Raw genomic sequence first — 54,958 nt, forward strand, 5'->3', positions numbered from 1 at the left:
TTTCCGCCTTCATCCTGCAAAAGATGAAGGAGACCGCGGAAGCTCATCTCGGCCAGAAGGTCGATCAGGCGGTCATCACCGTTCCCGCTTATTTCAACGACGCCCAGCGTCAGGCAACCAAGGATGCTGGCAAGATTGCCGGTCTTGAGGTGCTGCGCATCATCAATGAGCCGACAGCGGCTGCGCTGGCCTATGGTCTCGACAAGACCAAGACCGGCACCATCGCGGTGTACGACCTCGGCGGCGGCACCTTCGATATTTCGATTCTCGAAATCGGCGACGGCGTGTTCGAGGTGAAGTCGACCAACGGCGACACCTTCCTCGGCGGCGAAGACTTCGACATGCGGCTGGTCGGTTATCTCGCCGACGAGTTCCAGAAGGAGCAGGGCATCAACCTGCGCAACGACAAGCTCGCTCTGCAGCGCCTGAAAGAGGCCGCCGAAAAGGCCAAGATCGAATTGTCGTCGACCACGCAGACCGAAATCAACCTGCCGTTCATCACGGCGGACCAGACCGGCCCGAAGCATCTGACGATGAAACTGACGCGCGCCAAATTCGAGGCGCTGGTCGACGACCTCGTGCAGAAGACCATCGAGCCCTGCCGCAAGGCGCTGAAGGATGCCGGCCTCACTGCCGGTGAAATCGGCGAAGTGGTGCTGGTCGGCGGCATGACCCGCATGCCGAAGGTGCAGGAAGTCGTGAAGCAGTTGTTCGGCAAGGAGCCGCACAAGGGCGTCAACCCCGATGAAGTCGTGGCGATCGGTGCGGCGATCCAGGCCGGCGTGCTGCAAGGCGACGTCAAGGACGTGCTGCTGCTCGACGTCACGCCGCTGTCGCTCGGCATCGAGACGCTGGGTGGCGTTTTCACCCGCATCATCGACCGCAACACCACGATCCCGACCAAGAAGAGCCAGGTCTTCTCGACCGCCGAGGATCACCAGAACGCGGTCACCATCCGCGTCTTCCAGGGCGAGCGCGAGATGGCGGCCGACAACAAGATGCTCGGCCAGTTCGACCTGATGGGCATTCCGCCGGCGCCGCGCGGCATGCCGCAGATCGAGGTGACCTTCGACATCGACGCCAACGGCATCGTCAACGTCTCCGCCAAGGACAAGGCGACGGGCAAGGAACAGCAGATCCGGATCCAGGCATCCGGCGGTCTGTCCGAATCCGACATCGACAAGATGGTCAAGGATGCCGAGGCCAATGCGGCCGACGACAAGAAGCGCCGTGAAGCGGTCGACGCCAAGAACCACGCCGATGCGCTGGTGCATTCCACCGAGAAGGCGCTGGCCGAGCATGGCTCGAAGGTCGCCGATACCGAACGCCGCGCCATCGAGGATGCGGTCGGCGATTTGAAGGAAGCGCTGAAGGGCGACGACGCCGAGGCGATCAAGGCCAAGAGCAACACGCTGGCGCAGGCCTCGATGAAGCTCGGTGAGGCCATGTACAAGCAGCAGGCCGAGGCCGATGCGGCCAAGGACGCCGCCAAGGACGACGTGGTCGACGCGGAATTCACCGAAGTCGACGACGACAAGAACAACAAGAAATCTGCTTAAGGCAGCGAGTCATGACCCCCATTCTTGCGAGTGCGCGCAATGGCGTCTCGAAAGAGTGGGGGTTATTTTTCGTTAAGCCGAAGGCGGCATTGTGAGCCGCACCCTTCGGCACCTAAGGATGAACTTCGGGCGGGTTTGACGGATGTCCACCAAGCGCTGTTATTACGAAACCCTTGAAGTCGAACGCAACGCGGACGAATCCAAACTCAAGGCGTCCTTTCGCAAGCTGGCGATGAAATGGCATCCGGACAAGAATCCGGGCGACGCCACCAGCGAAATCCGTTTCAAGGAAATCAACGAGGCCTACGAGGTACTCAAGGACGGCGACAAGCGCGCCGCCTACGACCGGTTCGGCCATGCCGCTTTCGAGCAGGGCGGCGGTGGCCCGGGCTTCGGCGCCGGCTTTGCTTCCTCCTTTTCGGATATTTTCGAAGACCTGTTCGGCATGGCTAACCAGCGCTCCCGTGGCGGCCGCGAGCGCGGCGCCGACTTGCGCTACAACATGGAAATCACCCTGGAGGAAGCCTTCCAGGGCAAGACCGCCCAGATCGAAATTCCGGTTTCTGTCACCTGCGAATCCTGCTCGGGCATCGGCGCCAAGGCCGGCACCAAGCCGAAGGCCTGCGGCATGTGCGGTGGCGCGGGACGGGTGCGGCAGGCGCAGGGGTTTTTCACGCTGGAGCGGACCTGCCCGGGGTGTCAGGGCCGCGGCCAGATGATCGAGGATCCCTGTCCGTCCTGCTCGGGCTCGGGCCGGATGACACGCGAGCGGACGCTCTCGGTCAACATTCCGCAAGGCGTCGAAGACGGCACGCGCATTCGTCTGGCTGGCGAAGGCGAAGCGGGCCTGCGCGGCGGGCCTGCCGGCGACCTCTATATTTTCCTGTCGTTGACCACGCATGAGTTCTTCCAGCGCGAGGGCGCGGACCTGTATTGCCGGGTGCCGATCTCGATGGTGACCGCAGCGCTTGGCGGCGATTTCGAGGTGCCGACCATCGACAAGGACAAGACCAAGGTGAAGATCCCTTCGGGAACCCAGTCGGGCCGGCGTTTCCGCATTGCATCAAAGGGCATGCCGGTGCTGCGTTCGCGCCAGACCGGCGATATGTATGTCCAGGTCGTGGTTGAAACGCCGCAAAACCTGACCAAGAAACAGCAGGAATTGCTGGCCGAGTTCGAAAAATTATCTTCCGGTGCAACCCAGCCCGAGGCTGCGGGTTTCTTTGCCAAGGTCAAAGACTTCTTCGGCAGCCGCGCCAGCACGTAGATCATGCCGGGGCAGTTATGCATGCGCGCAAAAGAACAGTGAGCGCAAAGCTTTATTAGCGAATCGTTGGCGTTTCGGAAATTGCTCGAAAGCGCGTTTTGCTTGACCGGGTCGCTTGCTACCTATACCTCTTTGTGACTGTTTTCTGACACCGCCGCTAAGAGCGGTCCCGCCTGGTAGCGACATGCCCTTGCAATCGTCCGTGCGTGCGTTGAAGAAGCCGCTTCGTCTTGATGACGAAGTTCGTTTCCTCCGGTCATGGATCGAAAAGCCGCTTCATATGGGAGCGGTGATGCCGTCGGGCCGCGTGCTTGCGCGCACCATGGCCCAATATGTCGACGTTGACTCGGATGCGCCCGTTGTCGAGCTTGGGCCGGGCACCGGCGCGATCACCAACGCTCTGATCGCGCGCGGCGTCGATCAGAAGCGGCTGGTACTGGTCGAATATAATCCCGGCTTCTGCGCATTGCTGCGCGACCGCTATCCGCAGGCAGAGGTCATTCAGGGCGATGCCTACCGGCTCCGCGACTCGCTGCGTGAAGTGCTGAGCTCGCCGGCTTCCGCGGTCGTGTCCGGCCTGCCGCTGGTGACCAAGCCGATGCAGACGCGGCTGCGACTCATTCGCGACGCCTTTCTGGCGCTCGCCCCGGGCGCTCCCTTCGTGCAATTCACCTATTCGGTCGCGCCGCCGATCCCGAGGTCGCTGCCCGGTGTTTCCACCGAGGCTTCCGAGCGGGTCTGGATCAACCTTCCGCCGGCCCGCGTCTGGGTGTATCGCAAGGGCTGATAACCGCCCGGTCGGCGGTTTGAGCTGAAGCGATTTAAATCATGGGTGCGCTGAAAATCCTGGTGATCCCCGCTTCGCTGCGGACAGGCTCGCTCAACGCGAAGCTGGCTGCCGTGGCCGCTCATCAATTCGCGCAATCCGGCGTCGAAGTGACCCGGCTTTCGCTCGCCGATTATCCGCTGCCGATCTATGACGGCGACCTGCAAACAAGATCGGGCGTGCCGAAGAATGCCGTCGATCTCAAGCGAATGATCGGCACCCATCATGGCGTCCTGATCGTCACGCCGGAATATAATTCGTCGGTTCCAGCGTTGCTCAAGAACGCGATCGACTGGGTCAGCCGCGTGCAGGATACGCATGAAAGCCGGGGTGAGGTGTTTCGCGACCGCGCCTTTGCGGTGGCCGGCGCCTCGCACGGCCGGCTCGGCGCTTCACGGGCGCTGGCGGCGCTGCGGTTGATCCTGTCTGCATGCCACGCCCTTGTGATTCCGAACCAGCTGGCGCTTGCCTTCGCCGACGAGGCCTATGACGATAGGGACCGTCTGAAACATCCGCCCGATATCGAGGCGATGGCTGCCATGGTGCGGCAGTTGATCGACATCTCCCAGCGCCTGATGTGAGGTAACATGCCGTTGTCCACCATCGCCTCAAAAGACCGGCTGATCGTGGCGCTCGATCTGCCCGGCGTGGATCAGGCGGAGGCGATGATCGCGCGTTTCGGCGACAGCGTCACCTTCTACAAGATCGGCTATCAGCTCGCTTATGCCGGCGGGCTGTCGCTGGTAGGTCCACTCACGGCCTCCGGCAAGAAGGTGTTCGTCGATCTCAAACTGCACGACATCGGCAATACCGTGGCGCGCGGCGTCGAGAGCCTTTCGTCGCTCGGCGCGACATTTCTCACGGTGCATGCCTACCCGCAGACCATGCAGGCGGCGGTGGAGGCGCGAGGCAATTCAGGTTCGAAGATTCTCGCCGTTACCGTCCTCACCTCCTACAACGAGGCGGATCTGCAGGACGCCGGATACCGGCACACCATCGCCGATCTCGTGGCGACCCGCACGCATCAAGCCAAAGAGCTCGGCGTCGACGGGATTGTATGCTCACCCGAGGAAGCAACTGCGCTGCGCAGGATCGTTGGCGACCGGATGAGCCTGGTCACGCCGGGCATCCGGCCGGCCGGTAGCGCAAGCGGCGACCAGAAGCGCATCATGACGCCGGCCCGCGCCATTGCAGCCGGTGCCGATTATCTCGTGGTCGGCCGGCCGATCGTGGAAGCGGCCGATCCGAAGGCGGCGGCGGATTCGATACAGGCCGAGATCGCGCAAGCGCTTGGGTGAGGTTTGACAGGTCACTATTTCCAGATCGAAAGTGTGCTCCCTCTCCCGTGGGGAGAGCTGACCGGGTGGGTGCTTCTGTAGTTCCGACAAGAAAAGGAGACGCATATGGTAAAAGGCTACTGGATCGCCCGCATCGATGTGCACAATCCCGACGGCTACAAGGAATATGTCGCGCAGAACGGCGCGGTATTCGCGAAATATGGCGGCAAGTTTCTGGTGCGCGCCGGCCGGCACGTCGCCAAGGAAGGCTCGTCGCGGACCCGCAATGTGGTGATCGAGTTCAAGGATTATGAGACCGCGATCGCCTGCTATAATTCGCCCGAATATGTTCGCCTCGTCGCGCTCCGCAGCCCGCATTCCGAAGGCGATCTCGTGATCATTGAAGGCTATGACGGCCCGCAACCGGGAGCTTGATTGGGGCCTGATCGGTTGCTGGAACACTCCTTGCCCGGTATAGGGCAAGGGAGAGGATTATAGCCATGTCCGAGATGCGTTTGATCGTTGCGGGAGCCGGCGGCCGTATGGGCCGGGCGTTGACGCGCGTCATTTCCCAGACCGAAGGCGCGGTGTTGGCCGGAGCGCTGGAAGCGCCGGGTTCCGAACTGTTGGGCAAGGATTCCGGCGTGCTCGCGGGCTTGCCTGCCAATGGCGTCGAGCTATCCGCCGATCTCTGGACGATGTCGGCGAATGCCGACGGCATTCTCGATTTCACGGTGCCGGCCGCGACCATTGCCAATGTCGCGATCGCCGCACAACGCGGGCTCGTGCATATCATCGGAACCACCGGGCTGTCGTCTTCGGATGACGCCGTGATCAGCAGCGTCACCTCGCGCGCCATCGTCGTGAAGTCGGGCAATATGAGCCTCGGCGTCAATCTGCTTGCCGCGCTGGTCAAGCGCGTGGCGCAGTCGCTCGACGAAAGCTTCGACATCGAAATCCTCGAGATGCATCACCGCTCCAAGATCGATGCGCCCTCGGGCACGGCCCTGATGCTGGGCGAGGCCGCTGCCGCCGGCCGCGGCATTGCGCTCGGCGATCATTCAGCGCGCGGACGCGATGGCGAAACCGGCGCGCGGCGAACCGGCGATATCGGCTTTGCCTCCTTGCGCGGCGGCTCCGTCACCGGCGACCACAGCGTGATCTTTGCCGGCGCCATGGAGCGCATCGAACTCACCCACCGCGCCGAGGACCGCACGATGTTTGCGCAAGGTGCGGTGAAGGCGGCATTATGGGCGCGCGACAAGAAGCCAGGGCTGTATTCCATGGCCGATGTACTCGGGCTCGGTAATTTCTGATCAGTTCACAACGGAAGCTTTCAGATATGAGCGATCGTCTTCTCGTATTGGTGCGTCACGGCCAGAGCGAATGGAATCTGAAGAACCTCTTCACCGGCTGGAAAGATCCTGATCTCACCGAGCAGGGCGTCGCGGAGGCCGTGGAGGCCGCCCGCAAACTCAAAGCTCAGGGCTTGGTGTTCGACGTTGCCTTCACCTCCGTGCTCACGCGCGCCCAGCATACGCTCGACCTGATGTTGGGCGAACTCGGCCAGACGAAAATTCCCGTTCACAAACATCTCGCACTCAACGAGCGCGACTACGGCGATCTCTCCGGCCTCAACAAGGATGACGCGCGCAAGAAATGGGGCGAGGATCAGGTGCTGATCTGGCGCCGCTCCTACGACGTGCCGCCGCCGGGCGGTGAAAGCTTGAAAGATACGCTCGCACGCACGCTGCCTTATTTTGTGCAGGAAATTCTTCCCTGCGTGCTGCGCGGCGAGCGCACGCTGGTCGCAGCCCACGGCAATTCGCTGCGCGCGTTGATCATGGTGCTGGAGAAGCTGTCTCCGGAAGGCATCTTGAAGCGCGAACTCGCCACCGGTGTTCCCATTATCTATCGCCTGAACGCCGACGCCACCGTGGCCTCGAAGCTTGATTTGGCGGCGTGACTGCAGGCGTTGAAATTACCTCGCTCACGGCGCCGGTTGGCGCTTCCGCGCTGGACGAACTCGCTGACGTGTTGACAGACTGCGTCGCAGGTGGTGCCAGCGTCAACTTCATGTCGTCGTTTTCGCAAGACGAGGCACGCAGCTTCTTTGACAAAGTCGCAGCCGGCGTTGCTGCCGGCGATATCGTTCTTCTGGCGGCAATTTTCGGCGGCCGGGTCGTCGGCACCGTGCAGTTGGGGCTCGATACGCCGCCCAACCAGCCTCATCGCGCAGACGTCAAGAAGATGCTGGTGCACCGTTCCGCGCGGGGCCGCGGCATTGGGGCTGCCCTGATGGCGGCGATCGAGGAGGAAGCGCGACGTCGCGGCCGCTGGCTGCTCGTGCTCGATACGGTGCCGGGCGAAAGCGGGCATCGGCTTTATTTGCGGGCGGGCTGGCAACAGAGCGGGACCGTTCCCGACTACACGCTGTTTCCGGACGGCCGGCTTTGCGACACCGCGATCATGTGGAAGCGGCTGGAGTAGTGAGGACTCTTCCGTCATTGCGAGGAGCGACAGCGACGAAGCAATCCAGTCTTCTTTCCTGGATTGCTTCGCTTCGCTCGCAATGACAGCGGCTACTGCAACCCGACCTGGCCGGCTTCCCAGCCGATCATCGCCTGTTTGCGGGTGATGCCCCAGTGATAGCCGGTCAGCGCGCCGCTTTTGCCGAGCGCGCGATGGCAGGGCACCACGAACGAGATCGGGTTCTTGCCGACCGCCGCCCCCACGGCGCGTGAGGCCTTCGGGCTCTCGATCTTCCTAGCGATGTCCGAATAGCAGACCGCATGACCCATCGGGATCTTCAACAGCGTCTCCCAGACCCGAACCTCGAAGTCGGTGCCAATCAACGTCACGCGCAACGGCTGCTCCGGCCGCCACAGTTTTTTATCAAAGATGCGCTGAGCCAATGGAGCCGTGGCGAGGTAATCCTCGATATAGGTTGCCTTCGGCCAGCGTCTCCTCATGTCGTCGAGCGCCGCCGGTTCTTCGCCCGGATCGGCAAAGGCGAGGCCGGCAAGACCCCGTTCGCTTGCGATCACGAGCGCAGTCCCGAACGGCGAGGGATGAAAGCCGAACCGCAGCGTCATGCCTTCGCCGCCGGACTTCCATTCGCCCGGGGACATCGACTCGTGGGTCACGAACAGGTCGTGCAGCCGGCCGGGGCCGGAAAGACCGGAGTCCAGCGCGGCGTCGAGTACGCTGGCGGAATCGCGAAGGAGATTCTTGGCGTGGTCGAGCGTCAGCGCCTGCATAAAACCTTTCGGCGTCAGGCCGGCCCAGCGCCGGAACAGGTGGTGCAGTTCATCCGGGGTCAGGCTCGACGCCTCCGCCATCGCTTCGATGGTCGGCTGCGTGCGCCAGCGTTCGGAAATGAAGGCGATCGCCCGGCGCACGGAGTCGTAGTCGCGCAGCGCGGCGTTCTGGGTGCCCGGCTTGGCCAGGCGAAGCTCATTCATGTCGAGTGTCATCATGGGAATTGATTTAGGGCCACCGCGCGCTCCAAACCACCCGATTTCTGATGGCATAGCGTTTTCGAGCGAAGTGGGTACCGGTTCGCGTCAAGAAAACGCGTCAAACAAAAGGGCCTAGTTGATGGGATTATAGGTCGGCCCGCGCCGGGCAGCCCGGAGCGCCGCAATCAAGGCATTGGAAAAGCTTTCTTTTTCCTCCGCTCCCAAAAAGCTGCCGATGGCGATCCGGCGGCCTTTCGAGACCAGATAAAGCCGCTCGATGCCAAATTCCGCATGCGCGATGCGGTCGAGCTGTACCCACAACGGATTGAAGGTGAATTCCACCACATGGCCGCGGTGGCTGATCCGCCGCACAGACAGTTCAGACGGCGTCAGGCGGATTTCTTCGCTGGCTTTGGCGCGGCGAAAGTTGACACGGAACGCCCAGTAGATCGCGAGCACGTCGAGGCCGAAAAAACCGACTACGGGCCAGGCGCCCATCAGCAAGAACGCGACGCCGGCGGCGAAACTTACCACGCTGACAAAAGCCATCACCACCAGGAAACCGGTGCGGTTGAGCGAGCGGTGCGGCGTCAGCCGCGCCGAAAACAGCTCTGGTTCGCCGTTCGGATCAAAATCATTGCCTGCGGTCATGACCTCTTATTATACACCAGTTTGGTGGATTTGACATTCGCATTGATACCGCTGCGAGTTCGTAAGCGAATGTCAAATCCAAAACCCCACGGGAAAACTGCAATTTGCTAGTGTCCCTTTGGTTCTGACATTCGTAAACGAACCCGCTGCGATGGGATACGAATGTCAGAACCGGGACACTAGATTATGCCGAAAATCACGCGCCCCACTAAATCGAAGGCCGCCAAAGCCTCGATCGCCAAAAAGTCTCGCAAGCCCGTCGCGGCCAGGCCAAAGGCGTCGCGAGGCGGCCAAAAAACAAAACCCTGGACGCCGGCCGAGGTGCGCGAGGCGTTCGAACGTTTTCGCAAAGCCAATCCCGAGCCCAAGGGCGAATTGGAACATCTCAATCCCTACACGCTCCTGGTTGCGGTGGTGCTGTCGGCGCAGGCGACGGATGCCGGGGTCAATCGTGCGACCCGTGCTCTGTTCCCGATTGCCGATACGCCGCAAAAAATGCTCGCGCTCGGTGAAGAAAAGTTGCGCGACTACATCAAGACCGTCGGTCTGTATCGTACGAAAGCGAAAAACGTTATCGCGCTGTCAGAGAAACTGATCCGGGAGTTCGGTGGCGAGGTGCCGCGCACGCGTGAGGAAATCGAATCACTGCCGGGCGCCGGCCGCAAGACCGCCAACGTCGTGCTCAACATGGCTTTCGGCGAACGCACCATGGCAGTGGACACCCACGTATTCCGCGTCGGCAACCGCACGGGCCTCGCACCGGGCAAGACGCCGCTGGAAGTGGAATTGGGGCTCGAGCGCGTGATCCCGGCGGAATTCATGTTGCACGCGCATCATTGGCTGATCCTGCACGGCCGCTACACGTGTCTCGCGCGTCAGCCGCGTTGCGCGGTCTGTCTGATCAACGACCTCTGCCGCTGGCCGGAAAAGACGATCTAGGCGAACGCAAGCGAGGCCCTCAAACGAAAGCCGCGCTCTAAAACCGCACCGCTGCAACCCATCATGGACTTGTCCCGGAAAGCCACGCACCCTAGGCTCGCGCTCAACGCGCCAAAGCCCGGATCAAGGGCGGCGCATCAAACGGGAGAGACGCCATGCGGCTGCGGATTGCGCTGGTCTCGGCGCTATTGGTCATGGGATCGGCGGCGCACGAGGCGCGTGCGCAAGTCTCCGAGGACGTCGTCAAGATCGGCGTACTCAACGATCAAACCGGGCTCTATGCGGACCTTGGCGGTCCGGGCTCGGTGGTCGCGGCCAAAATGGCGGTGGAGGATTTCGGCGGCACCGTGCTCGGCAAGCCGATCGAGGTTGTGTCGGGCGATCACCAGAACAAGTCCGACGTCGGTGCGGCCATCGCGCGCGAATGGTTCGATGTCGGCAAGGTCGACATGGCTATTGGGTTCGACCATTCGGCGGTCGCGCTCGCGGTCTCGCAACTTGGCGCCGAGAAGAATCGAATTGTGATCGGGGGAGCTATAGGAAGCACCGCCTTTACCGGCAAATCATGCACGCCGACCGAAGCCTCCTGGATCTATGACTCTTACGCGCTGACCACGAGCCTGGCGAAGGCGGTCGTGGCGGAGGGCCGCGATAGCTGGTTCTTCCTGACAGTCGATTACACCTTCGGCCATTCGCTGGAGGCGGACGCAACGGCGGCGGTGAAGTCTGCCGGCGGCAAGGTGCTCGGGAGCGTGCGTCATCCGCTCAACACCGCGGATTTCAGCTCGTATCTGTTACAGGCTCAAGCTTCCGGCGCGAAGGTCGTGGCCTTTGCCAATGGCGGCGGCGACATGGTCAACGCCACCAAACAGGCGAACGAGTTTGGCCTGACCAAGAATCAGACCATCGTCTCGCTCCTGGTGTTCATCTCCGACGTGCACAGCATGCAGCTTCAGGCAGCCCAAGGGTTGAAGTTCGTCACCGCGTTCTACTGGGACCGCAACGAAGAGACCCGCGCCTGGTCGAAGCGGTTCTATGAGCGGTTCGGCCGGATGCCCACCATGCCGCAAGCGGCGGTCTATTCCGCGATCAACCATTATCTCGGTGCGATTGCAGCCGCGGGCACCGATGAGGCCAAGGCCGTGATGGCGAAAATGCGGGAACGCCCGGTCAACGATTTCTACGTCAAAGGCGGAAAACTGCGCGAAGACGGCCGCTTGGTTCACGACATGTATTTGGCGCAGGTGAAAATGCCGGCGGAGTCCAAAGGGCCTTGGGACTACTATAAGATTCTCGCGACGATCCCCGGCGATCAGGCGTTCCGGTCGCTGGCGGAAGGTGGCTGTTCGCTGGTGGCGCGCTGACATAAGCGCTGCCGTCCCTGACGCTGTGTCTGCACGGCATTTGTGACCCGGCGGTACTCCCGTCCACGGGTGAACCCGTAGCCAATCCGTCGCGACTACATTCCATGGAATGTCGCCATGGGGGTCACCGGTTCGTCGTGGTCAAGAACGATCGTAAAACGTGGTATGTCTCGATTCATCTTCCGGACGACCAAAAGACCGGGCATTATTCTCGCCGCTCGGAGACGTTTGCGAGCGAATCCGAGGCCAAACGGTTCGCTGCGGGCAAAATTGCGGCCGGAACCGAGATCAGCGCTGGAACGCTCAATCCCGTCACGCCAAAACGAATTATCAAGCCCTCCGAAGTCGAAAAATGGCTTTCGGAGAAGGCGAATACGTCCGGGGGGTAGTCGCGGGACATCGTCCCCTCTCCTCGCCGGTCAGCGCGCGCGCAGGTCGGCCTTTCGCGAGGGCTCGATCAACTCCGGTCTCGGCCCGCTCAGGCGCTTATGCATGTGCACCATGAAGGCCATGCCGAATAGCGGCGTCGCCAGATTGACGATGGGGATCGACACAAAGGCCGCGATGATGAGCCCGGCCGTGAACACGGTGGCGGCATTGTCCTTGCGCATCGCCTTGGCTTCCTGGGGGCTGCGGAACCGCATCGCCGCCAGTTCGAAATATTCCCGTCCCAGAAGCCATGCGGTGGCGATGAAGAAGATGATGAAGCCGGCGCCGGCGAACAGCACAAAGGGCAGCGCGACCAGATAGACGAGGATCGTCAGCGACGCGGTTTTGACGCCTTCGGTGACCGCAACGGGAAGCGGCAGGGCTGTGCCGGGCCGCTCCGCCGGATAGTGCTCGCGTTCGACGTGGTCGGCGACATCGTCGACGAACAGGCTGGCGACGAGCGAGGTGATGGCCGGCATCAGCAACACCGCGCCGAACACGACGCCGAGACCGGCAGCGATCGAAACGATCCAGGCCAGGATATCGAGCGGCGTCTGGAACGACGGACCCAAAAGCGCCTGGGCCCAGACTTCGCCCGATGTTGCAAGCCAGCTCAACAGACGTTGCAGCCCGATCGCCAGCACTGCGATCAGCACCAGCGCCAGGCCAATCGAGCGCCACAGGATCGAGCGCATCGGCGGCGACAGGATTTGCGACAGTGCCTTGACGGCGGCATCGAGCATGATCGGGTTGACCTCTTGCGAAAGCCCTCGCGAGAGGTAGCCATGACACAAGGGTTCGGCAAGTACCTTGCCGCCACGTCGGATCGGGATGAGCGTGTGGGGATGGGGGTTGAGGGATAGCCGCGCGAAAGGCTGCGGCCGATATCGCCTCTTGCGCTATTTACGCAACTGGAAGCGGCGCTTCTTCGTCAACCTCTTCAGGAACAAGCGGCGGCGCTTCTGGAAACACGCCGAATTGGCCCGCTACCTCCTGGAGCGGCTTTTGTTTATCGGCCCAATGCAAGGCGGTGTAGTCGAACCCGTGCACGATGGTGGGTTTGACGATTTCGAAATAGGGCGAGATGTCGAAATCGCGCGGCATGTAAAGCGAGGAATCGCGGATGTGCAGGATTTCGCGGCGGGCCTGCCGCGAGCCGGCCTGCGTCACCCTGGGCAGGATCGGATAGCGCACGGCATCGAAGGCCTGCGCGATCAGGGCCGAGCAGATGATCTTGGTGGGGTCGCCGGAACCGAAGGCGATCATCCGCCGCCGAAAGCGCTGCGGGATCGGCAGTGGAATCAGGAACCGCATCAGGTCGAGAATATTCTTGGTGTCATAGCCGAAGCCGATCCGGTTGATGGCATAGCGGCCAACCGTGTAGCGGTCTTCATAGGTCAGACCGACTGGCCGGCACAGCCGCGTGTGATAGCTGAAATATTTCGACAGCGGCGCCGAGGTCACGCCTTCGCCGATATTAGCCTCGATCAAGACATGCGGCTCGCCGTCCGGCTCCTCCGCCCCGTCGATCGGCCCGACGAACAATGCGGCATGCGACCATGTCGACTGGGTCAGGTATTTGATGATGCCGGAGATTCGATTGTTGCCTTCGACCAGCAGCACGTCGCCTGGCTGGACGATGCTGCGCAGCCGGTCCGGGTCGCTGGGCGTGAACGGCTCATAGCCAGGCACTTCCTTCTGAAGATAGGAAGCGAGCCACTTGCCGACAGTGTCAAGCACTACGCCCACAATGTATTCCCCCCAGCGAATTTATGGAGCCCCTTCGGGCTCATCTCCGCTTTTTCCACCCTTACCATGGCTGAAAGCCGTTGCAATTTAGTTCATGCAAATCGCCGGTCAATCATGATTGATTTACCATGATGCTTGCCGCTGATGTCCGGATGCGGCAAGTTGGAAAGTTCTCTCTCAGATGCGGGCATCTGACCGCGACACTAATTGTTCACTTTATTCGCAAGAATTCCGGAAACCTGACATGGCTATCACGCGGCGCGATCTTCTTGCGGCATCTGCCGCCGCCGCCGTTTTGCCCTGCCGCATGCCCCGCGCCTGGGGCGCGTCGTTGCCGCGCGAGGCCGACATTGTCGTGGTCGGTGCAGGCGCTGCCGGCATTGCGGCGGCGCGGCGCGTTCAGGCGGCCAATCGCAAGGTGGTCGTGGTCGAAGCCGACACTCGGCTGGGCGGGCGCTGCGCAACCGATAGCGCCACTTTCGATGTGCCGTTCGATCGTGGCGCGCGCTGGCTGCACAATCCCGAAACCAATCCGATGGTCAGGCTCGCGCGCGCTGCGGGACTCGATATCTCGGCGGCGCCGCTGGGTCAAAGAATCCGCGTTGGCCTGCGCAATGCGCGCCCCGGCGAAACCGAATATTTTCTCGCCGCCTTAGTGCGGGCCAACCGGGCCATCGACGAAGCTTCGCGCCGGGGCGATGTCGCCTGCGCCTCGGTGCTTCCGAAAGATCTCGGTGACTGGGCCGGCGCGGCGGAATTCGTGCTCGGCGCTAACGGCACCGGTAAGGATCTCGGCGATGTTTCCGTCGTCGACAAAGCGCGGGCGCAGGATCGCAACGCCGCGGTCGGTTGCCGCCAGGGTGTCGGCACGCTCGTCGCCAAATTGGGCGAGCAAGTGCCGGTTTCGCTATCGACGCCGGTCAATCAGATCATCTGGAATAATCGGGAGGTCGTGGTCGAAACGCCTTCGGGCAGGATTGCCGCGCGCGCGGTGATCGTCACGGTGTCGACCAATGTGCTGGCCGCGGGCAATATCAAGTTCACACCCGAACTGCCGAAGCGCCAGCTCGATGCCGCTAACAAATTGTCGCTCGGCAGCTATGACCGTATCGCCCTTGAATTGCCCGGCAATCCCTTGGGGCTTGCGCGCGACGAGGTGGTCATCGAGCAGAGCAACTCCACCCGCACGGCGCTGCTGTCGGCCAACATCGCCGGTTCCTCGCTATGTGTGATCGATGTCGCCGGCTCATTCGGGCGCGATCTCACCAGTCAGGGCGACAAGGCGATGGTCGCCTTTGCGCAGGAATGGCTGAAAAAACTGTTCGGTGGCGATATCGCAGCGACCGCGAAGAAATCGAGTGTGACGCGGTGGAATGCTTCACCCTTTGCGCTCGGAGCCATGTCGGTGGCCGCGCCCGGCGGCCAGGGCTCGCGCAAGATTCTGACCGAGCCCCTCGGCAACCTGTTCCTTGCCGGCGAGGCCACGCACGAGACGTTGTGGGGCACGGTCGATGGCGCCTGGGAAAGCGGCGAGCGCGCCGCCGAAGCGGCCTTGCGCAAAATCGGTGCGCTCACCGATCCGAACGCAACGGAGCGAGCGCCCGCCCAGCGCCGTCGCACGCGCGGGGCTTCGTTCAACTAATGCCTGGTGGTCCGATTCCAGCGTTCGCATCCCGTTTCAGCAGGCACTTTTGCGAATGCTGGAATCAAAGGACCACCAGCAAACATAACGATGCTAGTGGAGCTTTGGATTTGATATTCGCTTTTCGGAGTTCCGGGCCAAGTGAGTAGCGAATATCAAATCCACTCCACTAGACGGCCAAAGGCGCTGATCTCCTGGTCGAGCGGCAAGGACAGCGCGTTCGCGCTTCATGACGTCAGGCAGGCGGGCGAACTGGATGTCGTCGGCGCGGTGACGACGGTCACCGAGACGTTCGGCCGCGTTTCCATTCATGGCGTGAGGCAGGAAATCCTGCAGGCGCAGCTTCAGGCCGCAGGTCTGCCGCCGCATATCGTGCCGATACCCTATCCGTGCCCGAACGAGATTTACGAAGCGCGCATGGACGAGGCCGTGGCGCGCGCGGTCAAGGACGGCATCACCCACATGATCTTTGGCGATCTTTATCTTGCCGATATCCGCGCCTATCGCGAACAGAAATTGATGGGCACCGGCATCACGCCGGTGTTTCCGCTGTGGGAGAGGCCGACGCGGTCGTTGGCGCAGGCGATGATCGCAAGCGGGCTGGATGCCTATTTAGCAACCGTCGATCTGAAAAAACTACCGGCGGAATTCGCCGGGCGGAAATTCGACGACAAACTTCTCGCCGATCTTCCGGGTAGCGTCGATCCCTGCGGCGAGAACGGCGAGTTTCACACTTGCGTGGTGGCGGGCCCGATGTTCTCTCACGCGCTCGCTGTGACGACCGGCGAGCGCGTCGAGCGCGACGGCTATGCCTATTGCGATCTGGTGATGAACGATGCTGAAAAAGCCTAGCGCAGGACGCCGCCAGTCTTTTTGTTGATCTCCGCCACGATCTTTGCCGCGACCGCCTCGATCTCCTGATCGGTCATGGTCTTCTCGCGCGGCTGAAGGGTCACCGCGATGGCGATCGACTTCTTGGCCTCGTCGATGCCCTTGCCTTCGTAGACGTCGAACACCGTGACGCCCGTGATGAGCTTCTTGTCGACGTTCTGCGCGGCGCGTACGAGATCGCCGGCCTTCACGGTGCGGTCGACGATGAAGGCGAAATCCCGCGATACCGGCTGGAAGGCTGACAGTTCAATGGCCGGTTTGGCGCGGGTCGGCCGCTGCTTGGCCTCGGGGACTCGATCGAGAATGACCTCAAAGGCGATCATCGGACCGTCAGCGCCAAGCTGCTCGAGCGTGCGCGGATGCAGTTCTCCGAAATGGCCGAGTACGTTTTGCGGCCCGATCTGGATGGTGCCGGAGCGGCCGGGATGCAGCCAGCTTGCGCCACCGGGCACGACCTGCAGCGCCGCGATCGGCGCACCTGCGGCCGCCAGCACCGCAAAGGCGTCGGCCTTGGCGTCGAAGACGCTTGCGGTCGACGAGCCGGACCAGTTGCGCCCCAGCCCTGATGAAGAGGCAAAGCCGTGACGGACGCCGGCGGCCGCGGTGAACTGATCTTCGGGTTTGTCGCCCTTGAACACCTGACCGACCTCGAACAGAGCGACATCGGAAAAGCCGCGATCGGAATTGGCCTGGGCTGCCGCAATCAGGCCCGGCAGCAGGCTCGGACGCATGTCGGAGAGATCGGCTGCGATCGGATTGGCAAGTGTGAGCTCGGCTTTGCCGCCGTCGAACAATTCTGCATGCGGCTTGGAGATGAAAGACCATGTCACGGCCTCGACCATGCCGCGCGCAGCAAGCGCGCGCTTGGCGCGGCGGGTACGCAGCTGCAACGGCTTGAGCACCGGTTTGCGCGGCGCGTCGCCGCGCTCGAACGGCGTCATCGGCACTTCATCGACGCCGATGATGCGCACGATCTCCTCGACGATGTCGGCTTTGCCGTGCACGTCCGATCGCCACGACGGGATCGCGACCTTCACAGCCGGACCCGTGCCGGCCACCATGAAGCCGAGATGGGTCAGGATGAGCTTTGCTTGAGGAAACGCCACATCGATGCCGGCGAGGCGTTTCACCTCGTGAAGCGGAAAGTCGATCACGCGGTCATCGCCGAAGGCGTTGCCGACCACCAGATTTTCGGACGGCGTGCCGCCGCACATTTCCATCACGAGCTTGGTCGCCATTTCCAGCCCCGGCACCATGAAGGCCGGATCGACGCCGCGCTCGAAACGGTAACGCGCGTCCGAATGGATGCCGAGCTTGCGGCCGGTTTGCGCAATGTTGATCTCATTCCACAGAGCCGATTCGATCAGCACGTCGGTGGTGGCCTCCGAGCAGCCGGAAGCTTCGCCGCCCATGATGCCGGCGAGCGATTCGACACCGTGATCGTCTGATATCACGCACATGCTGCCATCGAGCGTATAGGTGCGGCCGTCGAGCGCCAGCACCGTCTCGCCGTCGCGGCCGCGGCGCACCACCAGGTCGCCTTTCACTTTCGCCGCATCGAAAACATGCAGCGGTCGCGCGCGGTCGTAGGTCATGAAGTTGGTGATATCGACCAGCGCATTGATCGGCCGCAAGCCGATCGAGGTCAGGCGCTTTTGCAGCCATTCGGGCGACGCCCCGTTCTTGACGCCGCGCACCAGCCGCAGCGCAAAGCCGGGACACAGTTTCTCGTCATCGACCTTCACCTTTACCGGACAGGGAAATACACCCTTGATGGCGCGGATCGCTGGGTCTTTGAACTTGCCCATGTCGGCAGCAGCAAGATCGCGCGCGATGCCGTGCACGCCGGTGCAGTCCTGCCGGTTAGGCGTCAGGTTGATTTCAAGCACGGGGTCGCCGAGGGCGGCCCATTGCGCGTAAGGCGCACCGATCGGCGCGTCGGCCGTCAGCTCCATGATGCCGTCGTGGTCTTCCGAGAGTTTTAGTTCAGCCGCCGAGCACAGCATGCCGCGGCTCTCGACACCGCGGATGGTGCCGACGCCAAGAGTGATGTCCTTGCCCGGGATGTAGGTGCCCGGCGGCGAAAATACGCTGATAAGGCCGGCGCGCGCATTCGGCGCGCCGCAGACGACCTGTACAGGAGCGGCGCCATTGCCGGTATCGACCATGCAAACGCGCAGGCGGTCCGCATTGGGATGCTGCTCGGCCGAGATCACGCGCGCGATGGTGAAAGGCGCGAGCGCCTTCGCCTTGTCTTCGATGTTCTCGACCTCGAGCCCGATCATGGTGAGCTTGTCGGCGAGCTTCTCTAGCGGCTCGTCGGTGTCGAGATGTTCTTTCAGCCAGGAGAGGGTGAATTTCATGGCCGCGAGCCTCCGGCGTTTATGCTCCCTCCCGCCTTGTGGGGGAGGGTTGGGGAGGGGGGTAAACCGCTTGCTTGGGAAGACGCCACTTGCCGGATAACTTCCACAACACCCTCTGGATTCGACATCACCTGCTCGTTGGTAAAACGCAGAACATGAAAACCTTCGGACGTAAAAAAGGCGTCGCGAGTTGCATCTGCTCGCTGCCGCTCTTCAAAATCGTGCGTTTCACCGTCGAGTTCGATGATTAGCTTGACGGATAGACAAGCGAAGTCAGCAATGTAATTGCGGAACGGGGCTTGGCGCCGAAAACTAAGCCCGTCGATTCGATCGGCCTTGAGATAACGCCACAGCAGCGTTTCGGCACGAGTCATCGTCTGGCGAAGTTGCTTCGCGCGATTCCTTTGGGCCTCGCTGATGGCTGCGTGCGGCACTACCTCCCTCCCTGACCCTCCCCCACAAGGGGGGAGGGAACGGAGAGACCGTCTCTTTTTCGACGAAGACGTTTCGATAACCTCACGCGCTCAACCCTCCCGCCAGCGTGGGAATGTCTAGCGGCTTGAAGCCGTAATGCGAGAGCCAGCGCACGTCGCTGTCGAACAGCTGCCGCAAATCCGACATGCCGTATTTCAGCATCGCGATGCGGTCGATGCCCATGCCCCAGGCAAAGCCCTGATACACATCCGGATCGATGCCGCAGGCGCGCAGCACATTAGGATGCACCATGCCGCAGCCCAGAATCTCCAGCCAATCCTCGCCCTCGCCGAAGCGGATTTCGCCTTTGTCGCGCCGGCACTGGATGTCGACCTCGAGCGAAGGCTCGGTGAACGGAAAGAAAGAGGGGCGGAAGCGCATGTTGATGTGATCGACCTCGAAGAAGGCCTTGCAGAACTCGTGCAGGATCCATTTGAGGTGACCCAGATGCGAGTGCTTGTCGATGACGAGGCCTTCGACCTGATGGAACTGCGGCGTATGGGTGGCGTCGGAATCGATGCGATAGGTGCGCCCAGGACAGATCACGCGAATCGGCGGCTTCTGGGACAGCATCGTGCGCACCTGCACCGGCGAAGTGTGGGTGCGCAACAGCATGCGCGAGCCGTCTTTCTTCGGGTTGAAGAAGAAGGTGTCGTGCATTTCGCGTGCGGGGTGGCCTTCCGGGAAATTCAGTTTGGTGAAGTTGTAGTCGTCGGTCTCGATGTCGGGCCCTTCGGCAACGGAAAATCCCATATCGGCGAAGATGCCGGTGAGTTCGTCCCAGACCTGGCTCAGCGGGTGGATGCGGCCGGCCTCGGCCGGCGTCTCGCGCAAAGGAAGTGTGACGTCGATGGTCTCGGAGGCCAGGCGCGCATCGAGGGCGGCCGATTTCAGGACGCCGCGCCGCGCGCTTAGAGCGCTCGTCACCTTGTCTTTGGCGAGATTGATCGCCGCCCCTTGCGTCTTGCGCTCGTCGGGCGACATTTTGCCCAGCGTCGCGAGCAGTGCCGAGATCGAGCCTTTCTTGCCGAGCGCCGAAACGCGCACGGCTTCGAGGGCGGCTTCGTCGCCGGCCGCGGCGATATGGGCGAGGATTTCCTGTTCAAGCGCTGCGAGGTCGGACACGGCCATCAATTTCTCCGCGGAAATGCGGCTGGTTGTGGCTGCCCCGGGGCCGGAACGTCAAGGCCAAAGGTCGAACAAAAGCCTGTTAGAGGCCGGCACCGATCGCCCCTTGAACCCTTTTGGCCAGCGCCGCACCAATATCCGGTTGGATGTATGGAGCCCGTGATGCGCCTGAAACTGTTGTCGGCCATCTTTCTGGCTGTCTCTCTCTTCGCCGGCATTCCTGCGGCCGCCGGAGATTGCCCGGTCAAACCGTTCGAGATGGATGGCATCATCGCGGCGGTGAACGCCGTATCAGGCTGCGACGCGTCGATGAAGGTGTTCGAAGCCTGCCAGATGGGCTCTACGGCCGACGTCCAGTTCGGCGACGCCGTCGAGAAGAAATGCGGAGCTATGTTTCTTTCCCGACTGAAAACGCCACAAAAGCGCGCCTACCAGAGTCAGCTTGGCCGCTGTGAAGACAAATACGCGGACAAGCAGGGGACCATGTGGCGCTCGGCGACGGCAATGTGCCGGGCCGCGGTTTCGCAGCGCTATGCGCACCGGACAGTGAAATAGCGGGGCTCCTACAAGCTCCGCCGTCTCACCTTGTCAGGCGGCCAGTGCCGACTTGGCCTTCTCGGCGATCGCCTGGAACGCCGCCGGCTCGTGGATCGCGAGATCCGAGAGCACCTTGCGGTCGACGGTGATGCCCGATTTGGACAGGCCGTTGATAAACACGCTGTAGGTCATGCCGAACGGGCGGACGGCGGCGTTAAGACGCTGAATCCACAGCGCGCGGAAGGTGCGCTTCTTGCGCTTGCGATCGCGGAAGGCATATTGGCCGGCCTTTTCGACCGCGGGCTTGGCGGCGCGGATGGTGTTCTTGCGGCGGCCACGATAACCCTTGGCGGCCTTGTAGACTTTCTTGTGCTTGGCGTGAGAGGTCACACCGCGTTTGACCCGAGACATGACAAGTCTCCTTCATCTCTAAAAAATTGAATGACGGATAGCCGCGCGGACGCGGCCGGGCGAAAAGTGCGATCAGGCGTTCGGCAGGAAGTATTTCTTGATGTTGTCGCCGTCGGTCTTGAACAGCACGCGGGTGCCGCGGAGCTGTCTGATCTGCTTCTTCGTCCGCTTGATCATGCCATGGCGTTTGCCGCGCTGGGCATGCAGCACTTTGCCGGTGGCAGTCACCTTGAAGCGCTTTTTAGCGCCCGACTTGGTCTTCAACTTGGGCATTTAGCTCTCCTATTGCCGCAGAAAATCCCGCCAAAACGGCGCTTTCCCGGCTAAAATGCTCGTTAGAGCGTTGAAAGTGCTCAGGTTTTTTTACGTCTTTCGACAAAACCCGCACGGTCATCGCCACGGCAGCCCTTGATCAGCCGGGCGATGAAGGCCGCGCTTATGGCAGAACAAGTTCATTTTGGCAACGATGAACCGTCAAATCCGCTCGTTCGACTGATGACAGGATGCCGGTTATTGGCATCGCCAGGATCATCAGGACGGCAGGACAATGAGCATTTCAGCCCAATCAATCAGGTCTTTCGCGAATTTCAAACGGATCGGCGCGGTGCAGGGGGTCCTTGGCGTGGTCGCGATCGTCTTCGCCGCGGCAATTTCGAGCCCGGTGGCCGCCGGGACCCGGCCGGGCGCCTATGACGGGAACTGGAACGTGACCGTCACCACCCGAGCCGGCAATTGCAGCTCGAATAACAGCGCCCCCTTCAACGTCTCCGGTACGCAAGTGTCCTCGGCCGGTGGCGGCAAGGTAACCGGCGGCGTCACCCCTAACGGGGCGGTTTCCGTTCACATTTCGGTCGGCATGTCGGCAGCGGACGGCAAGGGCCGTCTCGTCGCCAACTCACGAACGGGCCGCTGGAGTGGCGTCATTTCGGGCGACCGCTGCAGCGGGACCTGGCAGGCGAGCAGAACCTAGTTTCGATCGTCGTCCCTGCGAAAGCAGGGATCCATACGCCAGGTTCTATCGTCAGGACACGAGCAACGTCATTTTCACAACCGACATTGGGTTAGGGGGTCCCGCGCCAGTGCGCAATTGCGCACCAGGCGGGGACGACAGGTTGAGAAATAGATTTAATCAGCGCGGCGCCAGAACCATCACGACCTGGCGGCCTTCGAAGCGAGCGTCCTGCTCGACCTTGGCATACTCCGCGACGTCGGTTTTGATCTTGTCGAGAAGTTTGGTGCCGATTTCCTGGTGCGCCATTTCACGGCCGCGATAGCGCAAGGTGATCTTGACCTTGTCGCCTTCCTCGAAGAAGCGCTGCATGGCGCGCATCTTCACGTCGTAATCGTGATCGTCGATCATCGGCCGAAGCTTGATCTCCTTGATTTCGACGGTCTTCTGTTTTTTGCGGGCTTCTGCCGCTTTCTTCTGCGCCGAATACTTGTACTTCCCGTAGTCCATAATCTTGCAAACGGGAGGCGCCGCATTGGGCGAAATCTCAACGAGATCCATTCCGGCATCAGTCGCCATCTTGATGGCGAGGATCGTTTCGACCGTGCCCAGATTCGTGCCGTGCTGGTCGATTAGCTGAACCGTTGCGTTGCGGATTTCATCGTTGGTGCGCGGCCCATCTTTGGCAGCGGTGGGAGGGGCTCTATTGGGACGGCGAATGGGTAGTTCTCCAAAATTGTGGACGAAGGTTGTAGTTTGAAGGAATAAGGCTTCGCGGGCAAGCAAACTCGCCCTTGGGGAGCGAAAAAGCATCAAATGCGATGCTTTTCGGCCACGCGGATGCTTCGAACGCCGACATAGGGCGCAAGTTCACCTGACGCAAGCATCATAACGCGCCAATCGGCTTTTGGTTGACGGGCCTTATCCGCTTGCGCACATAAAGCGCTCATGACCAGCTCCGCGGCCGACCAGCAAAATCCAGCTTTCATCGAGGTCGGCCGTGCCGACGCGATACGCCGCATCGCGGTACGCGCCCGCGAAGGCAGTTTGCCGGGGCTTTTCTGGCTCGGCGGCTTCAAGTCGGACATGCGGGGCACCAAGGCGTTGGCGCTGGACGCCTGGGCCGCTGAGCATAAACGGGCCTGTATCCGGTTCGACTATTCCGGCCATGGCGAATCCGGCGGCGATTTCGTTGAGGGTACGATCGGGCGCTGGCTGGAAGAGAGCGTCGCGGTATTCGAGCAGTTTTGCGTTGGTCCCCAGGTAGTGATCGGTTCCTCCATGGGCGGATGGATGGCGTTGTTATTGGCGCGAGAACTCGCCAAGCGTCCCGCGCCCCGCGCCGCGCTGAAGGGGCTCGTGCTGATTGCACCAGCGCCCGATTTCACAGAGGAACTGATGTGGAAGGGATTTTCGCCCGAAATCCGACACCAGATCGAAACCACGGGCGTTTGGCTGCGTCCGTCCGAATATGGCGACCCCTATCCGATCACCCGCAACCTGATCGAGGAAGGCCGCAAGCACCTCCTGCTTGGCGGCACGATCGAGGTCGGCTGTCCGGTGCATATCCTGCAAGGCGCGCAGGACCCCGATGTGCCGTGGAAGCATGCGTGTGCGCTGGCGCACCGGCTGCCGGCCGAGGACGTGGTGCTGACCATGATCCAGGATGGCGATCATCGCCTGTCGCGGCCGCAGGACATTGCGCGGATTCTGGCGGCCGTTGCCGAAATGGGCTGACGCTTGTCACGCCGAGAGGTGTGCCGCGTCCCACTCCATCTGCACGGTCGTGTCGCTCTCGGACGCGACGGTTCGCGAGGCCAGCGTCTTGAAGGCTGCACGCTCCAGCAATTGCGACAGGGCCCACACCGCAGCGCCGCGAACCAGCGGGCTTGCATCGGCCAGCAGACACTCGGCCTCCGTTGCCAGTGACGGATCGTTCGAATTGCCGATCGCAATCAATACATTGCGGATGAAGCGGTCGCGGCCGATGCGCTTGACCGGTGATTTTGCGAACAGCTTCCGAAAAGTTGCGTCGTCGAGCCGCGCCAACTCCGCAAGGCCGGGCGCGCGCAGTTCCTGGCGTGGCGACAGTTTCGCCTCATGGCCGGCCTTCGCGAACTTGTTCCACGGGCAGACCGCGAGGCAATCGTCGCAGCCATAGATGCGGTTTCCGATCGCCTGGCGGAATTCGCGCGGGATCGGTCCCTTGTTTTCGATGGTGAGATAGGAAATGCAGCGGCGCGCATCGAGCTTGTAGGGCGCTGGGAACGCGGATGTCGGACAGATGTCGAGGCAAGCCTGGCATGAGCCGCAGTGATCGACGTCCGCTTCATCGCGCGGCAGATCGGCATCGGTGAAGATCGCACCGAGGAACAACCACGAGCCGAACTCGCGCGACACGAGGTTGGTGTGCTTGCCCTGCCAACCGAGGCCCGCGGCCTGCGCCAACGGCTTCTCCATCACGGCGGCGGTATCGACGAAGACCTTGACCTCGCACGAGGCCGTTGCCGCCAGCCAGCGCGCCAAGGCCTTGAGCCGCTTCTTGATCACGTCGTGATAATCGTCGCCCTGCGCATAGACGGAAATCGCGCCGCGCGTCCGCTGTTGCAAAATCTCTAGCGGATCTTCATCGGGGCCGTAATTGACACCCAGCATGATCACGGAGCGAACGCCGGGCCACAGGGTTCGCGGGTCGCTGCGGCGCTCGGGATTGGCCGCGAGCCAGTCCATGTCGCCGTGGCCGCCGGTTTGAAGAAATTCGAGAAAATATTTTCCGGCTTGCGCGATCGCGCCGGGATCGGTCACGCGGGCGCAGTCGAAGCCGATCGCGCGCGCCTGGTGGGTCAGCGCTTCCCGAAGTGCTTTGGCATCGATCTTTGATTGGTCCAAACGCTCTTGCCCAAAAGATTGTGTATCTTTCTTCGTCATGGCCGGGCTTGTCCTGGCCATCCACGTCTTTGGGAAGAAATTATAGAAGCAAGACGTGGATGCCCGCGACGAGCGCGGGCATGACACTCCGTTTTCAGAAGTCGAGATCCACGTAGGTGCGCGACGCCGGTACGCCCGCCAGCCATTCGCTGAGCAGCGGACGGAAGGAGGGCCGGGACTTTACCCGCGCATACCAGGCCTTTGCCGCGTCGTCCTCGGCCCATGGCACGTCACCCAGGTAGTCGATCGCCGAAAGATGCGCTGCGGCGGCGAGGTCCGCATAGGTGATCCGGTCGCCGGCCAGGTAATTCCGCGTTCGCGCCAGCCAGCCGATATAGGCCAGATGATAGCGCACATTGGTCTTCGCCGCGCGGATCACATCGGCCGATGGCGGACCGCCGCCCTCGTCTTCGCTCATGAAGCGTTTGTAAATGCGTTCGGTGACCAGCGGATTGGAGGCTTCCTCGAAAAATTTTTCATTGAACCACGCCATCAGCCGCCGCACCTCGACGCGTTCGCCGATCGAAGACGGCAACAATCGCCGCTCGGACAGGGCATCACCGAGAGTCTCGTCGAGATATTCCGCGATGATGCCGGCGCCGGGAATCGCCGGCTCCCCTTCAGCGACCAGGACCGGCGTGGTGCCGGCGGGATTTAATGCGAGAAAAGCTTCGCGCCGTTCCCAGCCCCGTTCCTCGATCAATTGCAGATCGATGCCGAGTTCGCCGAGCGCGAGGCGAACGAAGCGTGAGTGCGGGCAGAAAGGATGATGAAACAGCGTGAACATGAAGCCCTGAACGAGTCACCGATGGCGGCGCCAAACTACCGAAGCTTTCGACCGAGGCAACCCCTAGGTGGGTAGCGAATGTCAAATCTACTCCACCAGGGTTTTTGCGTTTTTGCCGTTGCGGCCCGCAGGCGAATAAGCGAGAAGAATCTGGCTGTTTTCGGTCGCTGCCGCTGATCGCGGTCCAAAAATGGATCGCCATCGTGGAAAATCACCAATCGGAAAAAAGGGCGCTGGATCATGCTGTCTGATTCGTTACGGGCGGTCATTCTCGGTATTGTCGAGGGTATCACCGAATTTTTGCCGGTTTCCTCGACCGGCCACATGCTGCTCGTGAAGCGCTTCTTCGGGCTCGGCGAGGGCGCTTTCTGGGACAGTTTCGTGGTGCTGATCCAGCTCGGCGCGATTCTCGCGATCGTCGTGATCTATTTCGCCAAATTGTGGAAGATCGCGCTCGGCATGTTTTCCAATGCGGACGACCGCCGCTTCGTCATCGGCATTCTGGTCGCGTTTTTGCCGGCGGTGATCATCGGGCTGATCGCCGGTAAATACATCAAGGAAGTTCTGTTCAATCCCTGGGTGGTCTGCTTCTCGCTGATCGTGGGCGGCGCCATCCTGCTCTGGGTCGACCAGCTCGATCACAATCCGCACGAGCATGACGCGACGAAATTCCCGCTGCTCACGTATTTGTGGATCGGCTTCGCGCAATGCCTGGCGATGATTCCCGGCGTGTCACGCTCCGGCGCCAGCATTGTCGCCGCGATGTTGTTGGGCGCCGACAAGCGCGCGGCAGCGGAATTCTCGTTCTTCCTCGCGATACCGACCATGATCGGCGCCTTTGCCTATGATTTCTACAAGAACCGCGCCGAGATGACGTCGGACCACCTCAGCATCATCGCCATCGGCTTTGTGGTGTCGTTCGTCGTCGCGATCATCGTGGTGAAAACGTTCTTGAGCTACGTCACCCGCCGCGGTTTCGGGTTGTTCGCGTGGTGGCGCGTCGTCGTCGGCACGCTTGGCCTGATCGCGCTGGCGATGGGGCGGTGATTATTTCTGGATCAAACCGGTGATGTTGATACCTCCCCTTGAAAAGGGGAGGTCGCTTTGCTCTTCGCAAAGCGGGTGGGGATCAATTTCCGCGCCGAATAAAATCTGACCCCCTCCCCCTTTCAGGGGGAGGGAGTTCAAGGGCCAAGCAGCTCGGTCGATTATGGACGCGGAAGAGCTATGCGCTCTTGTGCGTGAACTGGCCGGCTTTGCGGAAACGCCAGAGATATTGCGGCGCGACGCCCTCGAGCGAGTCGGGCGCAATGCCAAGCCCTTCCAGCGTGAGGCCGGCAGACTTCGCCGCCTCCGACACCACATTGTCGCCGCGCAGCAGTTCGACCTGATCGGGCGTCAGCTTGAACGTGCCGGGCGCAAACTGCAAAAACAGCGCCTGTAGTTTCGCGATCCCAAACGGCAGCGACACCAGCATGCGATCGCGTTCGGTGATCGAAAGGATGATCTCCATGATCTCGCGCATGGAGAGCACTTCCGGACCGCCGAGTTCGTAAGTGGCGCCGGCCTTGGCGTTGCCGTCCACCGCATCGGCAACGGCCGTGGCAACATCGCCGACATAGACCGGCTGCAATTTGGTGCGCCCGCCGCCGATCAGCGGCAAAGCCGGCGATATTCGCGCGAGCGCTGCAAAGCGATTGGTGAAATCATCCTCGGGGCCAAACACGACCGATGGCCGCAGGATGGTAGCGGAGGGAACGGCGGACAGCACGGCGGCCTCGCCGGCAGCCTTTGAGCGCGCGTAGCGCGAGGCGGAATTGGCGTCGGCGCCGATCGCCGAAACATGAACCATCCGCGCGCCCGCGTGAGCGGCCGCCTTCGCGACCGTGCCCGCGCCTTCCCCCTGCACGGCGTCAAAGGTCTGCGCGCCTGAGGCTGCCAGGATGCCGACGAGGTTGATGGCGACCTCAGCGTCGCGCATCGCCGCCTCGACCGAGGCGGGGTAGCGCAGGTTGGCCTGGACCGCGTGGATTTGTCCCACTTTGCCGAGCGGCTGGAGGTGACCGGCGAGCTCTGGCCGCCGCACCGCTACGCGGATGCGATAATCGCGCTTGCACAGCGCCCGCACCACGGCTCTTCCCAGAAAGCCGGACCCGCCGAAAACCGTCACCAGGGTTTCTAGGTTCGATGCCATGTTCGGAGCCTTTTAAGTCCATTCCGCACGGGGCGGATTCGGTTGACCGGGCGGATATTTCGGCGGTTTGGCGATACGCCATCGTCCGATTTCTGTACAGCCTATTTGAATAATCCGTTCGAGGGTAGGGCGCGCCAATTTGACAAGTGCTCGACCGAACCTTAACTACCCGCCCCATGCCCAGGTGGCGGAATTGGTAGACGCGCTGGCTTCAGGTGCCAGTGACCTAACAGTCGTGAAGGTTCGAGTCCTTTCCTGGGCACCACACCTCCGGTGTCGCATCACGAAATTGGCAAAGGCCGTCGCGCCGAGCGGCGGCGGAAATTATTTCGGATGTCCGGCAATGCCGATGCCGGACTTTAAGTTACGGCAAATCAGATTTCTCCGATGCCCGAACTCCCCCGGAACTCCCGGCGATAGGCCGACGGCGAGGTCCGGAACGCTTTCAGAAAATGCGATCGCAGCGACAGCGCGGTGCCGAAGCCGGTGGCAGAGGCGATCTGCTCGATGGCGAAGTCGGTCGCCTCCAGCAGTTCACGGGTCGAGGTGAGACGTTGTTCCGTCAGCCATTTGGTCACCGTGGATCCCGTCAGCCGATGAAAGCGGCGCGTAAATGTCCGCCGGCTCATGCCCGCGCGATCGGCAAGCGTATCGACATCCAACCGGTGGTCCAGTTTCGTCTGTGCCCATTCCAGCGTCTTCGACAGCCGTTCGTCGCCTTGATTGATCGCCACAGGCTGTTCGATGAACTGCGCCTGACCGCCCTGACGATGGGGCGGCACGACCAGGCGCCTGGCGACACGGTTGGCGATCGAGGCACCCACGCGGGTTCTCAGCATATGCAGGCAGCAATCGAGGCCAGCGGCTGTTCCGGCTGACGTGATGATATCGCCGTCGTCGATATAGAGGACCTTGGGATCGACCTTGATCTTCGGAAAGCGTTTGGCGAACCGTTCCGTCCACAGCCAATGCGTCGTCGCCGGTCGATCGTCGAGCAGGCCGGCCTCTGCGAGCACAAAGGCTCCGAGGCAGAGACCGACGATCCTGGCGCCTGTCCCGTGGGCTTTGCGGAGTGCCCGCAACAACTCTTCCGGGGGGCGTTCGAGCGGGTTTTCCCAGGACGGGACGATGATGGTACCGGCGTCTGCGAAACACTCCAATCCATGCTGCACCTCGATCTGCAATCCGCACGACGTCCGCAGCATTCCCGGTGAAACCGCACAGATCCTGAGCTGAAAATCCGGAAGGCCGTCCTCGTGGCGATCTTCGCCAAAGACAAGCGTGGGGACCGAGAGGTGGAACGCGCTGATGCCGGGAAAACTGACGACGGCGATGATGTCCTGATCCACAGGGCGCCTCCGGAGCGGCTGACTTCGCGAGAGATGGCCCAATTATAGCGAAAGATGTCATTCAGGCCAATTTCGGTTCAGCTTTCTGGAGGGCACATCTGGCGGCGGATTTCACTCTGCCCAACCCCCTCAAGAGCCGGAGCTACCTATGTCCAAATCGCCCCGCCGCGCGCTGATCCTGATCGACGTCCAGAACGAATATGTCACCGGCAATCTGTTGATCGAATATCCCGACGTGCGGCTGTCGCTGCGAAACATTGCGAAGGCTGCGGCCGCCGCGGCCGCAGCGGGAATTCCGATCGTCGTGGTGCAAAATACCGCGCCTCCCACCGCGCCGGTCTTCGTGAAGGGAACGCCCGGCTGGGAGCTTCACCCGGTGGTGGCCGAATTGTCAGTAAGCCACTATGTCGAAAAAGCGCTTCCGAGCGCGTTTACGGGGACCGACCTTGCGGCGTGGCTGAAAGCCAACGAGGTCGCCGTTTTAACGGTCGCGGGTTACATGACCCATAATTGCGTTGATTCCACCATCAAGCAGGCGCTTCACGGCGGCTGGCAGGTCGAGCATCTCTACGATGCCACCGGCTCGGTCTCCTACGCCAACCGCATCGGGAAAATCAGCGCCGAAGAGATCCACAAATCGTTCAGCGTGGTCTTGCAGTCCCGATTTGCCGCGGTGTTGACGACCGACGAATGGATCGAGTCGGTCAATTCGGGGAAGGCGCCGGAGCGGGATAATATCTACAATTCGAACCAGCGCGCCCGCCTCACGCTGTGAGCGAGACGTGAACTGCCGCGCGCAGGCGCCCCTGTGCATCGAAGGTGAGTGGCGCCGTGACGACAAGCGCCAATAGCGGTTGAAGCCGGTCTGCGATCTTTTGAAGCATAAGCTCGCTGTCGCTGATCAAGGCGAGATAGCTGATCGAGTGCTCGTAGTAGATTCGGATCGTCTGACTGCCGAACTGAAGTTCGCCTTCGACCGCATCCTCCGAGGTTTCATACTCCGGCAATTTCAGGGATGTCGGCACTTCCCGGTTCAGGAGTGCGGCGATATCGGCCAACATTTCCCGAAAGGGCGTCGAATAGTCGAATGCATTGCCGGTCCACAGGACAAGCTCCCAGCCGCCCTTGCGGTGACGTTCGATAGCTGGTCTGCAATGAACTTCGATCATGGCGCAACGCGCTCCGAATATTTTCCCGGATAATATCACGGGCGAAGCGTCGGCCTTCACCGGATGCGAAAACCGGTACACAGCCGGTCACCGGAATGGCTCAAAAACCGGGCAAAGGTTGTTGAAATTCGAAGACAATCGTTTGCGCCTATGGGGCACCGCCCTGCCGCGCAACGGGCGCTATCGGGCGTTATCGGGGCCTGAATCCTCGTGCCTGTGTCCGGCAGGACCACGGTCAAAAACGCCGTAACTGCTGGATTTCAGGCCGGCATTCGCGTTGGTCGTGGCGACCGTCAGGCCGAGTTTCAAAATCTCGCGCACGGCCGCCGCTCGCGTCGGCATCCGGTGCTTGAACCGGAAATCGTCCAGCGCCGTCAGCTCTTCCGGGGACAGCATCACCTGCAATCGCTCGCCACGTAGGTCGTTCATGGAACTCACCAAATAGAGATAGTTGAGTAAGTTACTCAATTCCCTGAGGCAGCAAATGTTCCCACAACCACGCGTTTTTAGTAAAATATTACAATAAAAACAATAGTTTAGGGTTGATTTTGGGTTTTGGCGGAGCGATGATTGGGGCAAGGGAGGACTTCCCATGGCCGACCGTCTCAAGCTGCCACGTGCACTTTCCGAGGAGCCCGACGCACCACAGCCGCTGCGTCCGAGCCGTCAGAAGATCATCGAAAACCTGGATCGCTGGGCGAACAGCCGCGAGCTGCAGCCGCCGAAATTGCCGGAAAGCCAGACGGCCTGATCGCGCCGTTCAAGCCGCCCGAAATGCGGCTCCGCTTTCCGAAAGCCCTTGCAGCTTTTTGCTGACGAAAGCGGCGTCCCACCGCTCGCCTCCTGCGAGGTTGAGGGTTAGGTTGGTTCTGCTCCGAATCGACCAGAGGCCCTGTCTAGATGACCATACGCCAGCACCGCGGCGACCTGCCTGACCTCACCCGCTACACGGACGCCGTGGCGATCGATACCGAGACCATGGGGCTCAATCCGCATCGTGACCGGCTCTGCGTGGTGCAACTGTCGAACGGCGATGGCAGTGCCGACGTCGTGCAAATCCCGAAAGATCATGGGAAAGGGCCGAATGACGCGCCAAATCTCAAGGCCCTTCTCGCCAATCCCAAGATTACCAAGATCTTTCATTTCGCCCGCTTCGATCTCGCGGCGCTCTACAATGCTTTCGGCGTGATGCCCGAGCCGGTCTATTGCACCAAGATCGCCTCGCGGCTTTCCCGCACCTACACCGACCGCCACGGTTTGAAGGATCTCGTGCGCGAGGTGCTCAACATCGACCTGTCGAAGCAGCAGCAATCGAGTGACTGGGGCGCGCCGGGCTTGAGCGAAGCGCAGCTTGCTTATGCGGCCTCAGATGTCCTGCACCTGCATGCGTTGCGCGAACGCCTCGACGCGATGCTCGCGCGCGAAGGCCGGCTTGGACTGGCGCAAGCCTGCTTTGCCTTCCTGCCGACACGGGCAAAGCTCGATCTGCAGGGTTGGGAAGCCGAGGACATCTTCGCCCATTCGTGACGCGCGATACCCTCTAGAACGAATAAGCGGGTGGGTTGGTGTGGCGACACAGACGTTCCTTACAGTTTTGCAGCGGCCCCATCAAAGGAACGCCAGAGTCAAAGCCACACCAGAAGACCAATATTGGCTAGTGTCCCCTTGGTTCTGACATTCGTAAAAGTGCCCGCCGCGACAGAATACGAATGTCAGAACGGGGACACTGGCGCCCCTTTTCGGACACACTCCTGAAAGGCCTGAAGGAGTGTGGGCTGGGCGATCCCTTGCCGTCGGGGTAAAACAATCCAGATAGTGCGATGTAGATCGGAGCTAGTGCCCGTGGTTTTCCGAAGTTCGCGAAAGCTGGGCGCTGAGGCAAAGCGCGAACTTTCCGAAAGTGGGCACTGGTGAGCTCGGTTCAAAATCCTGCCTATCAAGCCGGAATGGAGGCGCGCTTTGCCATCGCGGCGCGCCACAGCCGGATGGTCCGCATCTTGCGGGTCGCCGTGCCCGGTGCCGTGATTCTGTCGCTTGCCGCCATCGTTCTGGTGTCGGTCTTCAATCCGTTCCGAATGCTACTGCCGAAATTGCCGCTGGATATGGGAGGCATGGTTGTCTCCGGCACCAAGATCACTATGGAATCGCCACATATGGCGGGTTATTCGCAGGACCGGCGGCCCTATGAAGTCTGGGCCAAAACAGCGACCCAGGATGTGACCGATCCGGATCACGTCGAACTGAAGACGCTGCGGGGCAAGGTGTTGATGGAAGATCAGTCGACCGTCACGCTGGAGGCGGTCAACGGATTGATGGATACCAAGCAGTCGCTGCTCGATTTGCACAAGGACATCTATTTGCAGACCACCACGGGCTATGAAGCGTGGCTCAGCCAGGCTTTCGTCGACATGGGCAAGGGAACGGTGACCTCTGACGAGCATGTCGATGTCAAATGGGCCGACGGAAAGATTTCTGCCGACCGGTTGAAAATCACAGGCGGCGGCGAGGTCGTCCGTTTCGACGGCAATGTCGTGATGAATATCGACAAGATGCCGCCGCCGGCGGCCGAAGCTGCGCCTGAGCCAGCTCCGGCGGCGCGGCCAGCGAAGACGCGGCCGAACGCCAAATCCTCCAGCGCGACCTCCAACGCGAAATGATCCGATGAAACCGTTTCACTGGGAAATCCTTAAACGCCGCTCCATCGTCGGCGCCGCGTGTGCCGGCTTTGCCTTCACGATGTTGCTTGCGGGCGAGGCGCGCGCCCAAAGCACGGTGACCGGCGTACCCAATGCGATGCAGGGCTTTTCGCAGAATCGCGATCAGCCGATTCAGATCGAGGCGGCGTCGCTCGAGATGCGCGACAAGAAAAAAGAAGCGACCTTCACCGGCAACGTGAAGGTGGTGCAGGGCGACACCACCATGACTTCGAAGGTTTTGGTCGTCTTCTACGAATCATCGAGCCAGAACGCCGCGCCGGCGGCGACAGCTCCGGCCGCTAACGCCAACACCAACGCGAAGGCTGCCGTCAAATCGGCGCTGCCCGCTCAACCCGCGGCCATGCAATCCGCTACGCCAGGTCCAGGGGGCGCGTCGTCGATCAAGCGGCTTGAGGCCAAGGGCAATGTGGTCGTGACGCAAAAGGATCAGGTCGTGACCGGCGACACCGCCGTGTTCGACACCAAGACCAATCTCATCACGATGCTGGGTGGCGGTGGCAGTGGCGTTGTCCTGACCCAGGGCAAGAACGTGCTCCGCGGCGATCGCTTGTTGGTGGACATGACCACGGGCGTTTCGCGGGTCGAGTCGGAGTCCGGTCGCGTGCAGGGCCTGTTCCAGTCGTCCAACCAGAACGGGACGGGGCCGGCACTCCCTGGCGCAGCGTCGCCGGGTCCCCAGCCGTTGGCGCCGCCGCCCGGGGCGCCTCAGTCTCTGACCCCAAATAAACCAAAGTGATGTCAATACTTTAATGAAACAGTGACTGGGCCGCGGTTGAAGCCGAGGGTCTGAGCCTGTATCTAGCGGTCGGGGTTGCTTGGGAACTTAACTGGTTCGCTGGGCAAGGGGCATCCGGTCATTCATGCTGGGCGGGCGAATCAGTCGCCGCGGAACTTCTCGAAGGGTTCGGACGAAGCGGGGATGGTGGATTTACTCGGCATGTTCCGGCGACGCCCCGCAAACCGCAGCAAAGGCGGTTTTGCACGTTCGCGCGAGGATATTACCGCGCTCGGTGACCGCATGGGTGAAATGCTGACGAGCCCGGTGCGCGATGCGCCGCCGCTTGCCCGCACCGCGCCCGCGCCAACGCTGGAATTGCCCCGCACTGAGAAACCTCCGCCCCGCCCGGCTCCCGCCAGACCCGCACCCAGAGCCAAGGGTGCCGCTGCCCCGCGGCAGGCAGCGCGGCCGGGATATCTGGCTGTGCATAGCGTGGAAAAAAGTTTCGGCACCCGCCAGGTCGTGCGCGGGGTCAGCATCTATGTCCGGCGCGGCGAAGCCGTGGGCTTGTTGGGGCCCAACGGCGCCGGCAAGACGACGGTGTTTTACATGATCACCGGCCTGATCAAGGCCGATCGTGGCGCCGTCGAACTCGATGGCCACGACGTCACCAAGCTGCCGATGTATCAGCGCGCGCGATTGGGCATCGGCTACCTGCCGCAGGAAGCCTCGATCTTTCGCGGCCTCACCGTCGAACAGAACATTCGCGCGGTACTTGAGGTCGTCGAGACCTCGCGCAAAAAACGCGAGGCCAAACTCGATTCTCTGCTCGATGAATTCAACATCACGCGTCTGCGAAAGACGCCGTCCATTGCGCTATCCGGCGGCGAACGGCGTCGTGTTGAAATCGCGCGCGCCCTCGCCACCAATCCGAACTACATGCTGCTCGACGAGCCCTTTGCCGGCATCGACCCAATCGCGGTCGGCGACATTCAGGACCTCGTCCGACACCTCACCAATCGCGGTATCGGCGTCCTGATCACGGACCACAATGTGCGGGAAACTCTCGGGCTGACGGACCGCGCCTATATCGTTTATGCTGGCGAAATCCTGACCGAAGGCAGTCCGGAGGAGATCGTCAGCGATCCGGATGTGCGCAGGCTTTACCTCGGCGAAGAATTCCGTCTCTGATCGCGGAACTGAGGTGGCATCTGACGTGCCGCTCCCGCGCTTCTTTCCGCAAAGTCAAGCCGTGTACATCGGCTCAGGACTAGTTTAAGCAAGAATCGGACCAAGTTTTTAGGAATCGGTTCTTGCCTCCATGGCGCTGACCCAGAGACTAGAATTCCGCCAGTCACAGTCGCTGGTGATGACGCCGCAGCTTATGCAGGCGATCAAGCTGCTTCAGCTGTCCAATCTCGACCTTTCGGCCTTCGTTGAGGAGGAATTGGAGCGAAATCCGCTGCTGGAGCGCGAAAGCGACGGTCCGGAGGCGCCGGTCGCAGGTGAGCCGGCGGTTGGGCACGCCGAGGGTACCGAGAGCGGCTTTGGCGAGGAGTTTTCAGGCGACTCGCAAGGGCCCGGAGCCGACGGCTTCGAGCCGGCCCAGGATGAATGGATGAATCGCGATCTCGGCAGCCGCACCGAGATCGAACAGACCCTCGATACGCCCCTCGACAACGTGTTTTCGGAGGAGCCTGCGGAAGCTGCCGCGCGCAACGCGCAGGACGCCGCCCCCACCACCTATACCGAATGGGGTGGCGGCGCCTCCAACGACGACGGCTACAATCTCGAGGCTTTTGCCGCCGCGGAAGTGACGCTGGGCGGTCATTTGGCCGAGCAGTTGGCGGTGGCCTTCACCGCGCCCGCCCAGCGCATGATCGGCCAGTACCTGATCGATCTGGTGGATGAAGCCGGCTATTTGCCTTCCGATCTTGGACAGGCCACTGAGCGGCTCGGCGCTTCGTCGGATGAGGTCGAAGCGGTGCTCGCGGTGTTGCAGAAATTCGATCCACCCGGCGTTTGCGCGCGTTCGTTGAGCGAGTGCCTGGCGATCCAGTTGCGCGACCTCAACCGCTACGATCCGGCGATGCGGGCGCTCGTCGAAAATCTCGAGCTGTTGGCCAAGCGCGATATCGCGAGCCTGCGCAAGCTGTGCGGCGTCGACGACGAAGACATCACCGACATGATCGGGGAAATTCGACGGCTGAATCCGAAACCGGGTTTGAAGTTCGGCTCAGCGCGCACGCAGACCGTGGTGCCTGATGTCTATGTGCGGCCGGGCCCCGACGGCGGATGGCATGTCGAACTCAATAGCGAAACTTTGCCGCGCGTGCTGGTCAACCAGACCTATTACACCGAACTGTCGAAGACGATTCGCAAAGACGGCGACAAATCCTATTTCAGCGATTGCCTGCAAAATGCGACCTGGCTGGTTCGTGCGCTCGATCAGCGCGCCCGCACCATTTTGAAAGTCGCGACCGAAATCGTCCGTCAGCAGGACGGCTTCTTCACGCACGGCGTCGCACATTTGCGGCCGCTCAACCTGAAAGCCGTGGCCGACGCGATCCAGATGCACGAATCGACGGTCTCGCGCGTCACCGCCAATAAATACATGGCGACCAATCGCGGCATTTTTGAACTAAAATATTTCTTTACCGCCTCGATCGCCTCGGCCGATGGCGGCGAGGCCCATTCGGCGGAGGCGGTGCGCCACCACATCAAGCAACTGATCGATGCGGAAGACCCCGCGCTGATCCTCTCCGACGACACCATCGTGGAACGTTTGCGCGCAACCGGCATTGATATCGCCCGTCGCACTGTCGCCAAGTACCGCGAGGCCATGCGGATTCCATCGTCGGTTCAGCGGCGGCGCGACAAACAAAGTATGCTTGGCAATGCCCTGTCGGCGCCCGCCGCATCTTCCGACCGATCCCGGGACCCTCAGCCCGCCTGATTTGCGTCCCGTCGAAATCGGAATAGTGTCGGTACGTCCAACTAGCGTACCGATTCCGAAGCTCGTATTATCTTGCGGCTCCACGTTTACGAACTTCTGAACCGCCACACTAGACTACAGGACCAACTAGAGAGGCACCCCATGACTCTCCGGATCTCTGGAAAAAGCATCAGCGTTGGCGACGCCTTGCGCGGCCGTGTTTCAGAGCGCACCGACGAAGTGCTGCGCAAATATTTCGACGGGAATTATTCCGGCCATATCACCCTCAGCAAGGACGGCTCCGACTTCCGAACCGATTGCGCGTTGCACCTCGATTCGGGTATCACACTGGAAGCGGATTCGAGTGCGGGCGACGCTTATGCCAGCGCCGACCAAGCGCTTTTGATGATCGAGAAGCGGTTGCGCCGCTACAAGAGCCGGTTGAAGGATCGCTCGGCCCGCAAGTCCCATGCGGCTTCCGAGGCGCGCGCCGGGGTGGAAACACCGACGCTCGACGCACCTAGCTATGTGATCGAAGCGCCCGCCGAGAGCGATGAAGAGATGTCGGGCTATAGCCCCGTCATCATCGCCGAGGCCACCACGTCCTTGAAGCGCTTTTCGGTCTCCGAAGCGGTGATGGAGTTGGACCTGACCGGCGCCGCCTGCCTGGTGTTCCACCATGGCTCAAGCGGCCGGGTTAACGTCATTTATCGTCGTCCCGACGGCAATGTCGGCTGGATCGACCCTCCTGCGGCTAAAGCCGCCAGCTAGCGATGTAAGGGAACCGGCGGATCCGAAAAGATGATGCTGAAACAATGCGCTAGGTAAGGGTCAACGCTATCCAAAACTATCGCGGATGAGGGTGCAGTTCGGCATTGACGACGACATGGAGCGACCCTATGGTCCGCGCCCTTAACGATACGGGTCGGGGGAAACCCCGCAGGTGTTGGCACCGCTCTTGCGTTGGAGTAGAAGCCCACCCAATTAGGACCGGGGTGGTGGGCGGCCGCCTTTCCACCTTATTCGCCCGCCAAATCCTTTTCGCAACCTGACGATCGCTTCACCTCGGAACGCCCCATGACGATTACCGATCTGGTCGCACCCGAGGCGATTCTCCCGGCATTAAAAGTCAACAGCAAGAAGCAGGCGCTGCAGGAACTGGCGGCGCGGGCGGCAACCCTGTCTGGACAGAACGAGCGCTCGATCTTCGAAGTGCTGTTGCAGCGGGAGAAGTTAGGCACGACCGCGGTCGGATACGGCGTTGCGATCCCGCACGGCAAGCTTCCCAAGCTGGAAAAGATTTTTGGCCTGTTCGCGCGGCTGGAACGCCCGATCGATTTCGAGGCGATGGACGGTCAGCCGGTCGATCTCATCTTTTTACTGCTGGCGCCGGAAGGCGCGGGCGCCGATCACCTGAAAGCGCTCGCACGGATCGCGCGCCTGTTGCGCGACCAGGATGTGGCGAAGAAGCTGCGGGCCTCGCGCGAGGCCCAGGCGATCTATTCGGTGCTGGCGCTGCCGCCGGCGAGCGCCGCCTGAGATCCCTTAACGGTTGTCGAAAAACACGGGTGCGCCCGATCGCTCGGGCGCCGTCCGCGTTCGATTGATCCGCTTGAGCCCGCGCCTGGGTTTTTTCCGGTCTTGGGCTTTTCCAGGCGCTCGCGAAGCTTACGCCGTCAGTGGACGCTCACGGCCTGCAGTTCATTGCTCCAGGCATTCGCGACCGCGGCTTCACGCGAATCGGTCAGCATGATCGGGGTGCCGTCGGCGGCGTGGAGCGCAAACAGTTTCAGCCCGGGCGCGATCGTCGGCGCCTGCGGGAACAGGTCCGGCACGTCTTCGGATCGGATCTGCTTCACATAGGCGATATGGCCCTCGCCGAGGCTCGCCAACGCCTCCAGGGAGACGCGGGGTTCTAACGCAACATTAACTTCGGTCATCGTCTCGACTCCTTCTGAGTCCAAGCGGTCGAGTCCGCTACTCGTTCCATTATTCGTGCTCATTGATAGCAATTGTCTTAACGACTCTTTCCGGTTCCGGCCGGGCGAGATCGATCGACAACAGCCCGTTTTTCAAGTCCGCGCCCAGCACGAGCATCCCCTCCGCCAGCACGAAGGTGCGCTGGAAGTGGCGCGCGGCGATGCCGCGATGGATGTATTGCCGGGCCTTGTCGTCCTGCTGGCGTCCGCGGATGACGAGCTGGTTTTCCTCAGTGGTTACATCGAGTTGATCGCGGGTAAATCCCGCTACCGCCAGCGTGATGCGCAGCCGTTCGGGCTGCCCATTGGCGCGGTCGCAACGTTCGATGTTGTAGGGAGGATAGCCGTCCGCACCCTTGACGACGCGATCGAGCGCACGCTCGATTTCATCAAATCCCAGCAAAAACGGGCTCGATAACGAGGGAACACGAGACATATTTGCAAAGTCCTCTCGAAGCGACTTTGAAGTTCCGGGGCCCTTGCGGCGCCCCAACATGACCTGAAGGTGGATTCACCCACCGGTCACCAGCCAATATGGGCATCATTTGGGGGTGTTCAAGCATCCCGTCGATGCCGCCAAAGCCTTTCCCCAACGGGCTTTTGAGGAAAGTGCCGCCGTTGGTTAACGGCGGCGTTCGGTGCAGATCACGCCCTCTGCCGCCAGGCCCTCGATCTCGGACCCGGAGTAGCCGAACTCGGCGAGGACCTCGGCGGTGTGCTGGCCGAATGTGGGTGGAACGCTGCGCAAGCTCGCCTTGGTGCGCTCCATCCGGATCGGCGAGGCCACGCCCTTGTACCAATCCTTTTCCACGACATCGCCGCGGTGGACGGCGTGCGGGCTGGTCAGGGCCTTGTCGATCGACTGGACCGGGCCTGCCGGCAGGCCTGCAGCCAGCAGGCGATTGCACAGCGGTTCGGCATCGTGCTGGCTGAACACGGCGGCGAGTTCTTCGCGCAAGGCGTCGCGGTTGGCGACGCGATCCCGGTTGCGGGCAAAGCGCGGGTCGGCCGCGAGTTCCGGCTTGCCGATTTCCTTGGCGAGCTTGCGGAAGGTGCCGTCATTGCCGACGCCGATGAAGATGTTGTCGGTGCGCGTCGGGAAGATCGCGTAAGGCACGAGGTTGGGATGTTCGTTGCCGGTGAGCGAGGGCGGTTTGCCGTGCATGAAATAATTCGCGTTGTGCGGATGCATGACCGCGAGCCCGGCTTCGAACAGCGTCGTTTCAATAAACTGTCCTTGCCCGGAGCGTTGCCGCTCCGACAGCGCCATCAAGATGCCGATCGCAGCATAAAGTCCGGTGGTGATGTCGACCACGGGAACGCCAATCCGCATCGGGCCCGATTGCGGCGAGCCGGTCGCCAGGATCATTCCGGTCATCGCCTGGATAATCGCGTCGTAGCCGGGATTGCCGCCACGCGGTCCGTCGGCGCCGAAGCCCGAGATGCGGCAGTGAACGAGTTTGGGAAATTTCGCGCGCAGGGTCTCGCTGCCGATGCCCCATTTATCGAGGGTGCCGGGCTTGAAATTCTCGATCAATACGTCGGCGCTCTCAAGCATCTTCAGCAGCACCGTACGGCCGCCTTCGGAAGCGAGGTCGAGGCCGACCGAGCGCTTGTTGCGGTTGATGCCGACGAAATAGGCCGCATCTTCGCCGTGGAACGGCGGCCCCCAGTCGCGCACCTCGTCGCCGGCCGGCGGTTCGACCTTGATGACATTGGCGCCGTGGTCGGCGAGGATCTGGGTGCAGAAGGGGCCACCGAGCACGCGTGTGAGATCGATCACGCGCAGGCCCGCCATCGCGCCCGAATTGATTTCAGTCATCGAAAACCTTCGCTCAAATGCGTTTAGGGCTTTGAGAGCTAGCGGTCTTCGTCACCGCCATCAATCGGTTTTCGGTCGAGGCAGCCTGTCATTCCTGACAGGCCGCCGTTTGACCTGATCAGACCACCGTCAGGCGGACGTCGACATTGTTGCGGGTGGCGTTGGAGTAGGGGCACACCTGATGCGCCTTGGCGACCAGCGCCTCGGCGTCCGCGCGCGCCAACCCCGGCAATGAGACCTCCAGCGCGATGTCGAGACCGAAACCGCCTTCCGAGCGCGGGCCGATGCCGACCGTTGACGTCACCGCCGCGTCCGCAGGCACCTTCGGGCCGCCTTGCGAGGAGACGAATTTCATCGCGCCGATGAAGCAGGCGGCGTAGCCGGCGGCGAAAAGCTGTTCGGGGTTGTTGCCGGCGCCGCCGCCGCCGCCGAGTTCCTTGGGTGTGGTGAGCTTGACGTCGAGGGCGCCGTCCAGCGTCGCGGCGTGGCCGTCACGGCCGCCGGTCGCCTTGGCCTGGGTCTTGTAGAGCACATTCACGGACATGGGGGTCTCCTCTGTTTCGATTTCAACGCTAGATGTATTGCAAGCAATTCGATTGTGCACAATATAAAATGGGAGGCCTCACATTTAATTGTACGCAATTGAATATGGGCCTATCCCGGCCCACAATGCCGGCCGATTGTGACGAGGATACCGAAATGGCCCGAAAACCGCCGGCCGCAGACCAGATACTGCGGCTCGACAACCAGATTTGCTTTGCCGTCTACTCCGCGGCGCACGCTTTCAATCGCGTTTACAAGCCGCTGCTCGATCGCCTCGGCCTGACCTATCCGCAATACCTCGTCATGCTGGTGCTATGGGAGCGCGACGGCGTTCCGGTCAAGGAGATCGGCGAGCGGCTATTTCTGGACTCCGGCACGCTGACCCCGCTGCTCAAGCGGCTGGAACAGGCCGGACTCATCAAGCGCGCCCGTTCGACCGAAGACGAACGGCAGGTGTTGATCGGCCTTACGTCGCAGGGGCAGGCGCTGAAGGACAAAGCGCGCGCCGTGCCGCCGTCGATCCTGGCGGCGTCGGAATGTTCGGTGACGGAATTGCTGGCGATGAAGAACGAGATCGTCGCGCTACGCGACCGGCTCAATGCGGTGGTGGAGGAATAGGGGGTGGCAGCGTTGCGGGCTTGCCTAGCCTAAGCAGGCGAAGCCTGGTGGAGCCAGGCGGGATCGAACCGCCGACCTCTTGCATGCCATGCAAGCGCTCTCCCAGCTGAGCTATGGCCCCTTAACGCCAGATCCTTAGCATAACCGCCGTGCAAGCGCCCGGGCGTTTGTCGCGAAGGAAAACCGGATACCACTTTTTCCGGTTATGCCAACCGCGCGCCTTAGGTCACGCGCGTCTTACGACCCTGAACACAGTTCAGGGCCGATCTCAAGTCTCCTCGTCGCCTCCGACGTCGCCGATGATGTCGGTCACGTCTTCATCGCCTTCTTCTTCGTCGGCGATGAAGGTGGAGTCGTCATCATCATCGTCCTCGATCGTCTCGTCGATTTCGATGTCGTCTTCCGATTCAGGGACGACCGCCTTGACCTTGCCGGTGTTCTCTTCGGCATCGGCCTCCTCGAGCGGCACCAACTCTTCGGCCTCCACCGGCTCCGGCGTTGCTTCAGCGGCGGCCGCAGCCGCAGCGCTGGCACGCGCAGCGTCGCCGCGCGCCATCCGGGGCGGCGCCACTGGTGCGATCGGCACGACCTCGCCCGTATAGGGCGATATCACCGGGCTCTTGTTGAGGTCGTAAAATTTCTTACCCGTCGTCGGGCAAATGCGTTTGGTTCCGAGATCGGATTTGGCCACGTTTAAAATCCTGGGAATCTTTCGAAAAGCGGTGCTTCAATTGGCTAGTTGGCACGCCGCTGTCAATAGTGCTTTGCGCAGGATGGGGCCGGACGTGACGCGGCGCGCCGGCCAATGCTAGAACGCGGCCGCGAGCCTTCCGGCTTTGACATTCCCATCCTGTGGCTACCGGCACGTTGATGCGTGTCAGAACCGGAGCGACACCGGCAAATACAGGATTTTAGTACGGTTTTGGATTTGGCCTTGGTGAGAAGGCCCCCGCCCATAACGACACCGCTGCCAAACCTCATGTTCTCAGGGACACAATCTTGACCCATTCGGACCGCGCCGACGATCATAAAACGCCCCTTCAGGCCCGCAGCAGCCGTCCCCTGACCGGGCGGGTCCGTGTTCCCGGCGACAAGTCGATTTCGCACCGGGCCCTGATTTTGGGCGCGCTGGCGGTCGGCGAAACCCGCATATCGGGCCTGCTCGAGGGCGAAGATGTCCTCAATACCGCCAAATCGATGCGGGCTTTGGGCGCCAAGGTCGAGCGGACCGGCGACTTTGCCTGGAAGGTCGAAGGCGTGGGTGTCACTGGCTTTGCCGAGCCGGAAGGACCGCTCGACTTCGGTAATTCCGGCACCGGATGCCGTTTGGTGATGGGGGCGGTCGCCGGCTGTCCGATTACGGCGGTTTTCGACGGCGACGCCTCGCTGCGTTCAAGGCCAATGCGGCGGATACTCGATCCCCTCGAATTGATGGGCGCCCGGGTCGCCAGCGGTGGCCAAGGTGGCCGGCTGCCGTTGAGCCTGGCGGGCGCGCGCGATCCCCTGCCGATCCTCTACCGGACGCCGGTTGCCTCCGCGCAGATCAAATCCGCGGTGCTGCTGGCAGGCTTGGCCGCGCCGGGGGTGACCACGGTGATCGAAAACGAAGCCAGCCGCGACCACACCGAGTTGATGCTGCGGCATTTTGGAGCGCAGATCGTCTCGACGCCGGAGGGCCAGCACGGCCGCAAGATCGTGCTCACCGGTCAGCCCGAACTGCACGGAGAAAAGGTGGTCGTGCCGGCCGATCCGTCCTCGGCCGCGTTTCCGATCGTGGCGGCACTGATCGTCGAAGGCTCGGATCTGATTTTTTCCGACGTCATGACCAATCCGCTGCGTACCGGGCTGTTCACGACGCTGCGCGAGATGGGCGGATTGATCGAAGAGCGCGGGGTTCGCACCGATGCCGGCGAGCCGATGGCGGAATTGCGCGTGCGCGGTTCGAAGTTGAAGGGCGTCGAAGTTCCGCCGGAACGTGCGCCCTCGATGATCGACGAATATCTGGTGCTGGCGGTAGCGGCGAGCTTTGCCGAAGGCACCACCATCATGCGGGGCTTGAGCGAATTGCGGCTCAAGGAATCCGACCGCTTGGAGGCCACCGCCGACATGCTGCGCGTCAACGGCGTCAAGGTCGAGATATCGGGCGACGACCTGATCGTCGAAGGCAAGGGCCATGTGCCCGGCGGCGGGCTTGTCGCGACCCACATGGACCACCGGATCGCGATGTCGGCGCTGGTGATGGGGCTTGCCTCCGACGAGCCGGTCAAGGTCGACGATACCGCCTTCATCGCCACCAGCTTTCCGGACTTCATCCCGATGATGCGCTCCCTTGGGGCCGACCTCTCATGATTATCGCCATCGACGGACCCGCGGCCTCGGGCAAGGGCACGCTCGCCAAGCGCCTGGCCGCGCATTATGGCTACCGTCATCTCGATACCGGGGCGATCTACCGCGCCGTCGCGCACGCGCTGATCAGCCGAGGGGCGGACCTTGGGGATGAGGCTGCCGCGGTCGCCGCGGCGCGGGGGCTCGACCCCCAAACCCTCGACGATCCGGCGCTGAAATCGCATCAAGTTGGCACAGCCGCTTCCGTGGTCTCGGCCTACCCGGAAGTGCGCGAGGTGCTGTTGAATTTTCAGCGGCAGTTTGCTGCTGACCCGCCCGGGGCGGTGCTGGATGGCAGGGACATCGGCACCGTGATCTGCCCGAACGCCGACGTCAAAATCTTCGTGGTGGCCGACCCCGAGGTGCGTGCCCGCCGCCGAACCCTGGAGGCGCAGGCGAGGGGGGAGGCGGCCGACGAGGCGGCGATCCTGGCCGATATCCTGGCCCGCGACGAACGCGACCGGAGCCGGGCCGTTGCGCCTTTAAAGCCGGCCGAAGATGCTTACTTGCTCGATAACTCCCATTTGGATATAGAAGGCGGCGTCCGGGCCGCCATCGACATTATCGAGGCCGTCCGAGCGGGCCGGCGTGAGGTTTGAGCCTCAGCCGTCATTGGAGGAAAGCCCGCTCTTTAAGCTTTGGAAGTCGATATCTCGAACAGAATATTCGAGATCATCCGTTCCCGGACCAAATCAACGTATCGAACGTGCAAGGCTAACAGCCGGCCCGCTCTCGCAATTGGTTGCGAGGCGGTCGTCAGAGTTTGCGGAACCCTGACCCTTCGCGTCCGATGCGCCCTTAAACCCGAGACGGCCGGCAATCCCCGCATCTGGAGAACAAATGGCTTCGACTGCTAGTTCCTATAGTCCCACCCGCGACGATTTCGCCGCGATGCTCGATGAGTCCTTTGCCGGCGGCAACCTTCAGGAAAGCTCCGTCATCAAGGGCAAGGTGGTTGCGATCGAGAAAGATATGGCCGTCATCGATGTCGGCCTGAAAACCGAAGGCCGCGTGGCGCTGCGCGAATTCGCCGGGCCCGGCCGCGAAAGCGACCTCAAGGTCGGCGATGAAGTCGAGGTGTTCCTCGACCGGATCGAGAACGCGCTCGGCGAAGCCGTGCTGTCGCGCGACAAGGCGCGCCGCGAGGAGAGCTGGGGCAAGCTCGAGAAGGCCTTCAACAACAACGAGAAGGTCCACGGCGTCATCTTCAACCAGGTCAAGGGTGGTTTCACCGTCGATCTCGACGGCGCTGTCGCCTTCCTGCCGCGCTCGCAGGTCGATATCCGTCCGATCCGTGACGTCGCGCCCTTGATGAACAATTCGCAGCCGTTCCAGATCCTCAAGATGGATCGCCGCCGCGGCAACATCGTGGTGTCGCGCCGTACGGTTCTGGAAGAGACCCGCGCCGAACAGCGTCAGGAGCTGGTGCAGAATCTCGAAGAGGGTCAGGTGATCGACGGTGTCGTCAAGAATATCACCGATTACGGTGCGTTCGTCGATCTCGGCGGCATCGATGGCCTGTTGCACGTCACCGATATCGCGTGGCGTCGTGTCAACCATCCGACCGAGGTGTTGACCATCGGCCAGACGGTGAAGGTCAAGATCATCAAGATCAACCACGAGACCCACCGTATATCGCTCGGCATGAAGCAGTTGCTGGACGATCCGTGGCAGGGCATCGAGGCGAAGTATCCGCTCAACTCGCGCTTTACCGGCCGTGTCACCAACATCACCGACTACGGTGCGTTCGTCGAGCTCGAGCCGGGCATCGAAGGCCTGATCCACGTCTCGGAGATGTCGTGGACCAAGAAGAACATGCATCCCGGCAAGATCGTTTCGACCTCGCAGGAAGTCGAAGTGCAGGTGCTCGAAGTCGATTCGGTCAAGCGCCGCATTTCGCTCGGTCTCAAGCAGACCATGCGCAATCCCTGGGAAGTCTTCGTCGAGAAGTTCCCGGTCGGCGCTACCGTCGAAGGCGAAGTCAAGAACAAGACCGAGTTCGGCCTGTTCCTTGGGCTCGAGGGCGATGTCGACGGCATGGTCCATCTGTCCGACCTCGACTGGAAGCAGCCGGGCGAGCAGGTGATCGACAACTTCAAGAAGGGCGACATGGTCAAGGCCGTGGTGCTCGACGTGGATGTCGAAAAGGAGCGTATCTCGCTCGGCGTCAAGCAGCTCGAAGGCGATCCCTTCGCCGAGCCGGGCGACGTCAAGAAGGGTGCGGTCGTGACCTGCGAAGTGCTCGACGTGAAGGAAGGCGGCATCGACGTGAAGATCGTCGGCACCGACTTCACCACCTTCATTAAGCGCTCCGAGCTTGCCCGTGACCGCAACGATCAGCGCGCCGAGCGTTTCGCCGTCGGCGAAAAGGTCGATGCACGGGTGATCCAGTTCGACAAGAAGGCCCGCAAGGTGCAGGTCTCGATCAAGGCGCTCGAAGTCGCCGAAGAAAAGGAAGCCATCGCCCAATACGGCTCCTCCGATTCGGGTGCGACGCTCGGCGACATCCTCGGCACCGCGCTCAAGCAGCGGACCGACAAATAAGTCTTCGGCTTTATTGCTGAAAACAACGGGCCCCGGTTTCGACCGGGGCCTTTTATTTTGGGGATTTGCCCGATCGGAAGATTTGCGGTGCTTTCGTGTCGTGGAGGTGCGGAAACACAGGTCTTGTTTTCTTCAAATTGCGCGGCAATTGATGTAATCAGGGCGCGGGATTTTTAACGGTATGGCGCGAAAGACGGCATACCCATTCCATGCTGCTTTTCGGGAGAGTTTCAATGTCGCTGGACTCCGATGTCATCGTCGATCGCCGCAGGATCCGGCGCAAGCTGACGTTCTGGCGCGTGGCTGCGGCATTGATCGCGATTGGGGCGATCATCGCGGTTGCCGTGATCGCGGCGCCCGGCGGCAGAACCGGATTGACCGCGGCAGGCTCGATTGCCCGCATCAACATCGAAGGCCTGATCCGCAGCGATCAGGAACGGGTCGAGGCGCTGGAGCGGCTGGAGAAATCGCAGGCTGCCGCTGTCATCGTTCATATCAATTCGCCCGGCGGCACCACGGCCGGCTCCGAGCAGCTCTATGACGCGCTGACGCGGCTGAAGGCCAAGAAGCCGCTGGTCGTGGTGGTCGAGGGGCTGGCGGCGTCAGGCGGCTATATCACCGCGATTGCCGCCGATCACATCATCGCCCAGCAGAGCTCGCTGGTGGGTTCGATCGGCGTGCTGTTTCAGTTTCCGAACTTCTCCGAATTGCTGAAGACCGTCGGAGTCAAGGTCGAGGAAGTGAAATCCTCGCCGCTGAAGGCCGCGCCGAACGGCTTTGAACCGACCAGCCCCGAGGCGCGTGCAGCGCTGGACGCGCTGGTGAAGGATTCCTACGCCTGGTTCCGTGGCCTCGTGAAGGAACGGCGGGCCATGGACGACGCGCAGCTCGAAAAGGTTGCCGACGGTCGCGTGTTCACCGGCCGTCAAGCGGTCGACCTCAAGTTGATCGACCAGCTTGGCGACGAGAAATCGGCCGTGGCCTGGCTGGTTGCGCAAAAAGGCGTCAAGGCCGATCTGCCGGTGCGCGACTACAAGCTCACGCCGCGTTTCGGCGACCTCACATTCCTGCGGACGGCCGCCGCTATCACGTTCGATGCACTCGGCCTAAGCGCGGTCGCGCGGCAAATCGAGCAGACCGGCATGGCCCAGGCCGCCGATCGTCTCGGCCTCGAGGGCATGCTCGCGCTCTGGCACCCGGCCGGGGCGAATTAAGCCGCATAAAGCTGTTTCCGCACTGCGGTTGCAGGGTGCGGGCCCTGTCACAATACGGCACCAGTCGTTTGTCACGTGATTTCGCGCGCGCCAAATCTCATTTAGCGTCTTGACAGTTCAAGGCATTTTCACGGAAATGCATAACCGTATGTTCCCGGGTCCCCGTCTCGATGATCAAATCCGAACTCGTTCAGCGCATCGCCGAGCACAACCCGCACCTCTATCAGCGGGATGTGGAGAACATTGTGAACGCAATTCTCGATGAGATCGTCGCAGCCTTGGCGCGTGGCGATCGGGTTGAGTTGCGTGGTTTTGGCGCCTTCTCGGTCAAACATCGTCCGGCCCGTGCCGGGCGCAATCCGCGCACCGGTGCGCATGTGCCGGTCGATCAGAAGAGCGTCCCGTTTTTCAAAACCGGCAAGGAAATGCGCGAACGGCTGAACCGCGAAAGCGGGGGAACGGACGCCGGAACCTGAAGCTGATTGATCCCGTTCTCTTTGAACGCAGCGAAAGAGGATCATGCGCAAATTTCTCAACGCGATTGTATGGATCCCGCTGGCAGTGATCCTCGTGGTCTTTGCGGTGGCCAATCGTCACCTGGTCACGGTCTCCTTCGACCCGTTCAATTCCAATGACCCTGAGCTCGGCATTACCCTGCCGCTCTTCGTGGTCATCATTGCGGTGGCCATTTTAGGGGTCGTGGCGGGTGGCTCAGCCACCTGGGTCGGCCAGCGCCGTTGGCGCCGCGCCGCCCGGCAGCATGAGGCGGATGCGCGCGAGCTTCGGGCGCAACTGGCCGATTGGCGGACCAACGCGCTATCCCAGCAGCGGGATTCGGCGCCTCCGACTACTGTTCCGCAGGTTGGATATCGGCGAGACAAGTACGGCGCGACGTTGTAGAACCCGCGCCAAACGCCTTTCCCGGGGCCGTACGGCTCCCTTAACCATTGCCTTTGAACATGTCCTTGATCGTCAAGATTTGCGGCCTGTCCACGCGCGAGACGCTCGACGTCGCGCTGGATGCTGGCGCGGACATGGTCGGGTTCGTGTTCTTTCCGCCGTCGCCGCGCCATCTCGCGCTCGAGGCCGCGCGTGACCTCGGTCGGGCCGTCAAAGGCCGCGCCGCCAAAGTGGCGCTCACGGTCGATGCCGATGATGCGACGCTGGAGGGTATTGTGAAAGCCCTGCAGCCCGATCTGCTCCAGTTGCACGGCCACGAGAACGCGGCGCGGCTGCGCGATATCAAGCGCCGGTTCGGCTTGCCGGTGATGAAGGCAATTCCTGTCGAAACCTCGGCCGATCTCGCCGCGTTGCCTGGCTATGCAGATGTCGCCGATCGCATTCTATTTGATGCCCACGCGCCCCGCGAAGCGACGCGGCCGGGCGGGTTGGGTGCGGTGTTCGACTGGCATGTGCTGGAGAATCTCGACCTCAAACTACCGTTCATGGTCTCGGGCGGCCTTCATGCGGATAACGTCTCGGAAGCCGCCCGCCTGACGCGGGCCGGCGGGGTGGATGTCTCTTCCGGCGTCGAACGCGCTCCCGGCATCAAGGACCCCGATATGATCCGCGCCTTTATTCGCGCGGCGCGCGCAACCCAAGAGCTGATGGTTCGATGAACAAGCCTATCCCAAATTCCTTCCGAAGCGGTCCCGACGAGTACGGGCATTTCGGCATTTTCGGCGGCCGGTTTGTCGCCGAAACCCTGATGCCGCTGATCCTCGATCTGGAAAAAGCCTACGCTGAGGCCAAGGCCGACCCGGCATTCCATGCGGAAATGACCGGTTACTTAAAGAACTATGTCGGCCGTCCGTCGCCGCTTTATTTCGCCGAGCGGCTCACCGAGCATCTTGGCGGCGCCAAAATCTATTTCAAGCGCGAGGAGCTCAATCACACCGGCTCCCACAAGGTCAACAATGTGCTCGGCCAGATCATGGTGGCGCGGCGCATGGGCAAGAAGCGCATCATCGCGGAGACCGGCGCGGGCCAGCATGGCGTTGCCACCGCAACGCTGTGCGCGCGCTTCGGGCTCGAATGCTTCGTCTATATGGGCGCGGTCGACGTCGAGCGGCAGCAGCAAAATGTCATTCGCATGGAGATGCTGGGCGCCACGGTAATCCCGGTACAATCGGGGACGCGCACGCTGAAAGACGCCATGAACGAAGCGCTGCGCGACTGGGTTACCAACGTCCACGACACGTTCTATTGCATCGGCACGGTGGCGGGGCCGCATCCTTATCCGATGATGGTGCGCGACTTCCAGTCGGTGATCGGCGAAGAAACCCGCACGCAGATGCAGGAAGCGGAAGGCCGCTTGCCGGATTCGCTTGTCGCTTGCATCGGCGGTGGCTCCAACGCGATGGGCCTGTTCCACCCGTTCCTCGACGATCCCTCGGTCGAAATCTTTGGCGTCGAAGCCGCCGGTCACGGCCTGACGCAGTTGCATGCGGCGTCGATCGCCGGCGGCCGGCCGGGTGTGCTGCACGGCAATCGGACTTATCTCTTGATGGACGATGACGGCCAGATCCAGGACGCGCATTCGATTTCTGCCGGGCTCGATTATCCGGGCATTGGACCGGAGCATTCCTGGCTCCATGAAATCGGCCGGGTCCAATATCTGTCGGCGACCGACGACGAGGCGCTCGCTGCGTTTCAGTTGTTGTCGCGGCTCGAAGGCATCATCCCGGCGCTTGAACCCGCGCACGCCATCGCCAAGGTCTTGGAACTCGCGCCCAAGCGGCCGAAAGATCATCTGATGGTGATCAATCTCTCCGGTCGCGGCGACAAGGACGTGCCGCAAGTCGGCGACATCCTGCGAGGGAAGCAGAAGTGACCACCCGCATCGATGCGCGTTTTGCGCAGCTGAAGAAAGAACGCCGCTCGGCTCTCGTCACCTTCCTGATGGCCGGCGATCCCGATCCGGCAACCTCGCTTGCGATCATCAAGGCGCTGCCGAAAGCGGGCGCCGACGTCATTGAAATCGGTATGCCCTTTACCGATCCGATGGCGGACGGTCCGGCAATCCAGGCGGCGGGCTTGCGCGCGCTCAAAGCCGGCATGACCCTGAAGAAGACGCTGGCGTTGGTGCGCGATTTTCGCAAGGACGACGATACGACGCCGCTGGTGCTGATGGGTTACTACAACCCGATCTATATTTATGGCGTCGATAAATTCCTCGCCGATGCCAAGTCCGCCGGCGTCGACGGCTTGATCGTCGTCGATCTGCCGCCCGAAGAAGACTCTGAATTATGCGTGCCGGCGCTTGAGGCTGGATTGAACTTTATCCGGCTCGCGACGCCGACCACCGACGACAGACGCCTGCCGGCCGTGCTCGCCAATACCTCCGGCTTTGTCTATTACGTTTCCGTCACCGGCATCACCGGCAGCGCGAGCGCCGATTCAGGCGTGGTGGGTGATGCCGTTGCCCGCATCAAGCGGCACACGGCCTTGCCGGTCTGTGTCGGCTTCGGCATCCGCACGCCGGAGGCCGCCGCCGCGATTGCAGCCAAGGCCGATGGCGCCGTGGTCGGCTCCGCGCTTGTGGATGCCTTGCGCGGCAACCTCGATGCGAACGGCGCGGCTACGGCCAGGACCGTCGCCGCCGTGGTTGACCTGGCGACTGCATTGGCGGTCGGCGTCAGGGGCGCGAAATAGACCGGTGATTTCGGGAACGGTGCGTAACGCGCGCCTTGCCCGGCATTCCCGGGAAGGCCATATGTAACCAGACGAGTGAAGGCATTCGGAGCGCAACATGAATTGGCTCACCAACGTTGTCCGGCCGAAGATCCGCAACATTCTGCGCCGTGAGACGCCGGAAAATTTGTGGATCAAGTGTCCCGACTCCGGACAGCTCGTGTTCTACAAGGATGTCGAAGCCAATCAGTTCGTTATTCCGGGCTCGAACTATCACATGCGCATGGGCGCGGTGGCGCGTCTCAAATCGATCTTCGACAACGAGACCTGGTTCGATGTAGCGCTGCCTGACGTGCAGGCCGATCCGCTGAAATTTCGCGACGAACGCAAATATGTCGATCGCGTCAGGGATGCGCGCGCCCGGACTGGACTCAATGATGCCGTCAAGGTCGGTTACGGCAAGCTCGAAGGCGCGGCCGTCGTTGTCGCGGTGCAGGATTTCGATTTCATGGGCGGCTCGCTAGGTATGGCGGCCGGAGAAGCGATCGTGCGCGGACTTGAACTCGCGCTCGAAAAGAGATCGCCTTTCATCGTGTTTGCGGCGTCCGGCGGCGCCCGTATGCAGGAGGGCATTTTATCGCTGATGCAGATGCCGCGGACCACGGTCGCGGTGCAGATGCTGCGTGAAGCTAAGCTGCCCTATATCGTCGTGCTCACCAATCCGACCACCGGCGGCGTCACCGCGTCCTATGCGATGCTCGGTGACGTGCAGATCGCCGAGCCCGGCGCTCTGATCGGCTTTGCCGGCGCGCGCGTGATCGAACAAACCATCCGTGAAAAACTGCCGGATGGCTTCCAGCGCGCCGAATATCTGAAAGACCATGGCATGGTCGACATGGTCGTGCATCGCCATGAGTTGCGTCCAACGTTGGCGCGGCTATGCCGTCTGTTGACCAAATCGCCGGCGCCGGAAAGCGCAATGAAGCCGATTGCGCCCGTTGCGCCGCCGGCCATGATTCCGCCGGCCTCGGAGATGGTGCCGGCCGCGCCATCCGTGTGAGCGGATTTTCCCCTGTGCCGCACGGCGATCTGATTGCCCGGTTATCCCGGCTGCATCCCAAACGCATCGACCTTGGTCTGGAGCGGATGCAACGGTTGCTGCAACGGCTCGATCATCCCGAACGCAAATTGCCGCCGGTCATTCATGTCGCCGGCACCAACGGCAAGGGCTCAACCGTCGCTTATTTGCGCGCGATCCTGGAGGCCGCGGGTTATCGTGTCCACGCCTTCACCTCGCCCTATCTGGTGAGGCTGAACGAATGTTATCGGCTCGGTCGTGCCGGCGGCGGCGTTCTTGTCGATGACACCGAGTTGGGCGCCACTTTGGAACGCTGTGAAAACGCCAATGCAGGCGAACCGATTACGCTTTTCGAAATGGAAACCGCTGCCGCCTTCGATCTGTTCGCGCGGAATCCGGCGGACGCGGTCTTGCTCGAGGTGGGCCTTGGCGGAAGGCTCGACGCGACCAATTTGATCGAGACGCCCGCAGCCAGCGTGATTTCATCGATCGGGATTGATCACACCGAATTTCTTGGTCCTTCTCTGCAGTCGATTGCGACTGAAAAGGCCGGAATTATCAAGCGCGGCGTTCCCGTGATCTGCGCTGGACAGGAGCCCGAGGCGCTCGATGCGATCGAGAGATGCGCGCGGCGCCTGCGTGCGCCGCTCTTTCGTGCGGGTCAGGAGTGGCATGTCAGTGTCGAGCGCGGGCGTCTCGTCTACCAGGACGAACGCGGCTTGCTGGATCTGGCGGCGCCAAGATTGTTCGGTCGTCATCAATTCGACAATGCGGGCCTGGCGGTCGCGACCTTGCGCGCGCTCGACGTCTTCAAGATCGAACCCTCCGCCTTCGAGGCGGGCGTTGTAAATGCGGAATGGCCGGCGCGGATGCAGCGGTTGGGTTCAGGCCCGCTGGTGGATCAAGGACCGGCGGGCGGGGAAATCTGGCTCGACGGCGGTCACAATGCGGAAGGCGGCCGTGTCGCGGCGGCTGCCCTCGGCGACCTCGAGGAGCGGGTATCGCGTCCGCTGGTGCTCATCGTCGGCATGATGGCGAACAAGGATGCCGGTGGCTTCCTTGCCAATTTTGCCGGCCTCACCCGCCACATCATCGCGGTCACGATCCCGGATCGCGATGGCGCGATGCCGACGGATCGCTTGATGGATGCCGCGCGCGCGCTCGGCATGCGTGTGGAAAGTGCTGTTAGCGTCGAGTCCGCGCTGCGTACGGTCGCGCAACTTGCCTATGAAGTGCCGCCGCGGATCCTGATCACGGGATCGCTCTATCTCGCCGGTCACGTGCTTGCGGCCAACGGCACGTTGCCAGGCTAGCTCTCGTGTCCCGGACGCGGTGCGTCACGCAGTGCCGCCCCGCAGAGCCGGGACCATTTCTCACATGATGGGCCCCGGCTTGGCAGCGCATCGTTACGCTGCGCAGCATCCGGGGCACGCCGGAGTGGGGTAAAAACAAAACGGCTGGCTTTCGCCGGCCGTTTGAAATCATCTTGTTTTGCGAAGATCAAACCGCAGCGGTGATCCACTGCTGAAGCTTCGCTTTGGGCGCGGCGCCGACCTGGCGGGAAGCCATTTCGCCGCCCTTGAAAATCATCAGCGTCGGGATCGACATCACGCCGTACTTCGACGCGGTCTTCGGGCTCTCGTCGACGTTCAGCTTGACGATCTTGACCTTGTCGCCCATCGCGCCGGCAATCTCGTCGAGCGCCGGTGCGATCATTCGACACGGGCCGCACCATTCAGCCCAGAAATCGACCACGACCGGGCCTTGCGCCTTGAGCACTTCGGCTTCGAAATCGGTGTCGGAAACCTTACCAACGGACATCTGAGTACCTCGTTCGGGTCAGGAAATGCGGCGTGTCAGAAGAATCGCCGCTCGGATCATGCAACCCAAACTATGAACGCGCCCTTGCCGGGTCAAGCTTTGCCGTCCCATTGCCAATGGATGCCAGTGCGGCGTCCAGCGCGGAAGCCGAAATCTCCATGAATTCAGGCGTTTCGGTCCAAAGGAGCGCGGTCCGGATGGCGGGCTGGGGATAAAGCCTTGCGAGGATCGCGCAATAAAGTGCGAGCTGGCGGATATAGGCGGCGGGCGCGGCGGCTGCCGTGATTGGCGGGGTCTGATTGGTCTTGAAATCGACGATCAGCACCTCGTTTTCGGTTACGACCAGACGGTCGATCTGCCCGGAGACCAGTACCGGCGCGCCGTCCGGCCGCGTCAGCCGTCCGACGATCGGCGCCTCGGCGCGACTGCCCTCGCCGAAAACGGCCGCAAACCTGACATCGCCGATCAGCCCAAGGACTTTCGTGGCGAGCGCCTCCCGCTCGCTATCGGTCCAGTCGCCGGCATTGCGGCGAAGAAAATTCAGCGCCGCCTCGCGCTGCCGATTGGCCGCGACGTCGGGGAGCGACTGCAACAGACGATGCGCCAG

General features: G+C 61.9%; 61 protein-coding genes and 2 tRNA genes (2 of these 63 only partly in view). 39 read left to right on the top strand and 24 right to left on the bottom strand.

Annotated elements, in window-relative coordinates; genetic code table 11:
- The 9 genes from dnaK to ABSE61_RS04245 all read left to right on the top strand — a co-directional run.
- Positions 1 to 1,559, top strand: partial view of a molecular chaperone DnaK gene (dnaK, locus tag ABSE61_RS04205; RefSeq protein WP_423869806.1) — the 3' portion only. The gene continues 343 nt to the left of window position 1, outside the view; the window shows 1,559 of its 1,902 coding nt (coding positions 344–1,902); its start codon lies off the left edge, out of view; its stop codon occupies positions 1,557 to 1,559.
- 142 nt (positions 1,560 to 1,701) lie between these two features.
- Positions 1,702 to 2,826: a molecular chaperone DnaJ gene (dnaJ, locus tag ABSE61_RS04210; protein WP_423869807.1), complete on the top strand. Its 1,125-nt coding sequence runs from the start codon at positions 1,702 to 1,704 to the stop codon at positions 2,824 to 2,826.
- Between the two features lie 184 nt (positions 2,827 to 3,010).
- Complete coding sequence (locus tag ABSE61_RS04215; RefSeq protein ID WP_423869808.1) at positions 3,011 to 3,613, top strand: class I SAM-dependent methyltransferase; 603 nt, start codon at positions 3,011 to 3,013, stop codon at positions 3,611 to 3,613.
- A gap of 41 nt (positions 3,614 to 3,654) precedes the next feature.
- A complete protein-coding gene (locus ABSE61_RS04220; protein WP_423869809.1) occupies positions 3,655 to 4,233 on the top strand; it encodes an NADPH-dependent FMN reductase in 579 nt (192 codons plus the stop codon).
- A 6-nt stretch (positions 4,234 to 4,239) separates the two neighbouring features.
- Positions 4,240 to 4,950 carry an orotidine-5'-phosphate decarboxylase gene (gene pyrF / locus ABSE61_RS04225; RefSeq protein WP_423869810.1) on the top strand — a complete coding sequence of 237 codons (711 nt, stop codon included), beginning with the start codon at positions 4,240 to 4,242 and terminating at the stop codon, positions 4,948 to 4,950.
- Between the two features lie 105 nt (positions 4,951 to 5,055).
- Positions 5,056 to 5,364 (top strand): DUF1330 domain-containing protein, encoded by a 309-nt coding sequence (locus ABSE61_RS04230; RefSeq protein ID WP_423869811.1) that lies wholly within the window; start codon positions 5,056 to 5,058, stop codon positions 5,362 to 5,364.
- 65 nt (positions 5,365 to 5,429) lie between these two features.
- Positions 5,430 to 6,245: a 4-hydroxy-tetrahydrodipicolinate reductase gene (dapB, locus tag ABSE61_RS04235; RefSeq protein ID WP_423869812.1), complete on the top strand. Its 816-nt coding sequence runs from the start codon at positions 5,430 to 5,432 to the stop codon at positions 6,243 to 6,245.
- Positions 6,246 to 6,271: 26 nt separating this feature from the next.
- On the top strand, positions 6,272 to 6,895 hold the full coding sequence (locus ABSE61_RS04240; protein ID WP_423869813.1) for a 2,3-bisphosphoglycerate-dependent phosphoglycerate mutase: 624 nt from the start codon (positions 6,272 to 6,274) through the stop codon (positions 6,893 to 6,895).
- On the top strand, positions 6,892 to 7,419 hold the full coding sequence (locus tag ABSE61_RS04245) for a GNAT family N-acetyltransferase (protein ID WP_423869814.1): 528 nt from the start codon (positions 6,892 to 6,894) through the stop codon (positions 7,417 to 7,419). The genes ABSE61_RS04240 and ABSE61_RS04245 overlap by 4 nt, the downstream gene beginning before the upstream one ends.
- Positions 7,420 to 7,511: 92 nt before the next feature.
- On the opposite strand, the gene ABSE61_RS04250 is transcribed toward ABSE61_RS04245, so the two are convergent.
- Positions 7,512 to 8,408, bottom strand: a complete 897-nt coding sequence (locus tag ABSE61_RS04250; protein ID WP_423869815.1) for a methylated-DNA--[protein]-cysteine S-methyltransferase — start codon at positions 8,406 to 8,408, stop codon at positions 7,512 to 7,514.
- Positions 8,409 to 8,522: 114 nt separating this feature from the next.
- Complete coding sequence (locus ABSE61_RS04255; RefSeq protein ID WP_423869816.1) at positions 8,523 to 9,041, bottom strand: DUF2244 domain-containing protein; 519 nt, start codon at positions 9,039 to 9,041, stop codon at positions 8,523 to 8,525.
- Between the two features lie 186 nt (positions 9,042 to 9,227).
- Between ABSE61_RS04255 and nth the strand changes: the two genes are divergently transcribed.
- Positions 9,228 to 9,980, top strand: a complete 753-nt coding sequence (nth, locus tag ABSE61_RS04260; protein ID WP_423869817.1) for an endonuclease III — start codon at positions 9,228 to 9,230, stop codon at positions 9,978 to 9,980.
- 155 nt (positions 9,981 to 10,135) lie between these two features.
- Positions 10,136 to 11,344 (top strand): ABC transporter substrate-binding protein, encoded by a 1,209-nt coding sequence (locus tag ABSE61_RS04265; protein ID WP_423869818.1) that lies wholly within the window; start codon positions 10,136 to 10,138, stop codon positions 11,342 to 11,344.
- A 419-nt stretch (positions 11,345 to 11,763) separates the two neighbouring features.
- Here the strand turns inward: ABSE61_RS04265 and ABSE61_RS04270 are convergent, their stop codons facing one another.
- Together ABSE61_RS04270 and ABSE61_RS04275 are read right to left on the bottom strand one after the other, a co-directional pair.
- Positions 11,764 to 12,516, bottom strand: a complete 753-nt coding sequence (locus tag ABSE61_RS04270) for a sulfate transporter family protein (RefSeq protein ID WP_423869819.1) — start codon at positions 12,514 to 12,516, stop codon at positions 11,764 to 11,766.
- Positions 12,517 to 12,676: 160 nt separating this feature from the next.
- The gene (locus ABSE61_RS04275; protein WP_423869820.1) at positions 12,677 to 13,522 is read right to left on the bottom strand and encodes a YiiX/YebB-like N1pC/P60 family cysteine hydrolase; all 846 of its coding nucleotides are present in this window, start codon (positions 13,520 to 13,522) and stop codon (positions 12,677 to 12,679) included.
- 244 nt (positions 13,523 to 13,766) lie between these two features.
- On the opposite strand from ABSE61_RS04275, the gene ABSE61_RS04280 reads away from it, so the two are divergent.
- Both ABSE61_RS04280 and ABSE61_RS04285 read left to right on the top strand, forming a co-directional pair.
- Positions 13,767 to 15,164 carry a flavin monoamine oxidase family protein gene (locus ABSE61_RS04280; protein ID WP_423869821.1) on the top strand — a complete coding sequence of 466 codons (1,398 nt, stop codon included), beginning with the start codon at positions 13,767 to 13,769 and terminating at the stop codon, positions 15,162 to 15,164.
- Between the two features lie 141 nt (positions 15,165 to 15,305).
- The gene (locus tag ABSE61_RS04285; RefSeq protein ID WP_423869822.1) at positions 15,306 to 16,016 is read left to right on the top strand and encodes a Dph6-related ATP pyrophosphatase; all 711 of its coding nucleotides are present in this window, start codon (positions 15,306 to 15,308) and stop codon (positions 16,014 to 16,016) included.
- Here ABSE61_RS04285 and pheT read toward each other — a convergent pair.
- From pheT to pheS, 3 genes are all read right to left on the bottom strand, one after another.
- Positions 16,013 to 18,418, bottom strand: a complete 2,406-nt coding sequence (gene pheT, locus ABSE61_RS04290; RefSeq protein ID WP_423869823.1) for a phenylalanine--tRNA ligase subunit beta — start codon at positions 18,416 to 18,418, stop codon at positions 16,013 to 16,015. The two genes, ABSE61_RS04285 and pheT, sit on opposite strands and share 4 nt — an antisense overlap.
- The gene (locus ABSE61_RS04295) at positions 18,415 to 18,852 is read right to left on the bottom strand and encodes an endonuclease domain-containing protein (protein WP_423869824.1); all 438 of its coding nucleotides are present in this window, start codon (positions 18,850 to 18,852) and stop codon (positions 18,415 to 18,417) included. Before ABSE61_RS04295 ends, pheT begins: the two co-directional genes overlap by 4 nt.
- Positions 18,853 to 18,934: 82 nt before the next feature.
- On the bottom strand, positions 18,935 to 20,017 hold the full coding sequence (gene pheS / locus ABSE61_RS04300) for a phenylalanine--tRNA ligase subunit alpha (protein ID WP_423869978.1): 1,083 nt from the start codon (positions 20,015 to 20,017) through the stop codon (positions 18,935 to 18,937).
- Between the two features lie 165 nt (positions 20,018 to 20,182).
- Between pheS and ABSE61_RS04305 the strand changes: the two genes are divergently transcribed.
- On the top strand, positions 20,183 to 20,575 hold the full coding sequence (locus ABSE61_RS04305) for a hypothetical protein (RefSeq protein WP_423869825.1): 393 nt from the start codon (positions 20,183 to 20,185) through the stop codon (positions 20,573 to 20,575).
- A gap of 33 nt (positions 20,576 to 20,608) precedes the next feature.
- Here the strand turns inward: ABSE61_RS04305 and rplT are convergent, their stop codons facing one another.
- Both rplT and rpmI read right to left on the bottom strand, forming a co-directional pair.
- A complete protein-coding gene (gene rplT / locus ABSE61_RS04310; protein ID WP_423869826.1) occupies positions 20,609 to 20,968 on the bottom strand; it encodes a 50S ribosomal protein L20 in 360 nt (119 codons plus the stop codon).
- A 72-nt stretch (positions 20,969 to 21,040) separates the two neighbouring features.
- Positions 21,041 to 21,241, bottom strand: a complete 201-nt coding sequence (gene rpmI / locus ABSE61_RS04315; RefSeq protein ID WP_298259510.1) for a 50S ribosomal protein L35 — start codon at positions 21,239 to 21,241, stop codon at positions 21,041 to 21,043.
- A 274-nt stretch (positions 21,242 to 21,515) separates the two neighbouring features.
- Here rpmI and ABSE61_RS04320 point away from each other — a divergent pair, with 274 nt between their 5' ends.
- Complete coding sequence (locus tag ABSE61_RS04320) at positions 21,516 to 21,938, top strand: hypothetical protein (RefSeq protein WP_423869827.1); 423 nt, start codon at positions 21,516 to 21,518, stop codon at positions 21,936 to 21,938.
- A 159-nt stretch (positions 21,939 to 22,097) separates the two neighbouring features.
- Here ABSE61_RS04320 and infC read toward each other — a convergent pair whose 3' ends face one another.
- Positions 22,098 to 22,637 carry a translation initiation factor IF-3 gene (gene infC / locus ABSE61_RS04325; protein WP_423869979.1) on the bottom strand — a complete coding sequence of 180 codons (540 nt, stop codon included), beginning with the start codon at positions 22,635 to 22,637 and terminating at the stop codon, positions 22,098 to 22,100.
- A gap of 228 nt (positions 22,638 to 22,865) precedes the next feature.
- On the opposite strand from infC, the gene ABSE61_RS04330 reads away from it, so the two are divergent.
- On the top strand, positions 22,866 to 23,654 hold the full coding sequence (locus tag ABSE61_RS04330) for an alpha/beta hydrolase (protein ID WP_423869828.1): 789 nt from the start codon (positions 22,866 to 22,868) through the stop codon (positions 23,652 to 23,654).
- Positions 23,655 to 23,660: 6 nt separating this feature from the next.
- Here the strand turns inward: ABSE61_RS04330 and queG are convergent, their stop codons facing one another.
- Both queG and ABSE61_RS04340 read right to left on the bottom strand, forming a co-directional pair.
- The gene (gene queG / locus ABSE61_RS04335; protein ID WP_423869829.1) at positions 23,661 to 24,806 is read right to left on the bottom strand and encodes a tRNA epoxyqueuosine(34) reductase QueG; all 1,146 of its coding nucleotides are present in this window, start codon (positions 24,804 to 24,806) and stop codon (positions 23,661 to 23,663) included.
- 133 nt (positions 24,807 to 24,939) lie between these two features.
- Positions 24,940 to 25,632 (bottom strand): glutathione S-transferase family protein, encoded by a 693-nt coding sequence (locus tag ABSE61_RS04340; RefSeq protein WP_423869830.1) that lies wholly within the window; start codon positions 25,630 to 25,632, stop codon positions 24,940 to 24,942.
- A gap of 240 nt (positions 25,633 to 25,872) precedes the next feature.
- Here ABSE61_RS04340 and ABSE61_RS04345 point away from each other — a divergent pair, with 240 nt between their 5' ends.
- Entirely contained in the window at positions 25,873 to 26,679 is an 807-nt protein-coding gene (locus ABSE61_RS04345; protein WP_423869831.1) for an undecaprenyl-diphosphate phosphatase, read from the top strand.
- Between the two features lie 178 nt (positions 26,680 to 26,857).
- On the opposite strand, the gene ABSE61_RS04350 is transcribed toward ABSE61_RS04345, so the two are convergent.
- Entirely contained in the window at positions 26,858 to 27,826 is a 969-nt protein-coding gene (locus tag ABSE61_RS04350; RefSeq protein ID WP_423869832.1) for a complex I NDUFA9 subunit family protein, read from the bottom strand.
- A 178-nt stretch (positions 27,827 to 28,004) separates the two neighbouring features.
- Between ABSE61_RS04350 and ABSE61_RS04355 the strand changes: the two genes are divergently transcribed.
- Positions 28,005 to 28,091, top strand: a tRNA-Leu gene (locus tag ABSE61_RS04355).
- Positions 28,092 to 28,200: 109 nt separating this feature from the next.
- Here the strand turns inward: ABSE61_RS04355 and ABSE61_RS04360 are convergent.
- Complete coding sequence (locus tag ABSE61_RS04360; protein WP_423869833.1) at positions 28,201 to 29,175, bottom strand: GlxA family transcriptional regulator; 975 nt, start codon at positions 29,173 to 29,175, stop codon at positions 28,201 to 28,203.
- 148 nt (positions 29,176 to 29,323) lie between these two features.
- On the opposite strand from ABSE61_RS04360, the gene ABSE61_RS04365 reads away from it, so the two are divergent.
- A complete protein-coding gene (locus tag ABSE61_RS04365) occupies positions 29,324 to 29,950 on the top strand; it encodes a cysteine hydrolase family protein (protein WP_423869834.1) in 627 nt (208 codons plus the stop codon).
- Here the strand turns inward: ABSE61_RS04365 and ABSE61_RS04370 are convergent.
- Complete coding sequence (locus tag ABSE61_RS04370) at positions 29,940 to 30,344, bottom strand: hypothetical protein (protein WP_423869835.1); 405 nt, start codon at positions 30,342 to 30,344, stop codon at positions 29,940 to 29,942. The two genes, ABSE61_RS04365 and ABSE61_RS04370, sit on opposite strands and share 11 nt — an antisense overlap.
- 180 nt (positions 30,345 to 30,524) lie before the next feature.
- Entirely contained in the window at positions 30,525 to 30,773 is a 249-nt protein-coding gene (locus tag ABSE61_RS04375) for a hypothetical protein (RefSeq protein ID WP_423869836.1), read from the bottom strand.
- 163 nt (positions 30,774 to 30,936) lie between these two features.
- Between ABSE61_RS04375 and ABSE61_RS04380 the strand changes: the two genes are divergently transcribed.
- The 8 genes from ABSE61_RS04380 (at position 30,937) to ptsN (ending at position 38,253) form a co-directional block, all read left to right on the top strand.
- Positions 30,937 to 31,095 carry a hypothetical protein gene (locus ABSE61_RS04380; RefSeq protein WP_423869837.1) on the top strand — a complete coding sequence of 53 codons (159 nt, stop codon included), beginning with the start codon at positions 30,937 to 30,939 and terminating at the stop codon, positions 31,093 to 31,095.
- A gap of 149 nt (positions 31,096 to 31,244) precedes the next feature.
- Positions 31,245 to 31,871 (top strand): ribonuclease D, encoded by a 627-nt coding sequence (locus ABSE61_RS04385; protein ID WP_423869838.1) that lies wholly within the window; start codon positions 31,245 to 31,247, stop codon positions 31,869 to 31,871.
- Between the two features lie 383 nt (positions 31,872 to 32,254).
- Entirely contained in the window at positions 32,255 to 33,001 is a 747-nt protein-coding gene (lptC, locus tag ABSE61_RS04390; protein WP_423869839.1) for an LPS export ABC transporter periplasmic protein LptC, read from the top strand.
- A gap of 4 nt (positions 33,002 to 33,005) precedes the next feature.
- Complete coding sequence (locus tag ABSE61_RS04395; protein ID WP_423869840.1) at positions 33,006 to 33,797, top strand: LptA/OstA family protein; 792 nt, start codon at positions 33,006 to 33,008, stop codon at positions 33,795 to 33,797.
- Positions 33,798 to 33,980: 183 nt separating this feature from the next.
- Positions 33,981 to 34,970, top strand: coding sequence for an LPS export ABC transporter ATP-binding protein (lptB, locus tag ABSE61_RS04400; RefSeq protein ID WP_423869841.1), 990 nt, complete (start codon positions 33,981 to 33,983; stop codon positions 34,968 to 34,970).
- 130 nt (positions 34,971 to 35,100) lie between these two features.
- The gene (gene rpoN / locus ABSE61_RS04405; RefSeq protein ID WP_423869842.1) at positions 35,101 to 36,735 is read left to right on the top strand and encodes an RNA polymerase factor sigma-54; all 1,635 of its coding nucleotides are present in this window, start codon (positions 35,101 to 35,103) and stop codon (positions 36,733 to 36,735) included.
- Between the two features lie 141 nt (positions 36,736 to 36,876).
- Entirely contained in the window at positions 36,877 to 37,485 is a 609-nt protein-coding gene (gene hpf, locus ABSE61_RS04410; protein ID WP_423869843.1) for a ribosome hibernation-promoting factor, HPF/YfiA family, read from the top strand.
- A gap of 306 nt (positions 37,486 to 37,791) precedes the next feature.
- Positions 37,792 to 38,253, top strand: coding sequence for a PTS IIA-like nitrogen regulatory protein PtsN (gene ptsN, locus ABSE61_RS04415; RefSeq protein WP_423869844.1), 462 nt, complete (start codon positions 37,792 to 37,794; stop codon positions 38,251 to 38,253).
- A 137-nt stretch (positions 38,254 to 38,390) separates the two neighbouring features.
- Here the strand turns inward: ptsN and ABSE61_RS04420 are convergent, their stop codons facing one another.
- The 4 genes from ABSE61_RS04420 to ABSE61_RS04435 form a co-directional block, all read right to left on the bottom strand.
- Positions 38,391 to 38,654, bottom strand: coding sequence for a BQ00720 family protein (locus ABSE61_RS04420; RefSeq protein ID WP_423869845.1), 264 nt, complete (start codon positions 38,652 to 38,654; stop codon positions 38,391 to 38,393).
- A 49-nt stretch (positions 38,655 to 38,703) separates the two neighbouring features.
- Entirely contained in the window at positions 38,704 to 39,129 is a 426-nt protein-coding gene (locus ABSE61_RS04425; RefSeq protein ID WP_057839164.1) for an Hsp20 family protein, read from the bottom strand.
- Between the two features lie 186 nt (positions 39,130 to 39,315).
- Entirely contained in the window at positions 39,316 to 40,515 is a 1,200-nt protein-coding gene (locus ABSE61_RS04430; RefSeq protein ID WP_423869846.1) for a CaiB/BaiF CoA transferase family protein, read from the bottom strand.
- Between the two features lie 118 nt (positions 40,516 to 40,633).
- A complete protein-coding gene (locus tag ABSE61_RS04435; protein WP_422256723.1) occupies positions 40,634 to 41,059 on the bottom strand; it encodes an organic hydroperoxide resistance protein in 426 nt (141 codons plus the stop codon).
- A 155-nt stretch (positions 41,060 to 41,214) separates the two neighbouring features.
- Here ABSE61_RS04435 and ABSE61_RS04440 point away from each other — a divergent pair, with 155 nt between their 5' ends.
- Positions 41,215 to 41,676: a MarR family winged helix-turn-helix transcriptional regulator gene (locus ABSE61_RS04440; RefSeq protein WP_423869847.1), complete on the top strand. Its 462-nt coding sequence runs from the start codon at positions 41,215 to 41,217 to the stop codon at positions 41,674 to 41,676.
- A 45-nt stretch (positions 41,677 to 41,721) separates the two neighbouring features.
- Here the strand turns inward: ABSE61_RS04440 and ABSE61_RS04445 are convergent.
- Positions 41,722 to 41,797 (bottom strand) — tRNA-Ala (locus ABSE61_RS04445).
- Between the two features lie 147 nt (positions 41,798 to 41,944).
- Positions 41,945 to 42,367, bottom strand: a complete 423-nt coding sequence (locus ABSE61_RS04450) for a TIGR02300 family protein (protein WP_423869848.1) — start codon at positions 42,365 to 42,367, stop codon at positions 41,945 to 41,947.
- A gap of 305 nt (positions 42,368 to 42,672) precedes the next feature.
- Here ABSE61_RS04450 and aroA point away from each other — a divergent pair, with 305 nt between their 5' ends.
- The 11 genes from aroA (at position 42,673) to ABSE61_RS04505 (ending at position 53,843) form a co-directional block, all read left to right on the top strand.
- Positions 42,673 to 44,025, top strand: coding sequence for a 3-phosphoshikimate 1-carboxyvinyltransferase (gene aroA / locus ABSE61_RS04455; protein ID WP_423869980.1), 1,353 nt, complete (start codon positions 42,673 to 42,675; stop codon positions 44,023 to 44,025).
- Positions 44,022 to 44,660 carry a (d)CMP kinase gene (gene cmk / locus ABSE61_RS04460; protein WP_423869849.1) on the top strand — a complete coding sequence of 213 codons (639 nt, stop codon included), beginning with the start codon at positions 44,022 to 44,024 and terminating at the stop codon, positions 44,658 to 44,660. The genes aroA and cmk overlap by 4 nt, the downstream gene beginning before the upstream one ends.
- A gap of 241 nt (positions 44,661 to 44,901) precedes the next feature.
- On the top strand, positions 44,902 to 46,605 hold the full coding sequence (rpsA, locus tag ABSE61_RS04465) for a 30S ribosomal protein S1 (RefSeq protein WP_423869850.1): 1,704 nt from the start codon (positions 44,902 to 44,904) through the stop codon (positions 46,603 to 46,605).
- A gap of 233 nt (positions 46,606 to 46,838) precedes the next feature.
- Positions 46,839 to 47,819 (top strand): signal peptide peptidase SppA, encoded by a 981-nt coding sequence (gene sppA, locus ABSE61_RS04470; protein ID WP_423869851.1) that lies wholly within the window; start codon positions 46,839 to 46,841, stop codon positions 47,817 to 47,819.
- Between the two features lie 170 nt (positions 47,820 to 47,989).
- Entirely contained in the window at positions 47,990 to 48,295 is a 306-nt protein-coding gene (locus ABSE61_RS04475; RefSeq protein ID WP_423869852.1) for an integration host factor subunit beta, read from the top strand.
- 43 nt (positions 48,296 to 48,338) lie between these two features.
- The gene (locus tag ABSE61_RS04480) at positions 48,339 to 48,719 is read left to right on the top strand and encodes a lipopolysaccharide assembly protein LapA domain-containing protein (RefSeq protein ID WP_423869853.1); all 381 of its coding nucleotides are present in this window, start codon (positions 48,339 to 48,341) and stop codon (positions 48,717 to 48,719) included.
- A 59-nt stretch (positions 48,720 to 48,778) separates the two neighbouring features.
- Complete coding sequence (locus ABSE61_RS04485; RefSeq protein WP_423869854.1) at positions 48,779 to 49,438, top strand: phosphoribosylanthranilate isomerase; 660 nt, start codon at positions 48,779 to 48,781, stop codon at positions 49,436 to 49,438.
- A complete protein-coding gene (trpB, locus tag ABSE61_RS04490) occupies positions 49,435 to 50,652 on the top strand; it encodes a tryptophan synthase subunit beta (RefSeq protein ID WP_423869855.1) in 1,218 nt (405 codons plus the stop codon). The genes ABSE61_RS04485 and trpB overlap by 4 nt, the downstream gene beginning before the upstream one ends.
- Complete coding sequence (gene trpA / locus ABSE61_RS04495) at positions 50,649 to 51,473, top strand: tryptophan synthase subunit alpha (protein ID WP_423869856.1); 825 nt, start codon at positions 50,649 to 50,651, stop codon at positions 51,471 to 51,473. Before trpB ends, trpA begins: the two co-directional genes overlap by 4 nt.
- A gap of 97 nt (positions 51,474 to 51,570) precedes the next feature.
- Positions 51,571 to 52,512, top strand: coding sequence for an acetyl-CoA carboxylase, carboxyltransferase subunit beta (gene accD / locus ABSE61_RS04500; protein WP_423869857.1), 942 nt, complete (start codon positions 51,571 to 51,573; stop codon positions 52,510 to 52,512).
- 86 nt (positions 52,513 to 52,598) lie between these two features.
- Positions 52,599 to 53,843, top strand: a complete 1,245-nt coding sequence (locus ABSE61_RS04505) for a bifunctional folylpolyglutamate synthase/dihydrofolate synthase (RefSeq protein ID WP_423869981.1) — start codon at positions 52,599 to 52,601, stop codon at positions 53,841 to 53,843.
- A gap of 187 nt (positions 53,844 to 54,030) precedes the next feature.
- On the opposite strand, the gene trxA is transcribed toward ABSE61_RS04505, so the two are convergent.
- Together trxA and addA are read right to left on the bottom strand one after the other, a co-directional pair.
- Entirely contained in the window at positions 54,031 to 54,351 is a 321-nt protein-coding gene (gene trxA, locus ABSE61_RS04510) for a thioredoxin (protein WP_072818535.1), read from the bottom strand.
- A gap of 70 nt (positions 54,352 to 54,421) precedes the next feature.
- Positions 54,422 to 54,958, bottom strand: the 3' end of a protein-coding gene (gene addA / locus ABSE61_RS04515) for a double-strand break repair helicase AddA (RefSeq protein ID WP_423869858.1). 2,976 nt of this gene lie beyond the right edge of the window; 537 of the gene's 3,513 nt are visible here — the last part of the coding sequence; its start codon lies off the right edge, out of view; the stop codon is at positions 54,422 to 54,424.

Source organism: Bradyrhizobium sp. (assembly GCF_049519115.1).
GTDB lineage: Bacteria > Pseudomonadota > Alphaproteobacteria > Rhizobiales > Xanthobacteraceae > Bradyrhizobium.

Coding starts and splice junctions, on each gene's coding strand:
- dnaJ (WP_423869807.1), top strand. CDS start 1,702: ATGTCCACCAAGCGCTGTTATTACGAAACCCTTGAAGTCGAACGCAAC.
- ABSE61_RS04215 (WP_423869808.1), top strand. CDS start 3,011: ATGCCCTTGCAATCGTCCGTGCGTGCGTTGAAGAAGCCGCTTCGTCTT.
- ABSE61_RS04220 (WP_423869809.1), top strand. CDS start 3,655: ATGGGTGCGCTGAAAATCCTGGTGATCCCCGCTTCGCTGCGGACAGGC.
- pyrF (WP_423869810.1), top strand. CDS start 4,240: ATGCCGTTGTCCACCATCGCCTCAAAAGACCGGCTGATCGTGGCGCTC.
- ABSE61_RS04230 (WP_423869811.1), top strand. CDS start 5,056: ATGGTAAAAGGCTACTGGATCGCCCGCATCGATGTGCACAATCCCGAC.
- dapB (WP_423869812.1), top strand. CDS start 5,430: ATGTCCGAGATGCGTTTGATCGTTGCGGGAGCCGGCGGCCGTATGGGC.
- ABSE61_RS04240 (WP_423869813.1), top strand. CDS start 6,272: ATGAGCGATCGTCTTCTCGTATTGGTGCGTCACGGCCAGAGCGAATGG.
- ABSE61_RS04250 (WP_423869815.1), bottom strand. CDS start 8,408: ATGATGACACTCGACATGAATGAGCTTCGCCTGGCCAAGCCGGGCACC.
- ABSE61_RS04255 (WP_423869816.1), bottom strand. CDS start 9,041: ATGACCGCAGGCAATGATTTTGATCCGAACGGCGAACCAGAGCTGTTT.
- nth (WP_423869817.1), top strand. CDS start 9,228: ATGCCGAAAATCACGCGCCCCACTAAATCGAAGGCCGCCAAAGCCTCG.
- ABSE61_RS04265 (WP_423869818.1), top strand. CDS start 10,136: ATGCGGCTGCGGATTGCGCTGGTCTCGGCGCTATTGGTCATGGGATCG.
- ABSE61_RS04270 (WP_423869819.1), bottom strand. CDS start 12,516: ATGCTCGATGCCGCCGTCAAGGCACTGTCGCAAATCCTGTCGCCGCCG.
- ABSE61_RS04280 (WP_423869821.1), top strand. CDS start 13,767: ATGGCTATCACGCGGCGCGATCTTCTTGCGGCATCTGCCGCCGCCGCC.
- pheT (WP_423869823.1), bottom strand. CDS start 18,418: ATGAAATTCACCCTCTCCTGGCTGAAAGAACATCTCGACACCGACGAG.
- ABSE61_RS04305 (WP_423869825.1), top strand. CDS start 20,183: ATGCGCCTGAAACTGTTGTCGGCCATCTTTCTGGCTGTCTCTCTCTTC.
- rplT (WP_423869826.1), bottom strand. CDS start 20,968: ATGTCTCGGGTCAAACGCGGTGTGACCTCTCACGCCAAGCACAAGAAA.
- rpmI (WP_298259510.1), bottom strand. CDS start 21,241: ATGCCCAAGTTGAAGACCAAGTCGGGCGCTAAAAAGCGCTTCAAGGTG.
- ABSE61_RS04320 (WP_423869827.1), top strand. CDS start 21,516: ATGAGCATTTCAGCCCAATCAATCAGGTCTTTCGCGAATTTCAAACGG.
- ABSE61_RS04330 (WP_423869828.1), top strand. CDS start 22,866: ATGACCAGCTCCGCGGCCGACCAGCAAAATCCAGCTTTCATCGAGGTC.
- ABSE61_RS04340 (WP_423869830.1), bottom strand. CDS start 25,632: ATGTTCACGCTGTTTCATCATCCTTTCTGCCCGCACTCACGCTTCGTT.
- ABSE61_RS04345 (WP_423869831.1), top strand. CDS start 25,873: ATGCTGTCTGATTCGTTACGGGCGGTCATTCTCGGTATTGTCGAGGGT.
- ABSE61_RS04350 (WP_423869832.1), bottom strand. CDS start 27,826: ATGGCATCGAACCTAGAAACCCTGGTGACGGTTTTCGGCGGGTCCGGC.
- ABSE61_RS04365 (WP_423869834.1), top strand. CDS start 29,324: ATGTCCAAATCGCCCCGCCGCGCGCTGATCCTGATCGACGTCCAGAAC.
- ABSE61_RS04370 (WP_423869835.1), bottom strand. CDS start 30,344: ATGATCGAAGTTCATTGCAGACCAGCTATCGAACGTCACCGCAAGGGC.
- ABSE61_RS04375 (WP_423869836.1), bottom strand. CDS start 30,773: ATGAACGACCTACGTGGCGAGCGATTGCAGGTGATGCTGTCCCCGGAA.
- ABSE61_RS04380 (WP_423869837.1), top strand. CDS start 30,937: ATGGCCGACCGTCTCAAGCTGCCACGTGCACTTTCCGAGGAGCCCGAC.
- ABSE61_RS04385 (WP_423869838.1), top strand. CDS start 31,245: ATGACCATACGCCAGCACCGCGGCGACCTGCCTGACCTCACCCGCTAC.
- ABSE61_RS04395 (WP_423869840.1), top strand. CDS start 33,006: ATGAAACCGTTTCACTGGGAAATCCTTAAACGCCGCTCCATCGTCGGC.
- lptB (WP_423869841.1), top strand. CDS start 33,981: ATGGTGGATTTACTCGGCATGTTCCGGCGACGCCCCGCAAACCGCAGC.
- rpoN (WP_423869842.1), top strand. CDS start 35,101: ATGGCGCTGACCCAGAGACTAGAATTCCGCCAGTCACAGTCGCTGGTG.
- hpf (WP_423869843.1), top strand. CDS start 36,877: ATGACTCTCCGGATCTCTGGAAAAAGCATCAGCGTTGGCGACGCCTTG.
- ptsN (WP_423869844.1), top strand. CDS start 37,792: ATGACGATTACCGATCTGGTCGCACCCGAGGCGATTCTCCCGGCATTA.
- ABSE61_RS04420 (WP_423869845.1), bottom strand. CDS start 38,654: ATGACCGAAGTTAATGTTGCGTTAGAACCCCGCGTCTCCCTGGAGGCG.
- ABSE61_RS04425 (WP_057839164.1), bottom strand. CDS start 39,129: ATGTCTCGTGTTCCCTCGTTATCGAGCCCGTTTTTGCTGGGATTTGAT.
- ABSE61_RS04430 (WP_423869846.1), bottom strand. CDS start 40,515: ATGACTGAAATCAATTCGGGCGCGATGGCGGGCCTGCGCGTGATCGAT.
- ABSE61_RS04435 (WP_422256723.1), bottom strand. CDS start 41,059: ATGTCCGTGAATGTGCTCTACAAGACCCAGGCCAAGGCGACCGGCGGC.
- ABSE61_RS04440 (WP_423869847.1), top strand. CDS start 41,215: ATGGCCCGAAAACCGCCGGCCGCAGACCAGATACTGCGGCTCGACAAC.
- cmk (WP_423869849.1), top strand. CDS start 44,022: ATGATTATCGCCATCGACGGACCCGCGGCCTCGGGCAAGGGCACGCTC.
- rpsA (WP_423869850.1), top strand. CDS start 44,902: ATGGCTTCGACTGCTAGTTCCTATAGTCCCACCCGCGACGATTTCGCC.
- sppA (WP_423869851.1), top strand. CDS start 46,839: ATGTCGCTGGACTCCGATGTCATCGTCGATCGCCGCAGGATCCGGCGC.
- ABSE61_RS04475 (WP_423869852.1), top strand. CDS start 47,990: ATGATCAAATCCGAACTCGTTCAGCGCATCGCCGAGCACAACCCGCAC.
- ABSE61_RS04480 (WP_423869853.1), top strand. CDS start 48,339: ATGCGCAAATTTCTCAACGCGATTGTATGGATCCCGCTGGCAGTGATC.
- ABSE61_RS04485 (WP_423869854.1), top strand. CDS start 48,779: ATGTCCTTGATCGTCAAGATTTGCGGCCTGTCCACGCGCGAGACGCTC.
- trpB (WP_423869855.1), top strand. CDS start 49,435: ATGAACAAGCCTATCCCAAATTCCTTCCGAAGCGGTCCCGACGAGTAC.
- accD (WP_423869857.1), top strand. CDS start 51,571: ATGAATTGGCTCACCAACGTTGTCCGGCCGAAGATCCGCAACATTCTG.
- ABSE61_RS04505 (WP_423869981.1), top strand. CDS start 52,599: ATGCAACGGTTGCTGCAACGGCTCGATCATCCCGAACGCAAATTGCCG.
- trxA (WP_072818535.1), bottom strand. CDS start 54,351: ATGTCCGTTGGTAAGGTTTCCGACACCGATTTCGAAGCCGAAGTGCTC.